Source organism: Streptomyces sp. NPDC054757 (assembly GCF_053612185.1).
This window is the reverse complement of sequence record NZ_JBSHBW010000016.1, coordinates 113,321-169,832: the sequence shown is the minus strand read 5'-3', so window position 1 is coordinate 169,832 and position 56,512 is coordinate 113,321. Positions and strand designations below refer to the sequence as shown.

At 71.1% G+C, this 56,512-nt stretch carries 49 protein-coding genes (2 of these 49 cut by a window edge); 16 read left to right on the top strand and 33 right to left on the bottom strand.

What is annotated here, in order from left to right:
* The 8 genes from hpnC to ACWGKJ_RS20335 all read right to left on the bottom strand — a co-directional run.
* Positions 1 to 209, bottom strand: partial view of a squalene synthase HpnC gene (hpnC, locus tag ACWGKJ_RS20370; protein WP_385026189.1) — the start only. 712 nt of this gene lie to the left of the window's left edge; 209 of the gene's 921 nt are visible here — the first part of the coding sequence; it begins with the start codon at positions 207 to 209; the stop codon falls past the left edge of the window.
* Between the two features lie 504 nt (positions 210 to 713).
* Positions 714 to 1,499, bottom strand: a complete 786-nt coding sequence (locus ACWGKJ_RS20365) for an ABC transporter ATP-binding protein (protein WP_385026192.1) — start codon at positions 1,497 to 1,499, stop codon at positions 714 to 716.
* On the bottom strand, positions 1,492 to 2,421 hold the full coding sequence (locus ACWGKJ_RS20360; RefSeq protein WP_385026195.1) for an ABC transporter permease: 930 nt from the start codon (positions 2,419 to 2,421) through the stop codon (positions 1,492 to 1,494). The genes ACWGKJ_RS20365 and ACWGKJ_RS20360 overlap by 8 nt, the downstream gene beginning before the upstream one ends.
* A gap of 108 nt (positions 2,422 to 2,529) precedes the next feature.
* Positions 2,530 to 3,375, bottom strand: coding sequence for a glycosyltransferase family 2 protein (locus ACWGKJ_RS20355; protein ID WP_385026282.1), 846 nt, complete (start codon positions 3,373 to 3,375; stop codon positions 2,530 to 2,532).
* Between the two features lie 50 nt (positions 3,376 to 3,425).
* Positions 3,426 to 4,205 carry a CDP-alcohol phosphatidyltransferase family protein gene (locus ACWGKJ_RS20350; protein WP_385026198.1) on the bottom strand — a complete coding sequence of 260 codons (780 nt, stop codon included), beginning with the start codon at positions 4,203 to 4,205 and terminating at the stop codon, positions 3,426 to 3,428.
* Positions 4,183 to 5,244 (bottom strand): iron-containing alcohol dehydrogenase family protein, encoded by a 1,062-nt coding sequence (locus ACWGKJ_RS20345; protein ID WP_385026201.1) that lies wholly within the window; start codon positions 5,242 to 5,244, stop codon positions 4,183 to 4,185. The genes ACWGKJ_RS20350 and ACWGKJ_RS20345 overlap by 23 nt, the downstream gene beginning before the upstream one ends.
* Positions 5,232 to 5,984 carry a phosphocholine cytidylyltransferase family protein gene (locus tag ACWGKJ_RS20340; protein ID WP_385026204.1) on the bottom strand — a complete coding sequence of 251 codons (753 nt, stop codon included), beginning with the start codon at positions 5,982 to 5,984 and terminating at the stop codon, positions 5,232 to 5,234. Before ACWGKJ_RS20340 ends, ACWGKJ_RS20345 begins: the two co-directional genes overlap by 13 nt.
* A complete protein-coding gene (locus ACWGKJ_RS20335; protein ID WP_385026285.1) occupies positions 5,981 to 7,756 on the bottom strand; it encodes a DUF5941 domain-containing protein in 1,776 nt (591 codons plus the stop codon). Before ACWGKJ_RS20335 ends, ACWGKJ_RS20340 begins: the two co-directional genes overlap by 4 nt.
* 277 nt (positions 7,757 to 8,033) lie before the next feature.
* Between ACWGKJ_RS20335 and galE the strand changes: the two genes are divergently transcribed.
* The 3 genes from galE to idi all read left to right on the top strand — a co-directional run bounded on the left by galE (position 8,034) and on the right by idi (position 10,889).
* Entirely contained in the window at positions 8,034 to 9,047 is a 1,014-nt protein-coding gene (galE, locus tag ACWGKJ_RS20330) for a UDP-glucose 4-epimerase GalE (protein WP_385026207.1), read from the top strand.
* Positions 9,048 to 9,118: 71 nt separating this feature from the next.
* Positions 9,119 to 10,072: a cation diffusion facilitator family transporter gene (locus ACWGKJ_RS20325; RefSeq protein ID WP_385026210.1), complete on the top strand. Its 954-nt coding sequence runs from the start codon at positions 9,119 to 9,121 to the stop codon at positions 10,070 to 10,072.
* Between the two features lie 241 nt (positions 10,073 to 10,313).
* The gene (gene idi, locus ACWGKJ_RS20320; RefSeq protein WP_385026213.1) at positions 10,314 to 10,889 is read left to right on the top strand and encodes an isopentenyl-diphosphate Delta-isomerase; all 576 of its coding nucleotides are present in this window, start codon (positions 10,314 to 10,316) and stop codon (positions 10,887 to 10,889) included.
* On the opposite strand, the gene ACWGKJ_RS20315 is transcribed toward idi, so the two are convergent.
* A complete protein-coding gene (locus tag ACWGKJ_RS20315) occupies positions 10,855 to 11,358 on the bottom strand; it encodes an ATP-binding protein (RefSeq protein ID WP_385026288.1) in 504 nt (167 codons plus the stop codon). The genes idi and ACWGKJ_RS20315 overlap by 35 nt on opposite strands.
* 286 nt (positions 11,359 to 11,644) lie before the next feature.
* Here ACWGKJ_RS20315 and ACWGKJ_RS20310 point away from each other — a divergent pair, with 286 nt between their 5' ends.
* The gene (locus ACWGKJ_RS20310; RefSeq protein WP_385026216.1) at positions 11,645 to 12,424 is read left to right on the top strand and encodes an enoyl-CoA hydratase/isomerase family protein; all 780 of its coding nucleotides are present in this window, start codon (positions 11,645 to 11,647) and stop codon (positions 12,422 to 12,424) included.
* Here the strand turns inward: ACWGKJ_RS20310 and ACWGKJ_RS20305 are convergent.
* The gene (locus tag ACWGKJ_RS20305) at positions 12,411 to 13,046 is read right to left on the bottom strand and encodes a DJ-1/PfpI family protein (RefSeq protein ID WP_385026219.1); all 636 of its coding nucleotides are present in this window, start codon (positions 13,044 to 13,046) and stop codon (positions 12,411 to 12,413) included. The two genes, ACWGKJ_RS20310 and ACWGKJ_RS20305, sit on opposite strands and share 14 nt — an antisense overlap.
* A gap of 10 nt (positions 13,047 to 13,056) precedes the next feature.
* On the bottom strand, positions 13,057 to 14,067 hold the full coding sequence (locus ACWGKJ_RS20300; protein ID WP_385026222.1) for a GlxA family transcriptional regulator: 1,011 nt from the start codon (positions 14,065 to 14,067) through the stop codon (positions 13,057 to 13,059).
* Between the two features lie 360 nt (positions 14,068 to 14,427).
* On the opposite strand from ACWGKJ_RS20300, the gene ACWGKJ_RS20295 reads away from it, so the two are divergent.
* Together ACWGKJ_RS20295 and ACWGKJ_RS20290 are read left to right on the top strand one after the other, a co-directional pair.
* Positions 14,428 to 15,282, top strand: coding sequence for an SCO6745 family protein (locus ACWGKJ_RS20295; protein WP_385026225.1), 855 nt, complete (start codon positions 14,428 to 14,430; stop codon positions 15,280 to 15,282).
* Between the two features lie 174 nt (positions 15,283 to 15,456).
* On the top strand, positions 15,457 to 17,907 hold the full coding sequence (locus tag ACWGKJ_RS20290; protein ID WP_385026228.1) for a Tex family protein: 2,451 nt from the start codon (positions 15,457 to 15,459) through the stop codon (positions 17,905 to 17,907).
* 175 nt (positions 17,908 to 18,082) lie between these two features.
* Here the strand turns inward: ACWGKJ_RS20290 and ACWGKJ_RS20285 are convergent, their stop codons facing one another.
* Positions 18,083 to 19,720, bottom strand: a complete 1,638-nt coding sequence (locus tag ACWGKJ_RS20285) for an ABC-F family ATP-binding cassette domain-containing protein (RefSeq protein WP_385026231.1) — start codon at positions 19,718 to 19,720, stop codon at positions 18,083 to 18,085.
* A gap of 304 nt (positions 19,721 to 20,024) precedes the next feature.
* Between ACWGKJ_RS20285 and ACWGKJ_RS20280 the strand changes: the two genes are divergently transcribed.
* Entirely contained in the window at positions 20,025 to 21,518 is a 1,494-nt protein-coding gene (locus tag ACWGKJ_RS20280) for a M1 family metallopeptidase (RefSeq protein ID WP_385026234.1), read from the top strand.
* A gap of 245 nt (positions 21,519 to 21,763) precedes the next feature.
* Positions 21,764 to 22,798 carry a LacI family DNA-binding transcriptional regulator gene (locus ACWGKJ_RS20275; protein WP_385026237.1) on the top strand — a complete coding sequence of 345 codons (1,035 nt, stop codon included), beginning with the start codon at positions 21,764 to 21,766 and terminating at the stop codon, positions 22,796 to 22,798.
* 21 nt (positions 22,799 to 22,819) lie between these two features.
* Here the strand turns inward: ACWGKJ_RS20275 and ACWGKJ_RS20270 are convergent, their stop codons facing one another.
* Positions 22,820 to 23,680, bottom strand: a complete 861-nt coding sequence (locus ACWGKJ_RS20270; RefSeq protein WP_385026240.1) for an oxygenase MpaB family protein — start codon at positions 23,678 to 23,680, stop codon at positions 22,820 to 22,822.
* 182 nt (positions 23,681 to 23,862) lie between these two features.
* Positions 23,863 to 24,585, bottom strand: a complete 723-nt coding sequence (locus tag ACWGKJ_RS20265; RefSeq protein WP_385026243.1) for a glycoside hydrolase family 16 protein — start codon at positions 24,583 to 24,585, stop codon at positions 23,863 to 23,865.
* A gap of 187 nt (positions 24,586 to 24,772) precedes the next feature.
* Here ACWGKJ_RS20265 and coaD point away from each other — a divergent pair, with 187 nt between their 5' ends.
* The gene (gene coaD / locus ACWGKJ_RS20260) at positions 24,773 to 25,213 is read left to right on the top strand and encodes a pantetheine-phosphate adenylyltransferase (protein ID WP_385026246.1); all 441 of its coding nucleotides are present in this window, start codon (positions 24,773 to 24,775) and stop codon (positions 25,211 to 25,213) included.
* 117 nt (positions 25,214 to 25,330) lie between these two features.
* Positions 25,331 to 26,110, top strand: coding sequence for a MerR family transcriptional regulator (locus tag ACWGKJ_RS20255; RefSeq protein ID WP_385026249.1), 780 nt, complete (start codon positions 25,331 to 25,333; stop codon positions 26,108 to 26,110).
* Positions 26,111 to 26,177: 67 nt separating this feature from the next.
* On the opposite strand, the gene ACWGKJ_RS20250 is transcribed toward ACWGKJ_RS20255, so the two are convergent.
* The 4 genes from ACWGKJ_RS20250 to ACWGKJ_RS20235 all read right to left on the bottom strand — a co-directional run bounded on the left by ACWGKJ_RS20250 (position 26,178) and on the right by ACWGKJ_RS20235 (position 32,114).
* The gene (locus tag ACWGKJ_RS20250) at positions 26,178 to 28,349 is read right to left on the bottom strand and encodes a 3-hydroxyacyl-CoA dehydrogenase NAD-binding domain-containing protein (RefSeq protein WP_385026252.1); all 2,172 of its coding nucleotides are present in this window, start codon (positions 28,347 to 28,349) and stop codon (positions 26,178 to 26,180) included.
* Between the two features lie 43 nt (positions 28,350 to 28,392).
* On the bottom strand, positions 28,393 to 29,607 hold the full coding sequence (locus tag ACWGKJ_RS20245; RefSeq protein ID WP_385026255.1) for an acetyl-CoA C-acetyltransferase: 1,215 nt from the start codon (positions 29,605 to 29,607) through the stop codon (positions 28,393 to 28,395).
* A 96-nt stretch (positions 29,608 to 29,703) separates the two neighbouring features.
* Complete coding sequence (locus tag ACWGKJ_RS20240) at positions 29,704 to 30,846, bottom strand: acyl-CoA dehydrogenase family protein (protein WP_385026258.1); 1,143 nt, start codon at positions 30,844 to 30,846, stop codon at positions 29,704 to 29,706.
* Positions 30,843 to 32,114: a CaiB/BaiF CoA transferase family protein gene (locus ACWGKJ_RS20235; RefSeq protein WP_385026261.1), complete on the bottom strand. Its 1,272-nt coding sequence runs from the start codon at positions 32,112 to 32,114 to the stop codon at positions 30,843 to 30,845. Before ACWGKJ_RS20235 ends, ACWGKJ_RS20240 begins: the two co-directional genes overlap by 4 nt.
* A gap of 131 nt (positions 32,115 to 32,245) precedes the next feature.
* Between ACWGKJ_RS20235 and ACWGKJ_RS20230 the strand changes: the two genes are divergently transcribed.
* Positions 32,246 to 33,484 carry an ROK family protein gene (locus ACWGKJ_RS20230; protein ID WP_453315781.1) on the top strand — a complete coding sequence of 413 codons (1,239 nt, stop codon included), beginning with the start codon at positions 32,246 to 32,248 and terminating at the stop codon, positions 33,482 to 33,484.
* Between the two features lie 190 nt (positions 33,485 to 33,674).
* On the opposite strand, the gene ACWGKJ_RS20225 is transcribed toward ACWGKJ_RS20230, so the two are convergent.
* A complete protein-coding gene (locus ACWGKJ_RS20225) occupies positions 33,675 to 36,449 on the bottom strand; it encodes a beta-N-acetylglucosaminidase domain-containing protein (RefSeq protein ID WP_453315780.1) in 2,775 nt (924 codons plus the stop codon).
* Positions 36,450 to 36,717: 268 nt separating this feature from the next.
* Here ACWGKJ_RS20225 and ACWGKJ_RS20220 point away from each other — a divergent pair, with 268 nt between their 5' ends.
* From ACWGKJ_RS20220 to ACWGKJ_RS20205, 4 genes are all read left to right on the top strand, one after another.
* A complete protein-coding gene (locus ACWGKJ_RS20220) occupies positions 36,718 to 37,134 on the top strand; it encodes a spore wall synthesis regulator SsgD (RefSeq protein WP_385026270.1) in 417 nt (138 codons plus the stop codon).
* A gap of 47 nt (positions 37,135 to 37,181) precedes the next feature.
* Complete coding sequence (locus ACWGKJ_RS20215) at positions 37,182 to 38,009, top strand: methyltransferase domain-containing protein (protein WP_385026273.1); 828 nt, start codon at positions 37,182 to 37,184, stop codon at positions 38,007 to 38,009.
* 343 nt (positions 38,010 to 38,352) lie between these two features.
* On the top strand, positions 38,353 to 39,972 hold the full coding sequence (locus tag ACWGKJ_RS20210; protein WP_385026276.1) for an ABC-F family ATP-binding cassette domain-containing protein: 1,620 nt from the start codon (positions 38,353 to 38,355) through the stop codon (positions 39,970 to 39,972).
* A 179-nt stretch (positions 39,973 to 40,151) separates the two neighbouring features.
* Positions 40,152 to 41,129, top strand: coding sequence for an acyl-ACP desaturase (locus tag ACWGKJ_RS20205; RefSeq protein WP_453315779.1), 978 nt, complete (start codon positions 40,152 to 40,154; stop codon positions 41,127 to 41,129).
* Between the two features lie 108 nt (positions 41,130 to 41,237).
* On the opposite strand, the gene ACWGKJ_RS20200 is transcribed toward ACWGKJ_RS20205, so the two are convergent.
* Complete coding sequence (locus tag ACWGKJ_RS20200) at positions 41,238 to 41,483, bottom strand: WhiB family transcriptional regulator (protein WP_385034120.1); 246 nt, start codon at positions 41,481 to 41,483, stop codon at positions 41,238 to 41,240.
* A gap of 132 nt (positions 41,484 to 41,615) precedes the next feature.
* On the opposite strand from ACWGKJ_RS20200, the gene ACWGKJ_RS20195 reads away from it, so the two are divergent.
* Positions 41,616 to 43,952, top strand: a complete 2,337-nt coding sequence (locus tag ACWGKJ_RS20195) for a DEAD/DEAH box helicase (protein ID WP_453315782.1) — start codon at positions 41,616 to 41,618, stop codon at positions 43,950 to 43,952.
* A 54-nt stretch (positions 43,953 to 44,006) separates the two neighbouring features.
* Here the strand turns inward: ACWGKJ_RS20195 and ACWGKJ_RS20190 are convergent, their stop codons facing one another.
* From ACWGKJ_RS20190 to ACWGKJ_RS20130, 13 genes are all read right to left on the bottom strand, one after another.
* Positions 44,007 to 45,239, bottom strand: a complete 1,233-nt coding sequence (locus ACWGKJ_RS20190; protein ID WP_453315778.1) for a lytic transglycosylase domain-containing protein — start codon at positions 45,237 to 45,239, stop codon at positions 44,007 to 44,009.
* Positions 45,240 to 45,383: 144 nt separating this feature from the next.
* Entirely contained in the window at positions 45,384 to 46,178 is a 795-nt protein-coding gene (locus ACWGKJ_RS20185) for a hypothetical protein (RefSeq protein WP_385020737.1), read from the bottom strand.
* Between the two features lie 24 nt (positions 46,179 to 46,202).
* Positions 46,203 to 46,790, bottom strand: a complete 588-nt coding sequence (locus ACWGKJ_RS20180; protein WP_385020740.1) for a hypothetical protein — start codon at positions 46,788 to 46,790, stop codon at positions 46,203 to 46,205.
* 11 nt (positions 46,791 to 46,801) lie between these two features.
* Positions 46,802 to 47,473: a hypothetical protein gene (locus tag ACWGKJ_RS20175; protein ID WP_385020744.1), complete on the bottom strand. Its 672-nt coding sequence runs from the start codon at positions 47,471 to 47,473 to the stop codon at positions 46,802 to 46,804.
* The gene (locus ACWGKJ_RS20170; RefSeq protein WP_385020747.1) at positions 47,470 to 47,982 is read right to left on the bottom strand and encodes a hypothetical protein; all 513 of its coding nucleotides are present in this window, start codon (positions 47,980 to 47,982) and stop codon (positions 47,470 to 47,472) included. The genes ACWGKJ_RS20175 and ACWGKJ_RS20170 overlap by 4 nt, the downstream gene beginning before the upstream one ends.
* Complete coding sequence (locus ACWGKJ_RS20165) at positions 47,979 to 49,241, bottom strand: MlaD family protein (protein WP_385020750.1); 1,263 nt, start codon at positions 49,239 to 49,241, stop codon at positions 47,979 to 47,981. The genes ACWGKJ_RS20170 and ACWGKJ_RS20165 overlap by 4 nt, the downstream gene beginning before the upstream one ends.
* Positions 49,241 to 50,479 carry an MCE family protein gene (locus ACWGKJ_RS20160; protein WP_385020753.1) on the bottom strand — a complete coding sequence of 413 codons (1,239 nt, stop codon included), beginning with the start codon at positions 50,477 to 50,479 and terminating at the stop codon, positions 49,241 to 49,243. The genes ACWGKJ_RS20165 and ACWGKJ_RS20160 overlap by 1 nt, the downstream gene beginning before the upstream one ends.
* Positions 50,476 to 51,687 (bottom strand): MCE family protein, encoded by a 1,212-nt coding sequence (locus tag ACWGKJ_RS20155; protein WP_385020756.1) that lies wholly within the window; start codon positions 51,685 to 51,687, stop codon positions 50,476 to 50,478. The genes ACWGKJ_RS20160 and ACWGKJ_RS20155 overlap by 4 nt, the downstream gene beginning before the upstream one ends.
* Positions 51,684 to 52,733 (bottom strand): MCE family protein, encoded by a 1,050-nt coding sequence (locus ACWGKJ_RS20150; RefSeq protein ID WP_385020759.1) that lies wholly within the window; start codon positions 52,731 to 52,733, stop codon positions 51,684 to 51,686. The genes ACWGKJ_RS20155 and ACWGKJ_RS20150 overlap by 4 nt, the downstream gene beginning before the upstream one ends.
* Complete coding sequence (locus ACWGKJ_RS20145) at positions 52,730 to 53,761, bottom strand: MCE family protein (RefSeq protein ID WP_385020762.1); 1,032 nt, start codon at positions 53,759 to 53,761, stop codon at positions 52,730 to 52,732. Before ACWGKJ_RS20145 ends, ACWGKJ_RS20150 begins: the two co-directional genes overlap by 4 nt.
* Positions 53,758 to 54,999, bottom strand: a complete 1,242-nt coding sequence (locus ACWGKJ_RS20140) for an MCE family protein (RefSeq protein ID WP_385020765.1) — start codon at positions 54,997 to 54,999, stop codon at positions 53,758 to 53,760. Before ACWGKJ_RS20140 ends, ACWGKJ_RS20145 begins: the two co-directional genes overlap by 4 nt.
* The gene (locus ACWGKJ_RS20135) at positions 54,996 to 55,799 is read right to left on the bottom strand and encodes an MlaE family ABC transporter permease (protein WP_385020768.1); all 804 of its coding nucleotides are present in this window, start codon (positions 55,797 to 55,799) and stop codon (positions 54,996 to 54,998) included. Before ACWGKJ_RS20135 ends, ACWGKJ_RS20140 begins: the two co-directional genes overlap by 4 nt.
* 3 nt (positions 55,800 to 55,802) lie before the next feature.
* Positions 55,803 to 56,512, bottom strand: the 3' portion of a protein-coding gene (locus ACWGKJ_RS20130; RefSeq protein ID WP_385020771.1) for an MlaE family ABC transporter permease. The gene runs 148 nt beyond the window's last position; the window shows 710 of its 858 coding nt (coding positions 149–858); its start codon lies off the right edge, out of view — the gene reads right to left on this strand; the stop codon is at positions 55,803 to 55,805.

Genomic DNA, 56,512 nt, shown 5'->3' with positions numbered 1-56,512 from the left:
AGACCCAGGAGCCGGGCCTCGGTCGCCGGCGACGCGAGGTCTCCGTCGCCGATGTCGTCGACGAGCCGGGCGAAGCCGTAGACCGCCATCAGGTCGTCGCGCCAGGCGCGCGGCAGGAAGAACGGTGCTACCGGGAAGTTCTCTCCGGAAGCCTTGTCCAGCGTGGTGCGAGCATGGCTGTCGGTGCCCGCGTCCCGAGCGCCCGTCACCGCATGCTGCCAGGCGCGGGAACGGCGGAACCATCGCGGAGCTGGGACACGTCCGTTGCCATTGCCGTCACATCTCCCGTTCTACACTGCTGACTCAATACAACCCATTTCGGACACGCCGCGCAGACCGTCAGGCAAGGCGACGCCGGGTTGGCGACGCAGGGTTGTGGCCCCGCTTGCCGTGAATCAGCACCGGTACAGCTTACGTTGTACAACGACTGGCACGTCAGCGGGGTGCAGCGCGCATTACAAGAACACTTCAATCCGCCGCAACCTTCCCCGCAGGCACAGTACTTGACGATCACTTGACTCGCCGGAAGCTCTGTACGGCGGTCCGGCGATGGCCTGAACACCTCGCTCCTACCGGCGTGTCGGGGTGTTGCCGAGGGGCGGGCGACACCATGCGAGCGGCCCCCGCCGGAGATTCCGGGCGGGGGCCGCTCGTGCAGCGGAGGGTTCGGACTCGGCCGTTACCTGCCGGTGCCCTTCACTTGCCGGCCTTCTTCACTTGCCGGTCTCCTTCTCGTACGCCTTGACGACCTCTTCGGTCGGGCCGTCCATCAGCAGTTCGCCCTTCTCCAGCCAGAGCACGCGGTCGCAGGTGTCCCTGATCGACTTGTTGCTGTGGCTGACGAGGAAGACCGTGCCGGCCTCCTTGCGCAGCTCGCGGATGCGCTCCTCGGAACGGATCTGGAACTTGCGGTCACCGGTGGCCAGCGCCTCGTCGATCATCAGGACATCGTGGTTCTTGGCCGCCGCGATGGAGAACCTCAGCCTCGCCGCCATACCGGACGAGTACGTCCGCATCGGCAGCGTGATGAAGTCGCCCTTCTCGTTGATGCCGGAGAAGTCGACGATGCCCTGGTACCGCTCGCGGATCTCCTCGCGCGACATCCCCATGGCCAGACCGCCGAGAATGACATTGCGCTCGCCGGTCAGGTCGTTCATCAGCGCGGCGTTGACACCCAGCAGGGACGGCTGGCCATCGGTGTAGACCTTGCCGCTCTCCGTCGGGAGCAGTCCGGCGATGGCCCGCAGCAGGGTCGACTTGCCCGAACCGTTGGAGCCGATGAGGCCGATGGCCTCGCCGCGGTAGGCCGTGAAGGTCACTCCGCGTACGGCGTGCACCTTGCGGACACCGCGGGCCGCGCTGCGGTCCTTGCCGACGATCCGGCTGAGCGCCGCGGTGGCCGCGCCCTTGCCGCCGCCACCGGCGTTGACGCGGTACACGATGTGCACGTCGTCCGCGATGACCGTGGGGATGCGCGCTTGAATGGTTTCCTCAGCCACGGCCGTACCGCTCCTCAGCCTTCCAGAAGTACACGAAGCCCACGAGGCCCAGCAGCACCGCCCAGGCGGCCGCGGCCGCCCAGACGTGCGGGGGCAGGTTCTCGGAGCCGTAGCCGTCGATCATGGCGAACCGGACCAGGTCCATGTAGACGGTGGCCGGATTCCACTGGAGGACATGGGCGATCCACGGCGGCTTGCCCCTGAGCATGACCGTGATGGAGAACATCACGCCCGATGTGTACATCCAGGTACGCATGATGAACGGCATCAGCTGGGCGAGGTCCGGCGTCTTGCTCCCGAGCCTGGCCATGATCAGCGCGAGACCCGTGTTGAACACGAACTGCATCGCGAGGATGGGGATGACCAGGAGCCAGGACAGCGAGGGATAGCTGTGGAAGCAGACCGCGATCACGACCAGCACGATCATCGAGTACAGCAGCTGCTGGAGCTGCTGCAGCGCGAAGGACACGGGCAGCGAGGCCCGCGGGAAGTGCAGCGCCCGCACCAGGCCGAGGTTGCCCGAGATCGCCCGGACACCGGCCATCACCGAGCTCTGCGTGAAGGTGAAGACGAAGACGCCGGTCACCAGGAAGGGGATGAAGACGTCGTGCGGCAGCCCCCTCTTGGTGTTGAGGAGCAGGCCGAAGATGAAGTAGTAGACGGCCGCGTTGAGCAGCGGGGTCGCCACCTGCCACACCTGGCCCAGCTTGGCCTGGCTGTACTGGGCTGACAGCTTCGCGGAAGAGAAGGCCAGGATGAAGTGGCGCCGTCCCCAGATCTGCCGGACGTACTCCATGAGTCCGGGCCGGGCACCGCTCACCGACAGGCCGTACTTCCCGGCCAGCTCGGCCGAGGACAGACCGTCGTCGGGAGACGGGCGGTCGCTCAGCGCGACCGCACCGTCATGGGTTGTGTCACTCACAAGTTGAAACTTTCGTGTTCAAGATGCGCTGCCGGATCGGGACCGGCTCGGATGCCGGGTCCCGAAGTACGTCCGATGCTCTCGGAGAGCTTCCTCCCAGAGAGCTTCTCAGATCACGGGAGGCCGGCCCAGTCGGGTCAGCCGCCAGACCGTACGCCATTTCATCGGTCGGCGTGGTCCGCAGGGTGTCGTCCAGCCCTCCCGGAAGCCGCCGAACCACGCCTTGAGCGCGGCCCCCGAGGGGCGGCGGACCAGCGTGAGCAGCATCCACACCCCCAGGTAGACCGGCACCAGCGGTGCGGGGAGATTCCGGCGGGCCAGCCAGACCCGGTTACGGGCCACCATCCGGTGGTAGACCGCGTGCCGGGACGGGGCCGTGGTGGGGTGGTGCAGCACCATGTCGGACCGGTAGTCGATCATCCAGCCGGCGTCGAGCGCCCGCCACGCCAGGTCGGTCTCCTCGTGCGCGTAGAAGAACTCGCCGGGGAGCGGTCCCGCGTCGGCGATGACCCTGGACCGTACGGCGTTGGCCCCGCCGAGGAAGGTCGTGACCCGCGAGGAGTGCATGGGGTCGGACGCACGCAGCCGCGGGACGTGGCGGCGCTGGGTGACCCCGGTGTCGGGGTCGGCGATCCGGAAGCTGATGATGCCCAGCTCGGGGTCGGCGGCGAAGGCCGCGCGGCACAGCTCTGCGGTGTCGGTGCGGGGCAGCAGACCGTCGTCGTCGAGGAAGAGCAGGATGTCGACGTCGGAGCCGGCCGGGCCGAATGCCTCGATGCCGACGTTGCGGCCGCCGGGGATGCCCAGGTTCTCGGGCAGCTCCACCGTCCGTACGCCGTCGGGGACGTCCGGGACGGGCGCGCCGTTGCCGACCACGACCACCTCGACCGGCTCGCCGTCCTGTTTCGCGACGGAGTCGAGCAGGTCGCGCAGCTCGTCGGGGCGGTTGCCCATCGTGATGATGACCGCGCCGACCTTCGCGGGGCCGCCCGCGCCGGGGGCCGTCACTTGAGCCTGCTCGAAGCGAGGATGGACACGAGGTGGAGCAGGGACTGCAGGAGCGCGATACCGGCCAGCACGGCGACGCCGAGCCGGGAGAAGAACAGGTCGCCCCTGATCTGGTCGACGATCGCCAGGACCAGGATCAGCAGGGACGCCTCGATCCCGAGGACGAGCCGGTGGAACTTGAGCGCCCCGGCGGCCCGGCGGGCCAGCGCCATACCGGAGGAGCGCGGCTCGGACGCGGTCTCCTTGACGGGCGGCAGCCCCTGCTGGTGGCGGGCGACGCCGACGAGGTCGGTCTCGGACTTGATCAGGACGGCGCCGAGTGCGGCCAGCGTCCCGAGGAAGGCCCACAGCCAGTCGATCCGGCCGGTGCCCCAGAGGTCCGCCGCGCGCAGCCCGAAGCCGACGAGGACCGCGGCGTCGCAGACGTAGGCGGCAACCCGGTCCACGTAGACGCCGACCATCGAGTACTGCTTCTTCCAGCGGGCGACCTCGCCGTCGACGCAGTCGATGAGCAGGTAGAGCTGGACCATCACCACACCGAGCACGGCGCCCCAGACGCCCGGCACCAGGAGGGCCGGGGCGGCGAGGGCCGCGGCGACCGTCATCACATAGGTCAGCTGGTTGGGCGTGATCCGCGTGTTCACCAGGTGCCGGTCCACGCGCAGCGAGACCTCGCGCATGTAGAGCCGGCCGCCCCAGTGCTCGCCGCTCCGCCGGTCCTTGACCCCCGGGGGGTGAACGACCGGGCGGAGTTCAGCTACCGATGGTTTTTGCATAGTCGGCGTAAGCGTCCTTGATCTGGTCTGCGGACAGGTTGAGGTGTTCGAGGATGGTGAAGCGCCCGGGGCGGGTCTGCGGGGCGTACTGGACGGCCTGGACGAACTCGTCCACGCTGAAGCCCAGCTCGCCGGGGAGTACGGGCAGCCCGTGCCGGCGCAGCACATCGGCGAAGAGCGCGGACTCGTCGGCCGCCCCCCGCAGATGCATCGCGAAGGCCGCACCGAGCCCGACCTGCTCCCCGTGGCTGCCGGCCCGCCGGGGGAAGAGCAGGTCGAAGGCGTGGCAGATCTCGTGGCAGGCGCCGGACGAGGGCCTGGTGTCGCCGCTGATCGAGATCGCGATGCCGGAGAGTACGAGCCCCTCGGCGAGCACCATCAGGAACTCGTCGTCGCCGACCCCGCCGGGGTGGCGCAGGACCGCCTCGCCCGCGGTGCGGGCCATGGCCGCGGCGAGCCCGTCGACCGCTTCGCCGTTGACCTTGTGGGACAGCTCCCAGTCGGCGATGGCGGAGATGTTGGAGATCGCGTCGCCGACGCCGGAGCGGATGAAGCGCGGCGGGGCGTCCCGGATCACATCGAGGTCGACGACGATCGCGATGGGGGTCGGGACGCCGTACGAGCCGCGCCCGTTGTCGTTGTCCAGGGTGGACACCGGCGAGCAGATGCCGTCGTGCGAGAGGTTCGTCGCGACGGCGACCATCGGGAGGCCCACCCGGGCCGCCGCGTACTTGGTCACGTCGATGATCTTGCCGCCGCCGAGACCGACGACCGCGTCGTACCGCTTGCCCTTGATGCCGTCCGCCAGCCGCACCGCGGAGTCGATGGTGCCGTCGGCGACGGAGTACCAGTCGGCGCCGGGCAGCACCGGGGCGAGCTTCTCCCGCAGCGCCTGGCCCGAACCGGCGCTGACGGCCAGGGCGAGCTTGCCGGAGGCCGAGATCCGCTGGTCGGCGAGGAGCCCCGCCAGGTCGTCGAGGGCGCCACTGCTGATGTCGACGACGACAGGGGACGGGATGAGCCTCGTCAGTACTGGCACGCGATGCCACGGCCCTTCGCGAGGTCGTCGTGGTTGTCGATCTCCACCCAGGCGACGTCCCCTATGGGCGCCACGTCGATACGGAAGCCGCGGTTCACCAGCTCCTGGTAGCCGTCCTCGTAGTAGAGGTCCGGGTCGCGCTCGAAGGTGACCTTGAGCGCGTCCGCGAGCTCCTCGGCCGCCTCGGGCTCGATGAGGGTGACTCCGATGTACTCACCGGTCGCCGTCGCGGGGTCCATCAGCTTGGTGATCCGGGCCACCGCGCCGGTCTCGTCCGTGATCACCTTCATCTCCTCGTCGGCGAGGTGCTTCACCGCGTCGAGGGCGAGGACGATCCGCCGGCCGTCGCCCCGTGCGGCGAGGAGCGTCTTCTCCACGGAGACCGGGTGCACGGTGTCGCCGTTGGCGAGGATCACACCCTGCTTGAGCACCTCACGGGCGCACCAGAGGGAGTAGGCGTTGTTCCACTCCTCGGCCTTGTCGTTGTCGATGAGCGTGATGGTGACGCCGTACTTGGCCTCGAACTCCGCGCGGCGTGCGTACACCGCCTCCTTGCGGTAGCCGACCACGACCGCGACCTCGGTGAGCCCGACCTCGGCGAAGTTGCTGAGCGCGATGTCGAGAACGGTGGTCGGCTCGCCCTCCCCCTCGGGGCCGACGGGCACGAGGGCCTTGGGCAGCGTGTCGGTGTAGGGACGCAGACGCCTGCCTGCGCCGGCCGCCAGTACGAGGCCGATCATGCGGGTTCTCCTTCGTCATGTACAGCGGGTGCGCCGGAGGACACCCAGAAGCGGATGCTCTCCGCGAGCACCACGACCGCCACGGCCACGGCGCACACGGTGAGCGCGACGGCGAAGCTGTCCCCGGTGGTGTGGCGTGTCGTCAGTACGGCGGCGAGCACCGCCACCACCAGGGTCCGGCCGTCGTGGCCGCCGATCGTGCGCACCAGCCAACGGGGCGGCGCGCCGGTGCCGCCCTTGATGCGGTACACCGTGTCGTAGTGATGGTAGGCGACGGCCGCCACCAGACCGAAGGCCGCGGGCAGCGCCTCGTGGACGCCGGAGCGGGCCGCGAGCACGAGGATCGTGACGTATTCGGCCGCCCGGAAGACCGGGGGCACCAGCCAGTCCAGCGCGCCCTTGAGCGGGCGCGAGACGGCCGTCCCGGAGAGTACGCAGTACACGGCGGCGGCCACGGCCGGCCACCAGCTGCCGACCGGCGCGAAGAGCGAGACGCCCACCACGAGCGCACCCCCCACGCACGCGATCACCGGCAGGGCACCGCGCGGCCCCTTGAGGAACCGGGCGAAGAGCTGGGCGAGCGGGCCCGAGTCGGCGAGGTCGGCCAGTGCCTGGGCGGCGCGGTCGGTGCGGGTGGCCCGGCGGGTCAGCGAGCGCAGGATCCGGCCGGCCGTGGTGTAGCAGGCGGCCAGGGCGCAGCCGATGAGCAGCGCGTAGAAGACGATGCGGGGGGTGGTCACCGCGGTGAGCACGGCGATCATCGCCCAGCGTTCACCGATCGGGAGCACGATCATGCGGCGCACCCAGACCGTCCAGCCGACGCTGTCGAGCTTGTCGGAGAGGGCGGCGGTGGGGCTGGTGTTGGCGGTCGCGTCGTGGTTGGCCTCGTTGAAGGAGAAGTCCACGACATGGCGGCAGGTCTGGAGGACCATCGCGCCGAGCGCCAGCGCCCAGATGTCGTCCCCGTTGCGGGCCGCGCCCAGCGCGAGTCCCGCGTAGTAGGCGTACTCCTTGGCGCGGTCGAAGGTGGCGTCGAGCCAGGCGCCGAGCGTCGAGTACTGGAGCGAGTACCGGGCGAGCTGGCCGTCCGTGCAGTCCAGCACGAAGGAGCAGATCAGCAGGATACCGGCGGCGATGTAACCGCCGCGGGTGCCGGTGGCGGCGCAGGCCGCCGCTATGAGCGCGGTGATCAGCGAGGCGGTGGTGACCTGGTTCGGGGTCAGCCCGCGGCGGGCGCACCAGCGGGCGATGTACCGCGAGTAGGGGCTGATGCAGTACGTCGTGAAGAAGCCGTCCCGGGACTTCACCGCCGTACGCAGCCGTACGGCCTCGTCGTCCACGGCGGCGACGGCGGCCCTGGCCTCGTGGCGGCTCTGCGGGTCCTGCGGGACCGAGGCGACCAGGGACCCCAGCTCGGGCCGCTGTACCGGGGTTCCGGCGGTGTCCAGTGCCGCGGCCAGGGTGTCGGGGCCCGGCCGGGTGCTCGCCAGTACGCGGTTGAGCGCGGGCCGGGCCTGCGGCTGGACGGTGAGCGCCCCGGGGACGGCGGCCGCGGCGAAGCGCGGGTCGGTCAGGGCCAGGCGGAGCGAGTGGAGGTGGCCGACGAAGCGGGTGTCGACGACCGCGACGCGCTCGTCGGCGGGTGCGGCGGCGAGCAGCTTCGCTGTCTCTGCCGCGTCGGCTGCGGTGCGTACGTCGAAGCCCAGCGACCGCAGATCGCCCTCCAGCGACGATCCGGGTACCGGCACACCGGCGAGGATGGCGGTCGACAGACGAACTCACTCCTTGGAGCTGGCGTGGCACACGCGGAGACGGCCCGCTCCCGGCAGGGGCGGGCGGCATGTCGGCAGAGGCTATCGGATGGACGGAAGCAGGAGTTCACGGCCCGTTTACGTCCCGATTAGGCCCCGGTCCCGGTGGGCACGGCCCCGGGCCGCCTGCCGCGGTCATCATGATCGATCCATGCCCCGCCCCACAAACCGCGCCCCCCCTGGCCGTCCGGCAGAGACGGCGCCGGGGCGGCCGGCCGGGGTCTATAGGGTGGCCGGTATGACGTGGCTGATCACAGGTGGTGCGGGGTACATCGGGGCGCATGTGGCGCGGGCGATGGTGGCGGCCGGTGAGCGGGTGGTCGTCCTGGACGACCTGTCGAGCGGGCTCGCCGAGCGGCTTCCGGACGGGGTCCGGCTGGTGCGTGGCTCGGTCCTCGACCGGGGGCTCCTGGACGCGACCCTCACCGCCGACGGGATCTCCGGTGTGGTGCATCTCGCGGGCAGGAAGCAGGTCGGGGAGTCCGTCGAGCACCCGCTGAGCTACTACCGGGAGAACGTGCACGGTCTGACCGTGGTGCTTGAGGCCGCGGTCGCGGCCGGGGTGCGACGCTTCCTGTTCTCGTCGTCGGCCGCCGTCTACGGCGTTCCCGGCACGGAGCTGATCACCGAGTCGACGCCCTGTGCGCCGATCAATCCGTACGGGGAGACGAAGCTGGCCGGCGAGTGGCTGGTCCGGGCGGCGGGCCGGGCGCACGGCATCTCGACGGCCTGCCTGCGCTACTTCAACGTGGCCGGTGCGGCGGCGCCCGCGCTGGCCGACATCGGGGTGCACAACGTCATCCCGATGTTCTTCGACCGGCTGACCCGCGGGGAGCAGCCGCGGATCTTCGGTGACGACTACGCCACCCCCGACGGCACCTGTATCCGTGACTACATCCATGTCGCCGATCTCGCCGACGCTCATCTCGCGGTGGCCGCCAGGCTGGACGCCGACGGCGGCGCGGGGGACCTGACGCTCAATGTCGGGCGCGGGGTGGGCGTATCGGTGCGGGAGCTGGCCGACCTCGTCGCCTCGGTCACCGGGATGCCGATGTCGCCGGTGGTCGAGGAGCGCCGCCCCGGTGACGCGGCCACGGCCGTGGCATCGGGTGAACTGATCCACCGGGAGCTCGGCTGGACGGCGGGGCGCGGGGTGCGCGAGATGGTCGAGTCGGCGTGGGACGGCTGGTGCCTGCGACACCCCGAGGCCGCAGCGCCAGAAGACGCCGCAACACCCCGACGCACGCCGTAAATGATCTCGTGTCCTGCTCCAACCTGCCATGATTTCCGCAGGTCAGAGCAGCTGACACGGGAGGCGCTCGCATGGGGGCTGGGCACGCACACGGGCATACACACCCGCACACACACGGCGGGCCGCCGCAGTCCGGGACCGCGGGCGCCGCGCACCGGGCCCGGCTGCGCATCGCGCTCACCATCACCCTGGCCGTGATGGCGGTGGAGATCGCGGGCGGGCTGCTGGCCGACTCGCTGGCGCTGCTCGCGGACGCCACCCATATGGCGACGGACGCGCTCGGGCTGGCGCTGGCGCTGCTGGCGATCCACTTCGCCAACCGCCCGGCCGGTGAGAACCGCACCTTCGGTTACGCACGGGCGGAGATCCTGGCCGCGCTCGCCAACTGCCTCCTGCTGCTGGGCGTGGGCGGCTATGTGCTGTACGAGGCGATCCAGCGGTTCATCACGCCGGCCGACACGGCGGGCGGCCGGACCATCGTCTTCGGTCTCATCGGTCTGGTGGCCAACATGGTCTCGCTCTCCGTTCTCGTCCGGGGGCAGCGGGAGAGCATCAACGTCCGCGGTGCCTATCTGGAGGTGATGGCCGACGCGCTGGGCTCGGTCGCCGTGCTGGTCTCGGCCACCGTGATCCTCACGACGGGCTGGCAGGCCGCGGACCCCGTGGCCTCGATCGTCATCGGCCTCATGATCGTCCCGCGTACGGTCAAGCTGCTGCGCGAGACGCTCGACGTACTGCTGGAGGCCGCCCCGAAGAACGTCGACATGGGCGAGGTGCGGGCCCACATCCTGGCCCTTCCCGGGGTGGCCGGAGTCCACGACCTGCATGCGTGGACGATCACCTCGGGGATGCCGGTCCTCTCCGCACATGTGGTGGTCAGCCCCGACGCCCTGGACACGATCGGGCACGAGAAGATGCTCCATGACCTGCAGGGCTGCCTCGGCACGCACTTCGATGTCGCGCACTGCACCTTCCAGCTGGAGCCGGGCGGCCACGCGGCGCACGAGGCGAAGCTCTGCCACTGAGCGGGTCCGTACGGGGGCGCGAGGGCCGGGGGAGGCGGCGGGCACCCCGCTGCTGCTCACCGCCGGTGCGACCGCGGTCGCCGGCCCGCTCGCCCGGGGCCGGTTTCCCGGCGGGCGGCGAATTCTGATATTCCGGTCGGTGGCCCTGCCGCACTGTGCGGCGGGGCCACCGACACGTCTCGCCCTCCGAAGTACGGACAAGCCGCTTTTGTACGGCAGACTGAGGAGCCGGTGACGCCCGATGCGAAGGATGGTTATGTCGAACGGCGCAGCAGAAGCGATCATGCTCGAACTGGTCGATGAGAGCGGCAGGACCATCGGAACAGCGGAGAAGCTCGCCGCACACCAGGCACCCGGCCAGCTGCACCGGGCCTTCTCGGTCTTCCTCTTCGACGGTGCGGGACGGCTGCTGATCCAGCGTCGGGCGCTCGGCAAGTACCACTCCCCCGGTGTGTGGTCCAACACCTGCTGCGGGCACCCTTATCCGGGTGAGTCCCCCTTCGCGGCTGCGGCCCGCCGCACCTACGAGGAGTTGGGGATCTCACCGGCGCTGCTCGCCGAGGCGGGCACGGTCCGTTACAACCACCCGGACCCCGACTCGGGCCTGGTGGAGCAGGAGTTCAACCATCTGTTCGTCGGACTCGCCCAGGCGGAACTGCGGCCGGACCCCGACGAGGTGGACGACACGGCGTTCGTCACCGCCGCCGAACTGACCGAGCGGCACGCGTCCGCGCGGTTCTCGTCCTGGTTCATGACGGTGCTCGACGCGGCCCGCCCCGCGGTCAGAGAGCTGACGGGGCCGGACGCGGGCTGGTGACGACGGGGGCGAGCGGCAGTGCGGACCAGACGACCTTGCCGCCGCTCGCCGTCTGTTCGACCCCGCAGGTCCCGCCGGCCTCCGCGGTGATCTCCCGTACGAGCATCAGCCCCCGGCCGCCGGTCTGCCCCTGGTCCGCGTCCAGCGCCCTGGGCCGGTAGGGGTGGTTGTCCTCGACCGATACCCGGATCCAGGAGGCTCCGACAGCGACCTCCACGGCCACCTCCGGGGAGAGCAGCGCGGCATGGCGTACGGCGTTGGTGACCAGCTCGGAGACGATCAGCAGCAGCCCCTGGACGGTGTCACGGCCGACCGGGACCTGCTGGCGCGTCAGGAGATCGCGTACGGCGTGCCGGGCCTGCGGTACGGAGATGTCGACCGCCGGCGCGGTGAACCGCCAGACGCCTTCGTAGGGCAGGGAGCCGGCGACCGCCGGGTCGGGCGGGCTGTTGCTCCCGCGGCTCTCCATATCCCGGCTCCCGCCCTCGCGCTCGATGGTGACCACGCAATGAGTGTTGGGAATGAGCCGGTCCACCCCGAGCAGCTGAACAGAAGTCAGCACTAATCGGCGCTAATCGACGGAGTGCGACCGGCCTTGTTGTTGACGCGACCGATTCTGGACCTTTGTTGACGTCTGTGGTCGTGTAAGTGACTTGGGCGACAAAGCGACACGGGTACCGCCCGCAGCCCTCCGTCCGCCGAAGGGCCTGCGGGCGGTACGGCTCCGCCTGGCCCGGCCGGATAGCATCCGGCTCATGGAGCCGCAGCTGCAGCACAGTGTCGCCGACGGGGTCGCCACCGTCGTGATCAGCAATCCCGCCAAGCGCAATGCCATGACGGCGGCGATGTGGCGGGCCCTGCCGGTGCTGCTCGACCGGCTGGCGGACGACGTGGCAGTCCGCGTCCTGGTCCTGACCGGAGCCGGGGGCACCTTCTGCGCCGGGGCCGACATAGCGACACTGCGGGACCCGCGCGAGGACGCCCAGAGGCTCGCGGTCCGGGCTGAGGAGGCCCTCGCCGCCTTCCCCAAACCGACTCTCGCCGCCGTGCGCGGCCACTGCGTGGGCGGCGGCTGCCAGCTGGCGGCCGCCTGCGATCTGCGGTTCGCCGAGGAGGGGGCGCTGTTCGGGGTGACTCCCGCGAAGCTCGGGATCGTCTACCCGGCGGCGTCCACCGCACGGCTGGTGTCCCTGGTGGGTCCGGCGACCGCCAAGTACCTTCTGTTCTCAGCCGAGTTGATCGGTACGGACCACGCACTGCGGGCCGGTCTCCTCGACGAGGTGGCGCCCGTCGACCTGCTCGGCCCGCGGGTGGCGGAGTTCGCCCGGGTGCTGGTGTCACGGTCGCAGCTGACACAGACGGCCGCCAAGGAGTTCGCCGCGGGCCGGGAGGACCGGGGGGCGTACTGGCGGGCGACGGCGCGGGACTCCGGCGATCCGGCGGAGGGCGTGGCCGCCTTCCTGGAACGCCGGGAGCCCCGCTTCACCTGGACCCCCCGCCCGGCAGCCGTTCCGCGGGGCGCTACCGGAGGATGAAGCGGCTCCGCCCGCGCAGCTCCGCGACCAGATCGGCCGGGGCCTTCAGCGGTGAGCCCGCGTCGTACGGCGGCTGCGGGTCGTACTCGGTGCCCAGCTGGACCGCCTGCGCATGGCGGTCCCCGGCGATCCGGCCGACCAGGGCGAGCCCCATGTCGATACCGGAGGAGACTCCGGCCGCGGTGATGAACTTGCCGTCGGTGACGACCCGTTCGCTAGTCGGCACCGCACCGAAGGCGGTCAGGGCGTCCAGCGCGAGCCAGTGACTGGTGGCGCGCCGGCCGCTGAGCAGACCCGCGGCTGCCAGCAGCAGGGATCCCGTACAGACGGAGGTCGTCCAGGTGCTGGCCGCGTCGGCCGCGCGCAGCCAGCCGAGCAGCCGCTCGTTCTCCATCTGGGCGGTCTGTCCCGGCCCGCCCGGCACCACGACGACATCGGGGCGCGGCACGTCGTCGAGCGTCCGCTCCGCGACCAGGGCGAGGCTTCCGCTGTCGTTGTGCACGGCTCCGGTCCGCTCGGCGACGAAGACGGTCTCGGCGTCCGGGATGCGGCAGAGCATTTCGTACGGCCCGACCGCGTCCAGCGCGGTGAAGCGGTCGAAGAGGGCGATCGCGATCTGCATGGTGTGCCTTTCAGACGGGTGGCGCCGGGGTGGCCCGGGGTGCGGTCGGCGGGGTCGTGGAACGAGGGGTGGCGGGCGCGTGAAAGCGTCGGCGGTACTCGGCCGGGGCGGTGGCCACCGATTTCAGGAAGGCGCGCCGCATGGCCTCGGGTGTGCCGTAGCCGCAGGCGCGGGAGATCTCCGCGACCGAGTCCGCGGTGTCCTCCAGGAGCCGCCTGGCGTGTTCCAGCCGGACTCGCCCGACGTACTGGCCCGGCGTCGTTCCGGTCTCCGCGCGGAAGGCGCGGGCGAAGTGGCGCGGCGAGAGCCGGGCGCGGGCCGCGAGGGACTCGACCGACAGATCACCGCCGGGGTGCTCGCTGATCCACTGCTGGACCTCGCGCAGCGGGTCGCGTTGGGCGGTCTGGGCGGCCAGCTGGACGCTGAACTGCGCCTGGTTGCCCGGACGGCGGAGGAAGACGACGAGATGGCGGGCGACGGTCAGCGCGGTGTCCCGGCCCAGGTCCTCCTCGACCAGCGCGAGGGCCAGATCGATTCCGGCGGTGACCCCGGCTGATGTGGCGAACTTCCCGTCCCGTACGAAGATCGGCTCGGGGTCGACATCGACGGCCGGATAGGTACGCGCCAGATGATCGCAGACCGACCAGTGCGTGGTGATGCGGTGTCCGTCCAGCAGACCGGTCCTGGCGAGCAGCAGCGCACCGGTGCACACCGAGACGACGCGCTCGGCGCGGGGCGCGTGTTCGCGCAGCCAGTCGATCAGCCGGGGGTCGGGGGCGCGGGTGCCCTGGCCGCCGGGGACCAGCAGGGTGTGCGGGTCCCCGGAATCGGCCAGCGTTCCGTCCGGTACGAGAGTGAGGCCGCCGGAGGTGCGGACGGGGGCGCCGTCGAGCGAGGCGGTACGCAGGGTGTACGCGTCCCGGTCGATACGGCCGGCGCCCGCGAAGACCTCCAGGGGGCCGGTCACATCGAGGCTCTGCACACCGTCGAAGAGGACGATCAGCAACGGTCTCTGCGGCATGGCGTCCATCCTTGGCGCAGGGGGCGGTGTCCGCAATGACGAAACTCCCACCTTTCCTGCCATGCCCCGGCCGTCCCGGGCCCGCTGCCCCGCCCGGCACGGTGCCGCGGCCCTCGCCCTCCCGGACCCGCTGCCCTCGCCCTGCCGGGACTCGCCGCCCTGCCCCTCGCCCCTTCCCGGTTCCGGGCTCCCGGCTCCCGGCTCCCGGCTCCCGGCTCCCGGCTCCCGGCTCCCGGCTCCCGGCTCCCGGCTCCCGGCTCCCGGCTCCCGGCTCCCGGCTCCCGAGCGGATCCTCCCCCGTACGGCCCGGAGACCCGGCCGCCCTTCCTCCCGTACCGACCAGTCGGTAACATTCCGGCCATGACCTCGCTCCAGCCGCGCGCCGGCCGTCGCTGCCACAACTCCGTCAACCCGCTACACTCGACGCTCTACTTCTCCCCCGATCTCACCGAACAGCTCGCCGCGGCCGGGATCGACGACCCTGCCGCCGCCTACTTCGCCGCGCGCGGTGCGGCGATGGGGGCTGTCGGGCCCGGCACCATCGCGGCCACGTTCTACAACTTCAACCCCGCACTGATCGCCCGGCACGTCCCCGCCGTGTGGGAGAAGGCCGATCCGTGGACCGTGCTCGACGCCCGGCTGCGCGCCGCCGACGCCACGCTGCGGCGGCTGCTCGGCGAGGAGGCAGTCGCGTCGGAGCCGATGGCCGAGGCGGCCCGGCTCGCGCTGCGCGCCGCCGAGGCGTGCACCCGGCACGCCCGCCCGCTCTACGCGGCCCACGCAGATCTGCCGGTCCCCGACGAGCCCCACCTCGCGTTCTGGCACGCGGCGACCCTGCTGCGCGAGCACCGCGGCGACGGCCACCTCGCCGTACTGCTCACCGCAGGGCTCGACCCGCTGGAGGCGCTGGTGAGCCACACGGCGACCGGCAAGGGCATGGCGCCCCGGTGGATCCTCACCACCCGCGGCTGGCACCGGAGCGACTGGGACGCGGCGGTCGAGCGGCTGCGTGGGCGCGGGCTGCTGGACGCGGAGGGCGCACTCACCGAAGCGGGCACCCAGCTGCGCCAGGACGTCGAGTCGGAGACCGACCGCCTCGATCTCGCACCGTACGAACACCTGGGCGCCGAGGGCGTGGAGCGGCTGACCGAGCTGGCGCGCGGCTTCCTCGCCACCGCGGTGGCGGCCGGCGCCTTCCCCTCCGGTATCAGCTGAAGCGGCCGGGGCGGGCGTCGTCCCCGCTCTGTCGGCGCCGCCTGCCACAATGCTGATGCACTGTTTCCCCGCGTGGCGGCGGCCCGGCTCCCACCGGCGGTCCGTTCGCCCCGCGGGGTCCGGGGACCGCTCCGGAAGAATGCGGCAAGCTCAGCGAGAAGGCGGTACGGGATCGTGACCACGACCACCCCAGTTTCCATCGAAAGCAGGATCGCGGAGGAGCTCGGCGTCAGGGAACGGCAGGTGAAGGCCGCCGTCGAGCTGCTCGACGGCGGCTCGACCGTGCCGTTCATCGCGCGCTACCGCAAGGAAGCGACCGAGATGCTCGACGACGCGCAGCTGCGCGCTCTTGAGGAGCGGCTGCGCTATCTGCGGGAGCTGGAGGAGCGGCGGACGGCAGTTCTGGAGTCCGTACGGGAGCAGGGCAAGCTGGACGAAGCGCTGGAGGCGCAGATCAGGGCCGCCGAGACCAAGGCGCGGCTGGAGGACATCTATCTGCCCTTCAAGCCGAAGCGCAGGACCAAGGCCCAGATCGCGCGGGAGGCGGGGCTCGAACCGCTCGCCGACGGTCTGCTGGCCGACCCCTCGGTGGAACCGCTCACGGCAGCGGCGGCGTTCGCCGGCGCGGACAAGGGCGTCGCCGATCCGGCCGCCGCACTCGAAGGCGCACGCGCCATCCTCACCGAGCGGTTCGGCGAGGACGCCGACCTCATCGGCGAGCTGCGGGAGCGGATGTGGACCCGGGGGCGGCTGACGGCGAAGGTGCGGGAGGGCAAGGAGGAGCAGGGCGCCAAGTTCGCCGACTACTTCGAGTTCGCCGAGCCGTTCACCGCGCTGCCCTCGCACCGGGTGCTGGCGATGCTGCGGGGCGAGAAGGAGGACGTGCTCGATCTGGTCCTGGAGCCGGAGGAGCCGTCGGACGCCGCGGGGCCCTCGGCGTACGAGTCGATGATCGCCCGGCGGTTCGGCGTGGCCGACCGCGGCAGGCCGGGCGACAAGTGGCTTGCCGAGACGGTGCGCTGGTCCTGGCGCACCCGGGTCCTGGTCCATCTGGGGATCGACCTGCGGCTGCGGCTGCGGACGGCCGCCGAGGACGAAGCGGTCAAGGTCTTCGCGTCCAACCTGCGCGATCTGCTGCTGGCCGCACCGGCCGGGACCCGCGCCACCCTCGGGCTCGACCCCGGCTTCCGTACCGGGGTGAAGGTGGCCGTCGTCGACGCGACCGGCAAGGTCGTGGCCACCGATGTGATCCACCCCCATGTCCCGGCCAACCGGTGGGACGAGGCGCTGGCGAAGCTGGCCCGGCTGGCGAAGGAGCACGCGGTCGAGCTGATCGCGATCGGCAACGGCACCGCGTCCCGTGAGACGGACAAGCTCGCCGGTGAACTGTGCGCCAAGCACCCGGAGTTGAAGCTGACCAAGGTGATGGTCTCCGAGGCGGGCGCCTCCGTCTACTCGGCGTCCGCCTTCGCCTCGCAGGAACTGCCCGATATGGATGTGACGCTGCGGGGCGCGGTCTCCATCGCCCGCAGGCTCCAGGACCCGCTCGCCGAGCTGGTCAAGATCGACCCCAAGTCGATCGGCGTCGGTCAGTATCAGCACGACCTCGCCGAGGTGAAGCTCTCGCGCTCGCTGGACGCGGTCGTCGAGGACTGTGTGAACGGTGTCGGTGTGGACGTCAACACCGCGTCGGCCCCGCTGCTCTCCCGGGTCTCCGGGATCGGTTCGGGGCTCGCCGAGAACATCGTGGCGCACCGAGACACCAACGGCCCCTTCCGGTCGCGCAAGGCCCTCAAGGACGTGGCGCGACTGGGTCCCAAGGCGTACGAGCAGTGCGCGGGCTTCCTCCGCATCCGGGACGGTGACGATCCGCTGGACGCGTCGAGCGTGCACCCGGAGGCGTATCCGGTGGTGCGGACGATGGCCAGGAAGGCGGGCGGCGGAACGCTCGTCGGGAACGCGGCGCTGCTGCGCTCGCTGGACCCGGCCGAGTTCGTGAACGACACCTTCGGGCTGCCCACCGTGACCGACATCCTGCGCGAGCTGGAGAAGCCGGGACGCGACCCGCGGCCCGCGTTCAAGACGGCCACCTTCAAGGAGGGCGTCGAGAAGCTGGGCGATCTGACGGCCGGGATGGTCCTGGAGGGTGTGGTCACCAATGTCGCCGCGTTCGGCGCGTTCGTGGACATCGGGGTCCACCAGGACGGTCTTGTCCATGTCTCCGCGCTCTCCAGGACGTTCGTCAAGGACCCGCGTGACGTGGTGAAGCCGGGTGACATCGTCAAGGTGAAGGTGATGGACGTCGACATCCCGCGCAAGCGGATCTCGCTCTCCCTGCGGCTCGACGACGAGCCGGGGGCCAAGCAGGGCGGCGGCAGCAGGGAGCGCCAGGACCGGGGCCGGCGGGCGCAGGACGGACAGGCAGGCCAGGGCGGACAGGGCGGCCAGGGCGGTCGCCCTCCGCAGCAGCGGCAGGGCGGCGGGGGCCGGCGCGGTGGCGGTAGTGGTGGTGGCCGTGGGTCGTCGGCTCCGGCACCGGCCAACAGTGCGATGGCGGACGCCCTGCGCCGGGCCGGACTGGCGGACCCCGGTCAGGGCAAGGGGCGCGGCTCGGGGCGCGGCTGATCCGGCCGGGGCTGCGGCCCTGATGACCTGACGCACCCGCCGGGCGGGCCCGTCCGGGCCCGCCCGGCGGTGCGGAGAACAGTGGCCGGACCAGCGGAGCACAGCGCACCCGGCAGCGCAGCAGAAAACGGTCGGCCCAACGGAGCACAGCGCGGAGCACAGCGCACCTGGCCGGTCAGACCTCCGTGACCTTTCCGCCGGCCACCTCGATACGGCGCGTCGTACGGACCGCGTCCAGCATCCGGCGGTCGTGGGTGACCAGCAGCAGGGTCCCCTCGTACGAGTCGAGCGCCGACTCCAGCTGCTCGATGGCCTCCAGGTCCAGATGGTTGGTGGGCTCGTCGAGTACCAGGAGGTTGACGCCCCTGCCCTGCAGCAGCGCGAGGGCGGCCCTGGTGCGTTCGCCCGGCGAGAGCGTGGTCGCGGGGCGCAGCACATGCGGCGCTTTCAGGCCGAACTTGGCGAGCAGCGTACGGACTTCGGCGGGCTCGGTTTCGGGGACCGCCGCGCAGAACGCGGCCAGCAGCGTCTCCGTACCGTGGAAGAGGGCGCGGGCCTGGTCGACCTCGCCGACGACGACGCCAGGGCCGAGCGCCGTGTGCCCGGTGTCCAGCGGGACGCGGCCCAGCACCGCACCGAGCAGGGTGGACTTGCCCGCACCGTTGGCCCCGGTGATGGCGACCCGGTCGGCCCAGTCGATCTGGAGGTGGGCGGGGCCGAAGGTGAAGTCCCCTCGGACGACGGTCGCGTCCCGCAGGGTGGCCACCACGGAGCCGGAGCGCGGGGCGGCCGCGATTTCCATGCGCAGCTCCCACTCCTTGCGGGGCTCGTCCACGACGTCGAGGCGCTCGATCATGCGCTGCGTCTGCCGGGCCTTGGCCGCCTGCTTCTCGCTCGCCTCGCTGCGGAACTTACGGCCGAGCTTGTCGCTGTCGGTCGCCTTGCGGCGGGCGTTCTTGACGCCCTTGTCCATCCAGCCGCGCTGCATCCGGGCCCGGCCCTCCAGAGCCGCCTTCTTGTCGGCGAACTCGTCGTACTCCTCCCTGGCATGCCTGCGAGCGGTCTCCCGCTCCTCCAGATATCCCGTGTAGCCGCCGCCGTACAGGGTGATCTGCTGCTGGACGAGGTCGAGTTCGAGGACCTTGGTGACCGTACGGGTCAGGAACTCCCGGTCGTGGCTGATGACGACGGTGCCCGCGCGCAGCCCGCCGACGAAGCGCTCAAGCCGGTCCAGCCCGTCGAGGTCGAGGTCGTTGGTCGGCTCGTCGAGGAGGAACACGTCGTACCGCGAGAGCAGCAGTGAGGCGAGACCGGCGCGGGCCGCCTGGCCGCCGGAGAGCGATGTCATGGGCTGGTCGAGGCCGACGGTCAGCCCCAGCGACGCCACCACCTCACCGGCCCGCTCGTCGAGATCGGCCCCGCCGAGGTCGAGCCAGCGCTCCAGCGTGACGGAGTAGGCGTCGTCGGCTCCCGCGACCCCGTCGACCAGGCCCTGGGTGGCCTCGTCCATGGCGCTCTGGGCAGCCGCCACCCCGGTGCGCCGGGCGAGGAAGCCGCGTACGGTCTCGCCCTCGCGGCGCTCCGGCTCCTGCGGGAGGTGGCCGACGGTGGCGGTGGGCGGCGAGAGCCTCAGCTCGCCCTCCTCCGGGGTGTCGAGCCCGGCGAGAAGGCGCAGCAGGGTCGATTTGCCGGCGCCGTTCACACCGACGAGACCGATCACATCACCGGGCGCCACCACGAGGTCGAGGCCGGAGAAGAGCGAGCGGTCGCCGTGGCCCGCGGCGAGGTCTTTGGCGACAAGGGTTGCAGTCATGAGGGAACCGATCCTAATCGGGGTGCGGCGCGGGCCCTGTGCGGCAGGGTCCGTGCGGCAGGATCCATGCCGGAATCCCGGCACATCCCTGTGGGGATCTGCGCCGGCACCCCGGGCTGCATCCGTGCCGGCATCCATGTCGGCCGAATGGCGATCCTGTGACAGCTGTGACCGTGGACATGACCAGAGGCAGCGGGGCTGAATAGGGTCGGACACCACGACGAACCATCACGACGAACCGCCACGACGAGCAAGACGAACAACACGGCAAACACAGCGACGAACACGACGACTTGGAGCATCAGTGCACCGCAGACTCATCGTCCCGGGCGTACTCGCGGCCGCCTCGCTTCTGCTGGCGATCCCGGCATCGGCGGCCGGCTTCACACCCGGGGCTCCGGGCATCGGCGACCCGTACTACCCGGCGTACGGGAACGGCGGATACGACGTCTCGCACTACGACCTCAAGCTGAAGTACCAGCCGTCGACCGACCGGCTGGACGGGACCGCGACGATCCTGGCCACCGCCACCCAGGACCTCTCCCGGTTCGACCTGGACTTCCTGCTCGACGTGAGCGAGGTCCGCGTCAACGGTGCCAAGGCGTCCTTCGCCACGTCCGGGCAGCACGAGCTGGTGGTCACCCCGGCCAAGGGCCTCGCCAAGGGCTCCGCCGTCACCATCGTGGTCCGGTACAGCGGTGTGCCGTCCACCAAGTCCGCGTACGGCTTCTCCACCTGGCACCGGACGCCGGACGGGGCGGTCGCGGCGGACGAGCCCGAGTCGGCGTGGTGGTGGTTCCCGAGCAACGACCACCCGCTCGACAAGGCCACGTACGACGTGTCGGTCTCGGTGCCCGACGGCACCCAGGCGATCAGCAACGGCGTGCTCCAGTCGCAGCGTTCGCAACTGGGCAGGACCACCTACAACTGGCGGTCGAACAAGCCGCAGGCGACCTATCTGACCACGCTCGCGGTCGGCAAGTTCGACATCACCACCGGCACCACGGATGCCGGGGTGCCGGTCGTCAACGCGTACAGCAAGGACCTCGGCGACAACGACGGCGCGGCGCGTGCCAGCGTGGAGCGGACCGGTGAGGTCGCCGACTGGCTGAGCGGGTACTTCGGCCCCTACCCCTTCAGTGCGCTCGGCGGCTATGTGCCGAACACCACGACGGGGTACGCGCTGGAGACCCAGACCCGCCCGTACTACAGCCCCAAGCAGTTCGCGAACGGGGCCAACGTGTCGGTGGTCGTCCATGAGCTGGCCCACCAGTGGTACGGCGACGACGTGTCCCTCAAGGGCTGGAAGGACATCTGGATCAACGAGGGGTTCGCTTCCTACGCCCAGTGGCTCTGGTCGGAGAGCCAGGGCGACGGGACCGCGCAGGAGCTGGCGGACTACGTGTACGCCTCGCACCCCGCAGACGACGCGTTCTGGACGGTGAAGCCGGGCGATCCCGGTGCGGCGAACCAGTTCGACGACGCCGTCTACGACCGGGGCGCCCTGGCCATCCAGGCGCTGCGCGACAAGATCGGTGACACCGCGTTCTTCAAGATCCTCAAGGGCTGGCCCGCCGAGCACGCCTACGGCAACGCGTCGGTGGCCGACTTCGAGAAATACGCCGAGCAGGTCTCGGGGAAGCCGCTGGCCGCCTTCTTCGACACCTGGCTGTTCACCCCGTCGAAGCCTGCCGCACCGGCGGCCCGGCAGGCCCGCCTCGCGCACACCGACGGCAGGCCCGTGGCGCCGGAGTCCTGGGCGCAGATCGAGCGGACCCACACCGTCCACGACCGCTGAGCCACCCCCTGACCGGAGCCGCGCCACCCCTGACCGGGGCGGCGCGGCTCCGCACGTCGCGTACCGGCAGGGCGGCGGGCTTCCCGGGCGCGGCCCTTCCCGGGCGCGGCCGGGGCGTTCAGGGTGCGCGGCTTCCTGCGTCCGGCCGCCGGTGGTTACGCTGCTCCGGCACCGCGGGTGCTCGCACCGCCGCAAGGAGCGAGCACCCGTACGCCCTGCCGCCGCGCCCGACCGAGGAGTACCCGTTGCCCGATCCGACCCATGGCTCCCGGCCGACCCTGGAGGCCGTCGCAGCCCGTGCGGGTGTGTCGCGAGCCACCGCGTCGCGCGTCGTCAACGGCGGCGCCGGGGTGCGGAAGCCGCTGGTGGAGCGGGTCCAGCAGGCTGTCGACGAACTCGGTTACGTACCGAACCACGCGGCCAGGACCCTGGTCACCCGGCGCAACGGAGCGGTCGCCGTCATCATCGCGGAGCCGGAGATCCGGATCTTCTCGGACCCCTTCTTCTCCCAGCAGCTTCACGGCATCAGCCGTGAACTGACCGCCCACGACTCGCAGTTGGTTCTTCTCCTGGTGGAGGGCAGGAAGGACTACGACCGGATCGGCCGCTATCTGGCGGGCGGTCATGTGGACGGGGCGCTGGCCTTCTCGCTGCACACCGAGGATCCGCTGCCCGCCGTCATCCACCGGGTCAGGATCCCCACGGTCTTCGGCGGGCGGCCCGTGTGGGCCGGTCCTGAGTCCGGTCTCGCGCTCCCCTACGCCGACTGCGACAACCGTGGCGGCGCCCGTACGGCCGTCCAGCATCTGGTCTCGCTCGGGCGGCGGCACATCGCGCACATCGCGGGCCCGCAGGATCAGACATCGGGGATCGACCGGCTGGACGGCTACCGTGACGTGCTCCTCGATGTCGACCCCCGGCTCACCGCGCAGGGAGCGTTCACGGTGGAGAGCGGCGCCGCGGCCATGTCCGAGCTGCTGGAGCGGCGGCCCGATGTGGACGCGGTGTTCGCCGCCAACGACCTGATGGCGTCGGGGGCGCTCCAGGTCCTGCGGGAACGGGGCAGACGGGTACCCGACGATGTGGCGGTGGTGGGCTTCGACGACATGGAGAAGGTCGCGGAGTGCACCGACCCGCCGTTGACGACGGTCCGTCAGGACATAGAGGGGATGGGCCGGTTGATGGTGCGGATGCTGGTACGCGGGCTGGACGGCGAGAGCGTCACCCCGCCGGACTCCGTGATCCTGCCGACCGACCTGGTACGCCGGGCCTCGGCGTGATGTCCGGCGGGCCGCCCCGCCTCACACCGCTGCACGGTGGGCGGCCCTCGCCGCGCGGGCGAGCGGCAGATAGCGCACCCGCTCGGGAAGCACGGGCACCACGGCACGGACACACCGGCCGAAGCGGCGCAGCGTCCGCTCCTGGGAGTCCGTCCACTCCAGGCCGATGGCCTGCCGGGCCTCCGGCGGCATCAGCCCCACGGTGACGAAGTGCCGGAAGCGTGCCAGTGGCGGCAGCAGCACCGGCCAGACCAACCGGACCAGTGGGCGCAGCGCACGCGGTCCCCGGTCCGGGGGCGGCACGGGGCTGTGCGGGTCGGTCAGCTCGCGGACGACCGGGGTCGCCTCGATCTCGTCGGCCAGCATCTTCCGGTAGTAGGGCCAGAACTCCTCGATGGTCTGCGGCATGTCCCGGTCGTCGATGCCGAGTACCCGCCCGACCTGGAGCCACTCCGCGTACAACTGTCGTTCCTGGGCGTCGGTGTAGGGGCGTCCGAGGTACTTGCGGCCCTGCAGGAAGACCGGGAATCCGGTGGCGTGCACCCACGAGAAGGTGGCGGGGGCGAGGGCCTGGTAGGGGCGGCCGCGGGTGTCGGTGCCGCGGATGGTGCGGTGCATACGGCGCAGTCTGCGCCCCTCTTCGGCCGCGGCGTCCCCGCCGTACACCCAGAGCTGCATCGAGCGCAGGGAGCGTTCACCGCGGCCCCATGGATCCGTACGGAAGACGGAGTACGCGTCGACGCCCGCGCCGACGGCCGGGTGGGCCACCTGCATGGTCAGCGCGGCGGGCAGCGTCAGCAGCACCCGGATGTCACCGACCTCGCTCCAGAGCACCCCGCCGGGCGGTGGTGGCGGCGGCCCCGGCGTGGTGCGGCTGGTCATGCACGGCCTCCCGTCACTGGCCCCGTCGTTCCCTGCGGGCATCCGGACACCCGCCCGCTCCCGTCAGTCCTCAGTCCCAGTATGCGACTGACGGGGCCGGAGTGGCGCGGGGTGGCCCGGCCGGGGGGCCCGGCCACCAGGGCAACGACGTCATGGTGCTGCCGACCGGGTCACCGGATGCGTTACGGGTAGTAGGGCGTGTGGGTGATGGCAGAGCATTTGAGGTACCGGGCGCCGTCGGCCGTGGCCCAGGTGGAGTCGTCCGGGTTGCCCGGCCAGTCACCGCCGACTGCGGTGTTGACGATGAAATGCATCCCCACGCCGGCCGCGGTGGAGTACCACTTGGTGCCGGTGAAGACGCCGTCCACGGCGAAGTCGATGTGGTCGGGGAACCAGCTGAACGAGTAGGTGTGGTACGCGTTGGTCCAGCCGCTGGAGTTGGTCGGGGCCCACTGGTCCTGCGCATTGTTGGCGTCGTGGGAGGTCTGGTAGACGGTGTTGGGGTTCTGCCCGACGATCTCCGCCGCGTCGAACTCGGGGAGCCACGGGTTGAGGTAGGCGCCCCAGACCGCGGGGAGCAGGCCCTGACCGTTGGGCATGCTGGCGGTGAAGCTGTAGGTGCCGTACCCGTACAGTGCCGTCGACTCCACGCGGCCGGAGTAGTACAGACCGCCTCCGGCGTTGTACGTCTTGATGACCAGCGTCGAACCCTCGTACCAGACACAGTCCGGCGTGTAGGTCTCCAGCTCGTTGTTGGCCGTCCACCTTCCGCTGATCTTGTTCCACGCGTTGACGGTGACCGGGCTTCCCCACGAAGCGGCATGCGCCGGGCCCGATCCCAGAATCACGGCGGGAGGGACGGCCAGGGCCGCGCCGAGTATGCGCCTGCGGCTCACAGGTTTCATCGGAGCTCCACTGCTCGGACGGACAAGGTCCGTGGGAACGCTCCCACGGCTCTGCTTGACGCCAGACTGTAGGAGTCCGTTCATGCCATGGCAATACACGCGGTACGAATCGGAACCTGCCTCTTGAAGTTGAATGCATAGCTCATGGAGGAGCATCTGCGGCGGCCGCTTGTTACTCTTCCCGGTCATGCGAGCCCTCTTCCCGGGATCCTTCGACCCGGTCACGCAAGGACACCAGGACGTACTCCGGCGCGCCGCCCTCCTCTTCGACGAGGTCGTCGTGTGCGTGATGTTCAACGCGAACAAGACCGGCCGCCTCCCCGTCCCGGAACGGCTGGACCGGCTCCGCGCGGCAGCGACCGGCCTGAGCAACGTCACGGTCGACTCCCACACCGGCGGCCTGCTGGTCGACTACTGCCGACGGGCCGGGATCGACGTCGTCATCCGCGGAGTCCGCGGGACTGCCGACCTGGACTACGAAATGCCGATGGCCCGCATGAACCACGAACTGGCCGGAGTCGAAACGGTCTTCATCGCCGCGGACCCCGCACTGGCCCACATCTCCTCCACCCTCCTCACCACGATGAGTCGGCAGGACCGTGTCACGGCCGAGAGCCGGACGCGCTGACCCCGGGCCTGCGGTCCAGGGCTTTCACAAGGCTGGTGGGACAGCAGTACTGTTGTGCCGGATCGACCGAGGGAGCGACCCCGTGACCGGCGGGTGTCCGGGAAGCGAGGCAGAGGCATGGGGACCGGCCCCGACGACACGGCCACGGACACCTCCACCGCCACAGGCGCGGCCGCTGCCCTCACGGTCGACGAGCTGGCCGCGCGCGCCGGGGTGACCGTCCGTACCGTCCGTTTCTACAGCGCGCGCGGCCTGCTGCCCCCGCCGGTGATCGGGCCGCGCCGCGTCGGGCTGTACGGCCCGGCGCATCTCTCCCGGCTCGCTCTCGTCGAGGAGCTGCAGCACCACGGGATGACGCTCGCCGCCATCGAGCGCTATCTGCGGCAGCTCCCCGACGACCTGAGCGCACACGATCTCGCGATCCACCGCGCCGTCGTGGCCTCATGGGCGCCGGAGGGGGCGGACGACGCGACCCGCGCAGAGCTGGAGCGCCGGGCCGGGCGGCCGCTGCCGGAGCCGGACATCGACCGGCTCGCGGCGATGAACGTACTGGAGCGGGTCGAGGGCGACAGGGACGCCTTCCGGGTGGATCCGGGGCTGCTCGCGCTCGGTGTGCAGCTGCTCGACGTGCCGATCGCCCACGAGACGATCCTGGCCGCGCGCACGGTGGTGCTCGAACACACCCGGGCCGCGGCGAAGGAGCTGACCCGGCTCTTCCAGGACGAGGTGTGGGGGCCCTACCGCGAACGCGAGAGCGACCCTGACGCGGTGGAGGCGATGAAGTCGCTCTCCGCCGATATGCAGCCCATGGTGGTGCAGGCGCTGGTGACCGCGTTTCAGCGGTCGCTGAAGGAGGAGCTGCGGGCCCGTTACGTGGACGGGCCCGCAGCCACCTGACCGGCCGGGCCCGGCCCGGGGGCACAGGTGCTGCGGGCCCGCCGGACAGCCCCTGACGGCCTCTCGCTCAGCCGTCGCTGAACGTCTCGCCCCGCTCCGCCTTCCCGACCAGCAGCGCGGGCGGCGCGAACCGCTCACCGTACCGGCCGGCGAGTTCCCGGGCGCGGGCCACGAAGCCGGGCAGGCCGCCCTCGTAACCGTTGATGTACTGGAGGACACCGCCGGTCCAGCCGGGGAAGCCGATGCCGAGGATCGAGCCGATGTTGGCGTCGGCCACCGAGGTCAGGACGCCCTCCTCCAGACAGCGGACGCTGTCCAGCGCCTCCGAGAAGAGCATCCGCTCCTGCATGTCGGTGAACGGGATGTCCGTCCCGGGCTTGGTGAAGTGCTCGCGCAGTCCCGGCCAGAGTCCGGCGCGCTTGCCGTCCTCGTACACGTAGAACCCGGCCCCTCCGCTGCGGCCGGTCCGGCCGAACTCGTCGACCATCCGGTCGATGACCGCGTCCGACGGGTGCCCGGCCCAGGTGCCGCCCGCCTCCTCGGTGGCGCGCTTCGCCTCGTTGCGGATCTTGCGCGGCAGGGTGAGGGTCAGTTCGTCCATCAGCGAGAGCACCTTGGCCGGGTAGCCGGCCTGGGCCGCGGCCTGCTCGACCGACGCGGGCTCGACACCCTCGCCGACCATCGCCACGCCCTCGTTGATGAACTGTCCGATGACGCGTGAGGTGAAGAAGCCGCGTGAGTCGTTGACGACGACGGGGGTCTTGTTGATCCGGCGTACGAGGTCGAAGGCGCGCGCCAGGGCTTCGTCGCCGGTGCGCTCGCCCTTGATGATCTCGACGAGCGGCATCTTGTCGACGGGCGAGAAGAAGTGCAGCCCGATGAAGTCGCCCTGCCGCTCGACGCCTTCGGCCAGCAGTGTGATGGGAAGGGTGGAGGTGTTGGAGCAGAGCAGCGCGTCGGGCTCGATGACGCCCTCGATCTCCTGGAAGACCTTGTGCTTGAGTGCCACGTCCTCGAAGACCGCCTCGATCACCGCGTCGCAGCCTGCCAGGTCGGCGGGGTCGCCGGTCGGGGTGATGCGGGCGAGGAGCGCGTCCCGGTCGGCCTCGGTGGTGCGGCCGCGCGAGAGCGCCTTCGCGAGCAGCTTCTCCGAGTACGCCTTGCCCTTCTGCGCGGCCTCCGCCGACACGTCCTTGAGTACGACGTCGATCCCGGCGCGGGCGCACGAGTAGGCGATGCCGGCGCCCATCATCCCGGCGCCGAGCACGGCGACCTTGCGGACCTCACGCGGTTCGATGCCCTGGGGGCGGCTGGCGCCGGAGTTGACCGCCTGGAGATCGAAGAAGAACGCCTGGATCATGTTCTTCGCGGTCTGTCCCGTGACCAGTTCGGTGAAGTACCTGGCCTCGATGGTCAGCGCCGTCTCGAAGTCGACCTGGGAGCCCTCGACGGCCGCGGCGAGGATGTTGCGCGGCGCCGGATAGGGGGCGCCCTGCAGCTGCTTCTTCAGATTGGCGGGGAAGGCCGGCAGGTTGGCGGCGAACTTCGGGTTCGACGGGGTGCCGCCGGGGATCTTGTACCCCTTGACGTCCCAGGGCTGCTGCGACTCGGGGTGGGCGTCGATGAAGGCGTGCGCCCGGTCCAGCATCTCGTCGGCGGTGGCGGCGACTTCGTGGACGAGGCCGTTCTCCAGGGCGCGCCGCGGGTTGTAGCGGTTGCCCTGGAGGAGGACCTTGAGCAGGGCGTCGGCGATGCCCATCAGCCGTACGGTCCTGGTGACACCGCCTCCGGCGGGCAGCAGGCCGAGGGTGACCTCGGGCAGGCCGATCCTGGAGCCGGGCGCGTCGAGCGCGATGCGGTGGTGGCTGGCGAGGGCGATCTCGTAACCGCCGCCGAGAGCCGAGCCGTTGATGGCGGCGACGACCGGCTTGCCCAGGGTCTCGATGCGTCGCAGCGAGTTCTTGATGGCCGTGCCGGTGTCGAATGCCTGCTGGGTCTGGTCGGGGCCGACCCGGATCATGTCCTTGAGGTCGCCGCCCGCGAAGAAGGTCTTCTTCGCGGAGGTGTAGATGATGCCGCGGATGGAGTCCTTCTCGGCCTCCGCGCGGTCGGCGACGGCCGCGATCGACTCCTTGAACGCCTGGTTCATGGTGTTCGCGGACTGGTGGGGGTCGTCGAGGACGAGGGTGACGACGCCGGTCCCGTCCTGTTCCCAGCGGATGGTGGTGTTCTCGCTCATGGTGTGGCTGCTCCGTGAGGGCCGTGGGTGGGAGGGGACGGGGTCAGAGACGCTCGACGACGGTGGCGATGCCCATGCCGCCGCCGACGCAGAGCGTGGCCAGGCCGTACCGCTGGTCGCGGCGTTCCAGCTCGTCGATGAGGGTGCCCAGGATCATCGCGCCGGTGGCGCCGAGCGGGTGTCCCAGGGCGATGGCTCCGCCGTTGACGTTGATCCTGTCCAGCGGGAGGTCCATGTCGCGGGCGAAGCGCAGAACGACACCCGCGAAGGCTTCGTTGATCTCCACGAGGTCGATGTCGCCGATGGACAGACCGGCCTTGGCGAGCGCCTTGCGGGTGGCGGGCGCGGGCCCGGTCAGCATGATCGTCGGCTCCGAGCCCGAGACGGCGGCCGAGAGGATCCGGGCCCGGGGCGTCAGTCCGTAGCGCTCGCCGACCGCGCCCGAGCCGATGGCGACCAGGGATGCGCCGTCCACGATGCCGGACGAGTTGCCCGCGTGGTGGACGTGGTCGATCTTCTCGACCCAGTGGTACTTCTGCAGCGCCACCGCGTCGAAGCCGCCCATCTCGCCGATGGCGGCGAAGGACGGTTTCAGGGAGGCGAGCGATTCGGCGGTGGTGCCCGGCCGCAGATGTTCGTCACGGTCCAGGACGACCAGACCATTGCGGTCGGTGACGGGGACGACGGAGCGGGCGAACCTGCCTTCCTTCCATGCCTCGGTGGCCCGCTCCTGGGAGAGCGCGGCGTAGGAGTCGACGTCGTGGCGGGTGAACCCCTCGATGGTGGCGATGAGGTCGGCGCCGATGCCCTGGGGTGCGAAGCCGGTGTCCCAGTTGGTCATCGGGTCCATGGCCCAGGCCCCGCCGTCGGATGCCATCGGGACCCGGGACATCGACTCGACCCCGCCCGCCAGAATCAGGTCCTCCCAGCCGGAACGGACCTTCGCTGCCGCCAGGTTGACGGCTTCGAGCCCCGAGGCGCAGAAGCGGTTCTCCTGGACCCCGGCCACGGTGTCGGGCAGGCCCGCGGCGACGGCAGCGGTGCGGGCGATGTCGGAGCCCTGGTCGCCGACCGGGCTGACTACGCCGAGCACGATGTCGTCGATGGCCGCCGGGTCGAGACCGGGGAACCTGCGGCGCAGCTCGTGGATCAGCCCGACGACGAGGTCGATCGGTTTGGTGCCGTGCAGGGCGCCATTGGCCTTGCCGCGCCCGCGTGGGGTGCGGATCGCGTCGTACACAAACGCTTCGGTACTCAAGACTGCGGCCTTTCGGAGTGCGGATCGGGATGCGCGGTGCGGAGTGCGGATACGGATGACGGGGTGCGGATGCGAATACGGGTACGAGGGGGCGGGTCAGGCGAGCAGCGAGCGGCCGATGATCTCCTTCATGATCTCGGTGGTGCCGCCGTAGATCGTCTGGATACGGCCGTCGGTGAATGCCCTGGCGACCGGATACTCAGTCATATAGCCGTAACCGCCGTGCAGTTGGAGACAGCGGTCGGCGGTCCGCTTCTGGAGTTCGGTGGCCCACCACTTGGCCATCGAGGCGTGCACGGCATCGAGCCCGCCCTCGGTGTGGTCGGCTGTGCAGCGGTCGATGAATGTACGGGTGACGGCGCACTCGGTGGCCATCTCGGCGATCTCGAAACGGATGTGCTGGAGCTTCGACAGCGGACGGCCGAACGCCTCGCGCCCCTTGACGTACTCGGTGGTGATCTCCAGGAGGTGTTCGGCGGCGGCGATTCCGGCCACGGCGATGGCCAGGCGCTCCTGGGCGAGGTTGGTCATCAGATGGATGAAGGCGCCGTTCAGCTCGCCGAGGAGATTCTCCTTGGGGACCCGGACGTCGTGGAAGAACAGCTCAGCGGTGTCCTGGGACTTCTGGCCGATCTTGTCCAGGTTGCGTCCGCGCTCGAACCCGGCGGCACCGCGCTCGACTGCCAGCAGGGACAGGCCCTTGGCACCGCCGTCCGGTGATGTCCTGGCGACCACGATCACCAGGTCGGCGAGGATCCCGTTGGAGATGAACGTCTTGGAGCCGTTGAGGATCCAGTGGTCGCCGCGGTCATCGGCGGTGGTCCGGATGGCCTGGAGATCCGACCCTGCGCCCGGCTCGGTCATGGCGATCGCCGTGATGGTGCGCCCGCTGCAGAAGCCGGGCAGCCAGCGCCGCCGCTGCTCATCGGTGGCCAGCGTGGTGAGGTACGGGCCGACGATGTCGTTGTGCAGCCCGAGCGCCAGACCGGACGCCCCCGCGCGGGTGAACTCCTCGGCGAGCACGGCGCTGTAGCGGAAGTCCGGGTTCCCGCCACCGCCGTACTCCTCGGGGACCGCGAGCCCGAGCAACCCCTGACGGCCGGCCGCGAGCCAGGCGTCCCGGGAGACGATCCCGTCCTTCTCCCACTGCTCGTAGTACGGGAGGACTTCCTTGTTCAGGAAGGTGCGGACGGTCTGCCGGAACGCCTCGTGCTCCGCGGTGTAGAGCCGGCGGTTCATCGGTCTCCCCCTGCTGTGGTGTCGTCCGGTTGCCCGGCTGCTGTGGTTCCGGCCGGTCGCCCGGCCGCGGTGGTGCCGTCCCGCTCCCCGGCCGCGGGGGGCTCGTCCGGTCGCCCGGCGGGTGCTGTCGTATCCGGCGGGCCGGGTGCTCCGGTGAGGCCCGGTACGTCCCAGTCCCGGGCGACCGCGGTCGTGTCGGCGCCCGGACGGGCCGGCCCGCTGCGTACGGATGCGGGGGTGGCGGAGAAGCGCGGCGCGGGCGCGGGCTGGGTCATCCCGCTGTGCTCCGTGAACGTCCCCCGGGCGGCGAGATGCGGATGGTCCGGCGCCTCCCGCAGCGAGAGCACCGGCGCCACACACGCGTCGGATCCCTCGAAGACCGCCGTCCACTCCGCACGGGTCCGGGTCAGGAAACGGGCGGCGATCGTCTCGCGCAGCCCGTCCCAGCGTGCGAGGTCCTTACGCGCCGGGGCGTCGTCCGCGATGCCGAGCAGCCGTACGAACTCGTCGTAGAACTGCGGCTCCAGGGCACCCACGGCCATGTACGCGCCGTCCGATGTCCGGTAACTGCCGTAGAACGGACAGCCCCCGTCGAGCAGATTCACGCCGCGTCTGTCCTGCCAGCCGCCCGCCGCCACCATGCCGTGGATCATGGTGGCGAGGTGCGCGGCGCCGTCCACGATCGCGGCGTCGACCACCTGGCCCGCTCCCCCGTCGGTGCGGGCGTGCTGGAGTGCGGCGAGGAGGCCGATCACCAGATAGAGCGAGCCGCCCGCGTAGTCACCGACCAGGTTGGCCGGTACGGCGGGTGGCTCTCCGGCGCCACCGATCATCCCGAGCGTTCCGGTGACGGCGATGTACGCGATGTCGTGCCCGGCGCGTTCGGCGAGCGGCCCGTCCTGGCCCCAGCCGGTCATCCGTCCGTACACGAGCTGCGGGTTGCGGGCGTGGCACTCCCGCGGGCCGACGCCGAGGCGTTCGGCGACGCCGGGCCGGTACCCCTCGATCAGGATGTCGGCGCGCTCCACGAGGCCGAGGACGCGGGCCGGGCCGTCGTCGGCCTTGAGGTCGACGAGGACCGAGCGTTTGTTGCGGTTGGTGAGGTCGTACGCCGGGTCGATGCCGAGCCCCGCGCCGCCCGGCCGGTCGACCCGTACGACATCGGCGCCGAGGTCCGCGAGGACCATCGCGGCGAACGGCCCGGGTCCGATCCCCGCCAGCTCGACCACCCGGACTCCGGCCAGCGGACCGTTCCCTGCCTCTGTCATCACGCCCCCAGGACTGTGACACAAGTGATGTGACATCGATGATGTTAAGAACGTGTTCCACTCCGCACAAGCTTTTTGGCTGAGCAGGCGCTTAGGGCTTGGGTGTGGGGTCGCATAGGCTCAGCGACGATATGACCAACAACCTCACGCCGCTCGGCCCCAAGGCCGACAAGGACACCGTACGGCGGCACAATCTCAGTCTCGTGCTGCGCGCCGTGCGGGAGCAGGGCGAGGCGACCCGGGCCGGTGTCGCGGGCCGGGTGGGGCTGACGCGGGCCGCCGTCTCGTCGCTGGTCGAGCAGTTGCTCGAAAGCGGCTTCCTCGCGGAGTCGGGCAAGACGTTCAGCGGGCAGGCCGGCCGGCCGGGCACGGTGCTCAAGCCCGCCCGGACGGGGGCCGCGGGTGTCGGTGTCGAGATCAACATCGACTATGTGTCGGTCTGTGTGGTGGATCTGGCCGGAACCGGCCGGGTACGCCTGACCGAGCACCTCGACAACCGGGGCGCACCGCCGGCCGCCGTACTGGCCCGCGCCGCGCGGGTCGCGGCGCGCGCCCTGGAGTCGGCGCGGGAACAGGAACTGCGGCCCGTCGGTGTCCAGCTGGCCCTGCCGGGTCTGGTCTCCGGGGGGACCGTGCGGCAGGCCCCCAACCTCGGCTGGAACCGGGTGGCGGCGGAGGGGATCTTCGCGCAGGCGCTCTCCGCGCTGCGCCCGGACAGCCGCCCGCTGCCGGTCGGTTCGGACAACGAGGCCAATCTGGCGGCGCTCGCGGAGCTATGGTTCGGCGGGCTCGGCACGGTCCGCAGCTTCCTCTATCTGACCGCCGACATCGGCGTGGGGGGCGCCCTGGTGCTCGACGGTGAACTGCTGCGCGGGGCGCACGGGTTCGCCGGTGAGATCGGCCATGTGGTGGCGGATCCGGCGGGTCCGGAGTGCCGCTGCGGCGCACGCGGCTGCCTGGAGCAGTACGCGGGCCAGTCGGCGCTGCTGTGGGCCGCCGGGATCGACGAGGGTGCCGGGGCCTCCGGGGTCGCGGAGCTGGAGCGGCGCGCGCAGGCCGGCGACGAGCGCACCGTGGCCGCGGTCCGGGAGGCCGGGGTGATGCTGGGGCGGGTGCTGTCGGGCGCGGTGAACCTCTTCGATCCGGACGCGGTGGTGCTCGGCGGGATCTACCGCGGCCTGATGCCGTGGCTGTCGCCGGGCGCCGACCGGGAGCTGACCGGCCGGGTGATCTCCGGGCTCTGGCCGCACGGCAGCGGCAGACTGCGCGCCTCATCGGTCTCGGGGGACGCGGCCCGGGGTGCGGCGGCGCTCATCGTCCAGGAGGTGCTGGCCGATCCGGTCGCGTACGCGGAGCAGCGGGCGGGCTGAGCCGGGCCCGCGGGTACGTGCCGGATAGGTGTGGGGGCCCGGCGGCTTCATGGCCGCCCGGGCCCCCAGTCTTCGCTTCGCGCGCGGTGCTCCCGCAGCTGTGCGGTGCTCCCGCGTCTCCGGTCCTTCCACGGCAGCGCGGTGCTCCCGCGTCTCCGTGGTCTTCCCGCGGTCTGCGGCGTCCCCGCGGCTACCGCACGGCCACCTCACTGATCTGTGGCGCCGCCGAGCCCTTGGTCCAGAGCAGACGCACCGCGTCGGCGTCGGCCGCACGGGTCGTGAGGTGCGTGTACGAGCCGGTCATCGGGCCGAGCGTCCGCCACCGGCCGCCGGTGCGGATCTGCACGGCCGCCCCGGCGCCCCGCACTCCACCGGGGGCCAGCACGGTCACGGAGTGCACCGAGCCGGCCATGGGCAGGGTGATGCCGAGCGACTCACCGGCCGAGGGCGCGCGCGAGGCGCGGTAGACGCTCTCGGCGTTTCCGTCCGCGGCCGACGCCAGGCCGCTGCCGTCGGCCGCCGGGGGCCCGCCCGTCACGGACGGGGTGTCCGCGCCGCCGACGTGGAACTCCCGTACCACCACCCAGTTGGTCTGGTCGGCGGTCGCGCGGGCCCGTACGTACCGGGCGGTGGTGCCCGCGGGGGCCGTCGCCCCGATCTTCGGCTCGTCCTTGAACGAGCCCAGCGGGTGCCAGGTGCTGTTGTCGGACGAGTACTCCAGGACACCCTGGTGGAGGTAGTCGGATTCGCTGCCGGACTTGCCCATGGTGACGGTGACGTCGCTGATGGCGCGCTCGGTGCCGAGGTCGACACCGACCCAGTCGTCCTTGGCGGCCGCGCCACTGCTCCAGAAGTAGGTGGAGTCGTCGCCGTCGGTCATCCGGGCCGGGGCGTTGCCCGAGTAGACACCCAGATCGCTCTGGCCCACGGGCTGCGGCGGAAGTCCGATGAGCCGGCCCTCCTCGGTGAGCGCCCGCGTGACGAACGCGTCGAGCACACCGTCACCCACGACGACCGGGATCTTCCCGCCGTTCATGTCGGTGTAGACCGGCGCCTTGGCCCTGGCGACGAGCCCGGCGAGCTGCTGCCGCTCCTGCCACGCTGCCGCGCCGCGCCCGGCCTTCGCGTCGTCCAGCATCCGCAGCGCAGCGAGCGTCGCCGTGCCCCAGCCCTGTGCGGAGTCGAGCCACGGACCGGCGTCGGTGACGAAGCCCTTGTCGGGCAGGTGCGCACGCAGGATCCCGGGCGCGTCGTGCAGCTCGCGCAGGGCTGCCGCGAGGGTGCGCGACGACGCCCTGCCGTCCCAGTAACGGGAGATGACCGCGGACAGCTCGGGCGCCTCCCGCTTGTTCAGCGACGAGCTGTAGTTGACATCGCTGAAGGCCCGCAGGGCCCGCTCCACCCGGGGCCCGCCGCCCGAGAGTTCGTGCACGGCCTGTCCGTAGGAGCGGCCCGCGTCGTACGCCGCGTCGTTCCATGTGTAGTCGGCGACGGTGTACAGGGCGAGCTTTGACGCGTACGGCTGGATCATCGGGTTGGCCGTGATCCCCGCGAGCTGTTCGGCGAGCCCCTTCTCCCGCCCGCTGAACGGGCCGAGCAGCAGCCGGTCGGTCACGTAGTCGTTGACCGGGTAGTTGTCCCAGGTCAGGATCTGATGGCCGAACACCGTCCGGGCGGACTTCGCCTGTGCGACCGTCATGCTCGGTGCGACGACACCGACCCCGGTCCACTCCACCAGGACGTCCTTGTCGAGCTGCCCGGCGATGGCGGTCTTGTACGGGGACGGGGTGACGTCGTAGTACTCAGTCGGCACCATCTCCAGCGGCTGTGCGCCCTCGTGGGTCTTGATGAACTCCTTGTTGACCCGGTTGAGCAGATACGCCTGCGCCGCACCGGCCGCGCCTCCGCCGGTGCCGAACTTCGCCTGGTCGGCGTCGCAGTTCCAGTGGGTGTAGCTGATGTCGTCGAGCGGGATGGCGAACTGCCGTACACCGATGTCCCAGATGGTCTGGAGTTTGTCGTCCAGGGCCTTGAGGTCGGCGTCCGAGCTGTAGCAGGCGCTCAGCCCCGGCGAGAGCGCATACGTGAACCGGACGTGGTCGGCGCGTGCCCGGTCCACCAGCTGCTTGATCGTGTCCAGCTGGTCCGGCGGGTAGGCGTCGCGCCATTTGTCCCGGAGGTAGGCGTCGTCCTTCGGCGAGTAGACGTACGTGTTCATCTTGTGGGCGCCGTAGAAGTCCAGTTGGTCCAGGCGCGCCGCCTGCGACCACGGGGTGCCGTAGAAGCCCTCGATGGTGCCGCGTACGGGGGTGGCCGGCCAGTCGCGGACGGTCAGACCGCGCAGGGACGCACCCGGGCCACCGCGGTGCGGGAGCACCTGGCGGAGCGACTGGGCGGCGTAGTACGTGCCGGTCGCGTCGGTACCGGAGAGCACGATCCGCCCCGCGCCGTCGCCGTGGGCCCGGCCCGCCGCGAGTACATAGCCCTCGGCGGCGAGGCCCTGGGGGCCCTTGACGCCGAGAGCGGTGAGAGCCGCGGCGGACGACGGGTTCTCACCGGGGCCGCCGACGTAGACCGCGAGACGGTCACGTGCGGTGCCCGCGGTGCTCTTCGGGCCGCTCGCGGTGCTCTTCGGGCCGACGGACAGACGGGTGGCCCCGGCGGCCCGGAGGGACTTCTCCACCAGCGAGAGCGCGGCGGCGTCCGTCGCTCCCCCGGTGACGATGTCGACGGAGGCCGTGATGCGCACCTGGTCCGAGCGAGCCGACTCGGACTGCGGTACGGGGGTGATGACGGGGGCGGCGGGCTGAGGGGCGGCGGGCCGGGGGGCCGCGCTCGCGGCCGGGGCGGTGAACGCGGCGAGCGGTGCCGCCGACAGGGCCAGCGCGAGGCCGGCCACGAGGGGTCCGAGCAGAGGCCCGGAGAGTGTGCGGTGCTGCGGTCCGGCCGGTTCTTTGCGGAACATCGACGATCCTCCACGGTTCGGCACCGACCCCTGAGCGGGGCTGTGGAGGACTAGACCACTTGGCTGATGGTGTGTCAATGATGCGCGCAGGAAGGCATTTCCGAGCAGTTGCGCGCACGAGGGCCCGAGGTTGGACGCCGGGTCTCCGGCCGGCGCGCGGCGGGGGTGATGGATGTCACGCGGCCCTCCGGTGCACGGAACGGACCCGCCGGACGTCTGACCCTTCGAGGGATCACCGCCGGCCCAACCGCGAGAAGGGAGCGAGACCTTGCCTCATGTCATCGAACAGGCTGTCCAGGCTCGCCTGGTCACACCCGCACCCCGGATGGAGACCGTCCCGACCACGCTGCGCTACGACCGTACGGATCCGTTCGCGGTCAGCATGGGCTTCCCGCCGCAGGCAACCCTGGCCGGCGTGGCCGTCTGCTGGGCGTTCGCACGGGACCTGCTGGCCTCGGGCCTCCGCGCGCCCGCCGGTCTGGGTGACGTACGGATCCGGCCGTTCGGCTACGACCGGACGGTCCTGGAGTTCCACTCCCGCGAAGGCGTCGCCATGGTCCATATCCACACCGCCGAACTGCGCCGCTTCCTGAAACGGAGCGAGACACTCGTCCCCGCCGGGCGCGAGCACCGCTATCTCGACGTGGACCAGGACGTCGTGGAGCTGCTCCGCGACGCCTGCTGACCCACCGGGACCGATCGGGGCAGGGGTGGATCAGCGATACTCGCGGTATGGCTGATCAAGGCGCTGACCACGGATATCTGCTCGACAACCAGCAGTCGGAAGCCGGTGTCCGTTTCCGCGCGCTGGCCGAGCTGTTCGATCCGGTGACCTTCGGCCACGTCGACCGGCTCGGCATCGGACCGGGCATGCGGTGCTGGGAGATCGGCGCGGGCGGCCCCACCGTACCGCTGGGCCTGGCTGCCCGGGTCTGCCCCACCGGTTCCGTACTGGCCACCGACATCGACACCTCCTGGACCGAAGCCGCGCTCGGTGCCGGGGCCGGTGCAGGGACCGTCGAGGTGCTGCGGCACGACGTGGCGGCCGATCCGCCGCCGCCCGGCGGATTCGATCTGGTCCACGCCCGGCTGGTCCTGGTCCATGTCACCGACCGTGACGAGGCGCTGCGCCGGATGGTGCGGGCGCTGCGTCCCGGCGGGCGGCTGCTGATCGAGGACGCCGACCCCGGGTTGCAGCCGTTGATCTGCCCCGACGAGTCCGGTCCCGAACAGCGGCTCGCCAACCGTCTGCGGACGGGATTCCGCGAGCTGATGGCCGCACGCGGCGCGGATCTGGCCTACGGACGGACGCTGCCCCGGCTGCTGCGCGAAGCCGGTCTCGACGACGTGCGGGCGGACGCCTTCTTCCCCCTCACGTCCCCGGCCTGTACCGCCCTGGAGGCCGCCACCGTGCGCCAGATCCGCTCCCGCCTGGTGGCGGCCGGGCTCGCCACCGACCAGGAGGTCGACCAGCACCTGGCGAACGTCGCCACCGGCCGGCTCGACCTGGCGACCTCCCCCATGATCTCGGCCTGGGGACAGCGCGCACCGGCACAGTGAGCGCTGGCTCGCGGCTGCCGGGCCGCCGGACTGTTGCAGCGTAGGTGCGGACTGCCGGGCTGCCGGGCTGTGCAGCCCGGGTGCGGACTGCCGGACACGGTAAATCGCTTTGCGGCGGGGCCCGGCCGGCCGTAACGTACCTCCTGGCCCTGTCGTCGTTGATCGGAGTAGGACATTGCGCTACTGAGGTCCTGAGACACCGTGCCGTGCAGTGACCACTCCTGCGCGCACCGCGTGTGACCTCGGTAGGCGAGCTGTCCTCCCGGAACAGGGCTTTCTCTGTGCCCTGCGGTGTCTCCACCCGTTGCCCCCGCCCTTTTTCCGCAGCAACCGGGAGACCCGTATGTCAACCCATTCGTCCACCCAGATCTCCTGCACCGCGCTCTCCTTCTCCTGGCCGGACGGGACCTCGGTCCTCGACCGGTTCCAACTGGCCGTCGGTCCGGGCCGGACGGGCCTCATCGGCGTCAACGGGTCGGGCAAGTCGACCCTGCTCCGTCTGATCGCCGGGGAGCTGTCCCCGAACGAGGGGACCGTCCGTGTCACGGGCGACATCGGCTATCTCCCGCAGAACCTCGTACTCGACACCGCGCTCCGCGTGGACCAGGCACTGGGCATCGACGTGCAGCGTGCCGCGCTGCACGCCATCGAGGCGGGCGATGCGAGCGAGGACCACTTCACGGCGGTCGGCGACGACTGGGACGTGGAGGAGCGCGCCCACGCGGTGCTCGGCCAGCTCGGGCTCGGGTCCATCGGGCTCGACCGGACCGTCGGCGAGGTGTCGGGCGGTGAGTCCGTCCTGCTGCGGCTCGCCGCGCTGCTGCTGCGCAGGCCCGACGTACTGCTGCTCGACGAGCCGACCAACAACCTCGATCTGCACGCCAGGGAGCGGCTGTACGCGGCGGTCGACGCCTGGCCCGGCGTGCTCGTCGTGGTCAGCCACGACCGTGAACTCCTGGAGCGCGTCGACCAGATCGCCGATCTGCGGGACGGCGAGGTCCACTGGTACGGCGGAGCCCTCTCCGCGTACGAGGAGGCGCTCGCCGTGGAACAGGAGGCGGCCGAGCGCATGGTGCGGGTCGCGGAGGCCGACGTGCAGAAGCAGAAGCGCGAACTGGCCGAAGCCCAGGTCAAGTTGGCGCGACGCAAGCGGTACGGCCAGAAGATGATGGAGCAGAAGCGCGAGCCCAAGATCGTGATGGGCGCGCGGAAGCGCGCGGCGCAGGAGTCGGCGGGCAAGCACCGCATCATGCACACCGAGCGGCTCGAAGAGGCGAAGGAGCGCCTCAGCGAGGCGGCGGACGCGGTGCGCGACGACGACCGGATCCGTATCGAGCTGCCGTACACCAAGGTGCACCCCGGCCGGAGTGTGCTGACCCTGCGGGAGCTCCGGCTGCCGTACGGAAGCGGTGTCGAGGGCGAGTTCACCGCTCACGGCCCCGAACGGATCGCCCTGGTCGGGCGTAACGGAGCGGGGAAGACCACACTGCTGCGGACCATCGCGGGCCAGTTGGAACCGGTCTCCGGTGAGGCCACGGCCCATGTGCCGCTGCGCTTCCTGCCGCAGCGGCTCGATGTGCTGGACGACGGACTGAGCGTCGTGGAGAACGTGGCACAGAACGCGCCGGAGGCGGGCAACAACGCGATCCGGGCACGGCTCGCCCGGTTCCTCTTCAAGGGGGCGCGTGCCGACCAGCCGGCCGGGACCCTGTCGGGCGGCGAACGGTTCCGGGCGGCGCTCGCCGCGCTGCTGCTGGCCGAGCCTGCCCCGCAGCTCCTGATGCTGGACGAGCCGACCAACAATCTGGACATGGCGAGCGTGCGCCGGCTGATCGCCGCACTGGAGTCGTACGAGGGGGCGCTGATCGTGGCCAGCCACGACCGGCCGTTCCTGGAGGCGATCGGTATCACCCGGTGGCTCACGCTGGGCGAGAGCGGGCAGCCGGGCACCCCCGAGGCGTGACATGACTCTCCCGTACCGACGCGTGACATGGCTCTCCGCACCGAGGCCCGACCTGGAGGCATAACAGGCTGAAGATATACATATCGGATACGGGGGTTGGCGGGGCCTTACTGCCGCCTTAACCTACGGATACGTAACCTACGAATCCGTAGGTACTACTCCCGTCCCCAGGAGCCCCCGTGACGATCACCTCTCCCCACCTCGGCAGTACGGACGCGTGGACAGACGCCCGGCTGCTGTATGCGCTGGAAGAGGTGGTGGAGAAGGAACTCAACCGCCATCTCTCCGTGGCCAAGGACTGGATGCCCCACACCTATGTGCCGTTCAGCGACGGCCGCAACTTCCCCGGCTTCTTCGAGGACGGGCAGGCGTGGGAGCCCGGGCAGTCCAAGGTCACGGACATCGGCAGGACCGCGCTCGTGGTGAACCTGCTGACCGAGGACAACCTCCCCAGCTACCACCACGAGATCGCCTCGCTCTTCGGGCGCGACGGCGCCTGGGGCACCTGGGTGCACCGGTGGACCGCCGAGGAGGGCCGGCACGGCATCGTGATGCGCGACTACCTGCTGGCCTCGCGCGCCGTCGACCCGGACAAGCTGGAGCAGTTCCGGATGGCGCACATGTCGGAGGGGTTCGAGTCCGACAACCGGCACTCGATGCTGCACTCGGTCGCGTACGTCGCGTTCCAGGAGCTCGCCACGCGTGTCTCGCACCGCAACACCGGCCACCAGTCGGGCGACCCGGTCTGCGACCGGATGCTGGCCCGGATCGCGACCGACGAGAACCTGCACATGGTCTTCTACCGCAATCTGCTGGGAGCTGCCTTCGAGATCGCCCCGGATCTCACCATGCGGTCGGTGCGCGACGTCGTGGTCGACTTCCGGATGCCCGGACACGGCATGCCCGGCTTCGAGCGGGCCGCCGCGCAGATGGCCATCGGCGAGATCTACAACATGCGGATCCACCATGACGACGTGCTCCAGCCCGTACTGCGCTATCTGAAGGTCCTGGACATCGACGGGCTCGGCCCGGAGGGGCTGAAGGCGCAGGAGGAGCTGGGCCTGTACATGAACGGGCTGGACTCCGAGGCCGCCAAGTTCGACGCGAAGCTCGCGGCCCGCAAGGCGCGGATGGCCGCACGCGCCGCCGCTTCGTAATCACCCGGGCGGCCCCCGCCGCCCGGACTGCCCGGACTCGCCCGTCCCACCCCCGGCCGGGGGCCGCAGATGGCGGCCACCGGCCGGGGGCGCCGGGTCCGGTCGGCGTCAGCTCGCGGTGCGTCTCAGGCCGTACCGCTCCTTCTCGGAGAGTCCTCCCCAGACTCCGAACCGTTCGTCGTTGTCGAGTGCGTACTCCAGGCAGGTCACGCGCTCCTCGCAGATTCCGCAGAGCCGCTTGGCCTCACGCGTGGAGCTTCCGGGGTCGGGGAAGAAGAACTCCGGCCCCGTCTGGGCGCACAGCGCCCGCTCCTGCCAGGCAAGCTCAGGGGCGTTGCTGGTGGTGATCGACATACCGACCACTGTGCCCGGCGGCCATCAATGTCCGTTCAACAAACGATGAACGGGCACCTGGGCGGCGGATCCGGGCACCGCCGGACCGGCCGGAGCGCCGCGCCGCGTGACATCATCCCTCCGGTGAACGGCGTGAAGCGCGGCCCGGCACCGGCCGGCAGAAGAGCCCGAGCCCTTCTCCTGGAGGCGGAGCGGCTGCTCGCCGCGGCGCGGGCCGTCGTGGCCGACCACGCCGCGGCCACCGACGCCGTACGTGCCGCGCTCGCCCCGCTCAAGCAGGAGCTGGCCAGGGGCGAGCTGGAGCCGATCCCGCTGTCGCGGCTGCGGGACGTCACCGGGGGCCGGCTGCGGCTGGGCGCTCTGGAGCAGGCGGGTTTCACCACGGTCGCCCAGGTTCACGACGCCGGCCGCTACGCGCTGCGGCAGCTGCCCGGGGTCGGCGCCCAGACCGCCGACCAGGCAGTCGCCGCCGCCGGGCAGATCGCCAGGGCGGTCGAGGAGACCGTCACCGTACGGATCGACATCGACCACCCGGAGCCGCGCACGACGGCGCTCGTCCGGTCCCTGCACACGCTGGCGCAGGCCGGGCCCGAACTGCGCCGCGCCCATGACGCGGCGCGGCGGCTCGGCACCGAGCTGGACCGGCTCCTGCCGCGGGCCGCCCCGGCGCGCGGCAGACTCCGGCTGGCGCTGGCGGGACGGACCCGGCGTACGGAGGCCATCGACGCGCTCGACACCGTCGGGGAACTCACCGGGCGGGCGGCGGACGACGGGGTACCGCTGCTGTTCGCGCAGGTCTCGGCCGATCTGCTCCGGGTGCCCGCGTCCGACGCCGAGACCTGGGTCGGCTTCGAGCTGCGTTCGGCCGACTACTACAGCCTGCTGGCGGAGTTCTCGGGCCAGGGCGCCGATCCCGCCGCGGCGGAAGGGTTCGTACCCTCAGGCATCGCGGAACGGGTGCACGCCCAGCAGCTGGACGACAGCAGGCTGCGGGTGTCCCTGCGCGGCTACCAGTCCTTCGGGGCGCGGTTCGCGCTGGTGCAGCGCCGGGTGATCATCGGGGACGAGATGGGGCTCGGCAAGACGGTGCAGGCCATCGCCGCGATGGCCCATCTCGCCGCGGGCGGCACGACGCACTTCCTGGTCGTCTGCCCGGCGAGCGTACTGATCAACTGGACGCGCGAGGTGGGCTCGCGCTCCACCCTCACCGCCCGGCCGCTGCACGGCCCGGGGCGCCGGACGGCCTTCGCCGAGTGGTGCGAGCGGGGCGGGGTGGCGGTCACCACCTTCGACGTACTGCATCTGCTCGCGGTGCCGGACGACGTGCGGCCCGGGATGCTCGTCGTGGACGAGGCGCACTTCGTGAAGAACCCGCTCACCCGGCGGGCAAAGGCCGTGGCGGACTGGGCGGAACCGGCCGAGCGGGTGCTCTTCCTGACCGGCACCCCGATGGAGAACCGGGTCGATGAGTTCCGCGGTCTGGTCCACCGGCTCCAGCCCGAGCTGGTGGACGCGGTGCGGGACCGGGACGCGGCGGCCGGCTCGCAGGTGTTCCGCCGGGCCGTCGCCCCCGCCTATCTCCGCCGCAACCAGGAGGACGTCCTCACGGAGCTGCCCGCGCTGGTGCACGTGGACGAGTGGGAGGAGTTCAGCGCGGAGGATCTGGCCGCGTACCGGGAGGCGGTGGCGGCGGGGCACTTCATGCGGATGCGCCGTGCCGCGTACGCCCGCCCGGAGAGTTCGGCGAAGCTCAGGCGGCTGTGCGAGCTGGTCGGTGAGGCGGCAGCCAACGGGCTGAAGGTCGTGGTGTTCTCGTACTTCCGCGATGTGCTGGCCACGGTGGGGGCCGCGCTCGGCGGTACCGCCTACGGGCCGGTCGACGGCGGTCTGCCGGCCGCGCGCCGCCAGGAACTGGTCGACGCGTTCTCGGCCGCTGCCGGGCACGCGGTGCTGCTGAGCCAGTTCCAGGCCGGCGGGGTGGGTCTCAATGTGCAGGCGGCCTCCGTCGTCATCCTGTGCGAGCCGCAGCTCAAACCGGCCACCGAGCACCAGGCCGTGGCACGCGCCCACCGGATGGGCCAGGTCAGGACGGTACGGGTGCACCGGCTGCTGGCCACCGACAGCGTGGACACCCGGATGCTGCGCGTACTGGCGGACAAGACCCGGCTGTTCAACGCGTACGCACGGCGCAGCGAGGTCGCGGAGGCGACGCCGGACGCCGTCGATGTCTCGGAGGGGAGCCTCGCCCGGAGGATCGTGGAGGAGGAGCAGCTGCGGCTCTTCCTGGCGAAGCAGAAACAGGCCGGGCGGGAAACCGATCCCGAACTCGAACCCGCCGGGCAGCAGGAATCGTTGGGGCCGGAGGTCCCGGTGCGCCCGGTTCCGGGGCAGGCCGCTCCGGAACCGGGCGCACCGGGGCAGCTTCCCGCGCCGGAGGCTGCCGGGGAAGGACGGCCCGGCGGCCCGTAGGGTCCCGGCTGCACCGTACGACGCGGCCGGGGCCCTACGCGCAGGGCGGCTTGGTCACGACCCCGCCCCCGGTTCCCCCGAGGCGGACGGGCAGCCGTCGCCGGGCGTGCCCGACGGGCTCGGGTCCGCCGTGGGCGTATCGGACGGGGAGGGTGAGGGCGACGGGCAGTCCGGGGGTGTGCTGCCGCCCGGGTCGGGTGACGAGGTGTCCGGCGGCCCCGACGTGGGCCCCGTAGAGGGCGATCCGGTCGTGCCCGGGTCCCCCGGGGCGCTCGGTGAACCGCCGGGCGGTTCGGGTGTGCCGCCGCCTGACGGGCTCGGGGACGGGCCGGCCGACGGTGAGTGGGAGGGCGGGGGCCCGATGACGATGCCGCCGCCCCGGCCCCCTTGCCCGCTGTGGCCGCCGCCCTTGTGGTGGTGGTCCGTGCCGGAGGGTGTTCCGTTGCCGTCGGACGCGCCGCCCGCGCCCGGACTGTGCGGCAGGACCCCTTCACCGTCCGGGACCTCATGGGTCCCATGCCGGTAGAAGGAGAGCCAGGAGAGCACCAGCCGCAGATAGGCGTCGGAGTGGTTGTAGCTGAGGACAGCGCTGTTCAGACCGGCGCTGCCGCGCAGATCGCGGCCCCCGGCGCAGAGATAGTGACCGGCGGCAAGCGCGGCGTCGAAGACGTTCTCCGGGTCCTTCTTGCCATCGTGGTTGCCGTCCTGTCCCCAGGTGGCCCATGTGGACGGGATGAACTGCATCGGGCCCACCGCCCGGTCGTAGGTGACGTCACCGTCGTACGCGCCGTGGTCGGTGTCGGGGATGTGCGCGAAGCCCGAACCGTTGAGCACCGGGCCGAGGATCGGCGCGAGGGTGGTGCCGTGCGTGTCGACCGCCCCGCCCCGCGCCTGCCCCGACTCGACCTTGCCGATGGCGGCGAGCAGTTGCCAGGGCAGCCCGCAGCCGGGGTCGCTCCGGTGCAGCCGCGCCTCGGCCGACCGGTAGGCGGCCAGCACGGTCGCCGGGATCCCCGACTGCTCGTACACCGCTCCCGCGCCACCGGCGTCGACCGGGTTGCCGGGTGGCGGCGGAGTGACCAGCGGCGGGATCTCGGTGTGGAACGAGTTGTCCGTGGGGCCGTCCACCTGGGCGGTGGCCCTCTCCGCCGGTACGGACGATCTCTTCGGCCGGGGCAGTTCGTGGTGGACGAGCCCCGGGGCCTGCGAGGCGGTGAGCGCGGCCATGGCCGCCGCGGCCACCGCGCTGCCTCCCAGTCCCCGCCGCATCCGCCGCACATGCCTCATCTGCCGCTCCCTCATCGGAATTCGGAAATTACGGAACCTCGGGTCGTTCACGCTGCGCTGGTCATCGGGCCGCCGGAACACGGGTGTTCGGGGCGGTGGCCGGAGTGGACGGCGGCCGGATGGGCCGCCGCGCCGCCGGGCGGGTCACCGGGTGAAGGTGTCGATGTTCGAGATCCGCCATCTGCCGCCCCCGCGCACCGCGTCGACGGCGAACATGGCCGCGGCGTACGTCGTCCGGTCCTTCTTGGCCGCCGTGTCGGTGTTGCTCTGGTCCGCGTAGAGCAGCACCCGTGCGCGGTCGCCGTCGATCAGCTCCACGCCGCTCTCGGTGACGGTGGTGGTCAGCACGAGCTTCTGCTTGGCGGCCTGCGCGCGTACGGCCGCCAGCATGTCCTTGTGCTGCTTCACGGCCTTGCCGGTGAGCAGGGTCGCCGCGGCCCGGTCCGCCTTGGCCGTGTTGGTGTAGTCGTACGAGAAGAGGGCGTTGACGGCGCTGGTAACCTGGCCCTTCACCTCGGTGGTGCGGCCCACGTCGGTCAGTGCGCCGTTGCTGGTCGCGGCGGAGCCGTGGAGATCGGACGCGCGCGTCCAGGCGTAGGCGGCGAACCCGCCCAGCAGCACGGTCAGGACGGCCAGCACCACCGGCAGCCTCACCCAGGCGCGGAGCGGCCGATGTGCGGCCCCGGCCGCCCGGTCCTCAGTGTCTGCGGCTGCGTCTGCGGCTCCGGCTGCGTCGGATTCCCCGGACTCGGATTTTCCGGACGCCGATTCCCCTGACACCGGCTCCTCGGCCTGTGCCTCTCCGGGGCCCCCGGGTCCGTTCCGCTCGCGCGGCGGCCCCTCCGGCGGCGTCCCCTCCGCTCCCCGTGGTCCGACGCGTACCGGGGCCACGGCCGCCAGTCGCCGCTGCCGGTTGATGAGATGACGGGTGGTCGACATGTCGTCCTCAGCTCCTCTCCTGGGTCAGCCGGCGGTGTTGCCGACGGGCGCCTGGCCCAGGGCGCTGAGTTTCCAGCCCCCGGACGTACGCGTGAGTTCGCCGAGCAGCCGGCTCTCCTTCTCGGCCGGCTTGCCCTTCGGCGCGGTCACCGTGATCCGCAGCGCCACCATCACGCTGGCCCTGCCCGCCCGGTCGTCCAGCTCGGTGACCGCGCCGGAGAGCACCCGCGCCGTCGACACCGTCTGCGCCTGCTTGATCTGCTTCTCGAACTCCGGCCTGCCGTCGGTGAGTTGCTTGTGCAGATCGCCGGTGGTCGATGACTCCCAGGTGTCGAGCCCGGCCGTCAGCTTCCGGTGGTCCAGCGTGTTCATGTTCTGTACGGCCTGCTCCCCCGCGGCCAGTACCCGGTCCCGCGACTGCGCGTAGGCGGCGGAACCGTCGTGCGCGGCCGCGTACCAGGACCACCCGCCCCAGCCCGCCGCGCCCGCGGCGAGCAGCGCCAGCGCGAGCGCCACCGCCGTCAGCGGGTTCCCCGCCGTCCTGAGCGCCCTGAGCGTCCCGGCTGTCCTGCGTGTCCCGGGTGTTCCGGATGTCCCGAGTGTGCTGCGCATGTACGTCTCCCTCAGCGGGCCGTGATGTCGGTGATCAGCCAGTTGCCGCCGCGGAGTTCGGCGGTCACCGACAGCTGTGCGGCCACCACTCCGGCCGGTTTCCCCTTGCGCTGTGCCGTCTGGTCGAGGAAGACCAGCAGCCGCGCCTCGCTGCCGGTCAGCCGGGTGACCCCGGCCCGTACCACCTGTGTGGTCAGCGTCAGCTTCTGCTCCTTCGCGCGTTTCCCGACCTGCCCGAAGAGCGCCGTGTACTGCTTCGCGGCCTTGCCTGCGAGCAGTTCGCGTGCCGACTGCGCGGTGACGTCGGTGGCCTGCGGTGTGTAGGACAGGACCTTGCCGAGCGTGGCGCTGACGTCCCCGGTGACCTGCGATGTGGCCTCCGTGTCGGTCAGGGCGCGGTTCCCGGCGGCCGGGGTGCTCCTCAGCTGATGGGCCCGTACCAGCATCCCGGCCCCGCCGAGCACAAGGAGCAGTACCGCCAGGCATCCCGCGATCAGCGCCCGGCGGTGGCGGCCCCGACCGCTCCCCGCGGGCGACTCCCCGCCCGGAAGGCCACGGGCGTCCCGAGAGACCTGAGTGTCCTGGGCGTCCTGAGAGTCCTGGGCGTCCTGGGGGCTTTCGGTGCCCTGGATGTCCTGAGGATCCCGGGGCTCCACGCCGATGTTCTCCACGGTGTTGCTCACGCGCCCTCCTTACCGACCGGCACTGCGCTGAGTGCGGTGACCTTCCAGCCGTCCGGGGTGCGGGCGAGCGTGGCCGTGAAGCGTTTGCGGTCGGTCGTGGCCGTACCGCCCCTGGGGGTGATGGCGACCTGGACGGTGGCGATCAGCGCCGCCGTGCCCGCCCGGTCGTCGAGCGCGGTGAGTGCGGCGTCGGTGACGGTGCCGCGCGCGGAGGTCCCTGCCTTGTCGAGGGTGGTCCGGTCAGCCGCGCGGGTGGCGGCCAGCCTGTCGTGGAGCGCGCCGGTGGAGGCGTCCAGCCACTGCCGCAGCCCGCTGTCGGTGTGCTTCGCGTCGAGGGTGTTGAGCTGGGCGACGCGTGCGCGCCCGGCCGCCAGCGCGGCGTCCCGGGAGGCCGAGTACCGCAGCGAACCGTCCCGGTGCGCCTGCCAGTACACCCATCCGGAGACGGCACAGAAGAGGACGGCGACCGTCAGGGCCAGCCCGCTCAGTACCTTGGTACGAGTGGTCACGCGCCGCCTCCCGGTCCGAGCAGCCCGCTCAGTCCTGTAGGGCCTCCGGCCGGCAGCGCGGGCGCCCCCAGGGCCCCGGGGAGCGAGCCCGCCCCTCCGGCGTCGGTGCCCAGGAGCAGGGAGCCCGGTTTCGCCGGCGCCGGGAGCGGACCGCCGCCCGGCGCGTTGGCCGAGCCGCGCACCTCCTTGCCGGTGCTCGGCGGCGAGGTGCAGCGGGCCCCGGTGTTGAGCTCCGCGGTGGCGCTGGTGTCCAGGCCGTTGCGGTACGTCGTGCCGCCGTATCCGGCGGTGCACGGCAGGGGCGAGAAGAAGGTGACGGCCATCCCGAAACGTGCTCCCTTGGCGTTGATGGCTGTGGACCCCGCCGCGGCCACCGCCGGAAGTTTCACCAGCAGTTCCTCCGTGCCGCGCTGACGGGTGACCGCCACATCGGATGTGGTGAGCAGATTGGCGAGCACCACGCTGAGATCGGGGTTCAGATCCCTGAGCAGGCCACTGACCTGTGTCGCGGCCTCGGGTGTGGCCGCGATGAGCGCCCGCAGATCGGTGTCGGAATCCACCAGCTGCCCGGCAAGTCCCCTGGCCCCCTTGGCGAAGGACTTCAGGGCCTCGCCCTCCTGGTTCTGGGTGCGCAGGACGGTCTCGCCGTCGGCCATCAGCCTGGTGTCGGTGGGCAGCGCCTTGTCCGCGGCCTTCAGGAAGTCGCTGCTGCTGTCCATCAGGACCTGGAGGTCCTCGCCGCGCCCGTCGAACGCGGCGCCGAACTCGTCCACTACCGTGCGCAGCGCGTCCGTATCGACCGAGGACGTCAGGTTGTCGACGCTGGTGAGCACGTTGGTCACCGGGGCCGGGATACTGGCGTCGGCCCGGACGATCCGGGAGCCGTTCTCCAGGTAGGGGCTGCCGGTGGCGACCGGACGCAGGTCGATGTACTCCTCGCCGACCGCCGACAGGTTGGCGACGACCGCTTTGAGATCGGCGGGGATGGCGGGCGCCGAGTCGTTGATCCGCAGATCGGCCTCCACGCCGTCGCCGGTCAGCCTGATCGGCCCGACCCGGCCCACCGAGACACCTCGGTAGGTGACATTGGCGTGGGTGAACAGGCCGCCCGTCTCCGGGAGTTCGACCTTCACCACGTAGTAGCCGCGCAGCCCGACCAGATGTCCGAGGTCGGCGTAGCGCGCGCCGAGGTAGCCGAGGACGAGCACCGTGATCAGCAGGAAGGCGATGTTCTTCAGCCGGGTGGCCCTGGTGACCATCAGTGGCCGCCTTCCGTGGACGGGGTGGGGACGGAGGGCAGCGGCAGGGGCGGCGGGGCGGCGCCGGACTTGCGCTGTGCTGTGGCGCCCTCGGTCCCGTCGGTGCCCCCGCCCTGGGTGCCTCCCCCGGTGAGGGTGATCGGCGGAATGATCTGTGTCCCCGGCACGGCCGTCACATCCAGATAGACATTGAGGTAGTCGCCCTTCACCCCGCGCAGCACCTCGTCGGTGAAGGGGTAGGTGAAGAGCACCTGCAGCGAGTCGGGCAGGTCCTTGCCGGAGTCGGCGAGCTGCTGGAGCGTCGGTGCGAGCGCCTTGAGGTCGGCGACCATGTCGGCCTTGCTCTTGTTCACGGTGTCGACGGCGACCCCGGAGAGCGTGTCGAGCGCCTTGAGCATGGTGATCAGGGAGCCGCGCTGCTTCTCCAGCACCTTCAGCCCGGGGCTGAGGCCGGTGAGCGCCTTGCCGATCTCCTGTTTGCGGGTGGCGAGCGTCGCGGAGAGCCGGTTGACGCCGTCGAGTGCGTCGGTGATGTCGCTCTTGTGTCCGTCGAGGCTGGTCACCAGGGTGTTGACGGACTGGAGGGTGGAGCGGATCTGCGGCTCCCGGCCGCCGAGGGTCTTGTTGAGTTCGGTGCTGATGGTCTTGAGCTGCTGCACACCGCCCCCGTTGAGCAGCAGGGAGAGTGCGCCGAAGACCTCCTCGACCTCCGGGTTGCGGTTGGTGCGTGAGATCGGGATGGTCTCGCCGTCGGTGAGCCGGTCGGCCGAAGCGTCCTTGTCCGGTGCGGTGAGCTGGATGAACTTCTCACCGAGCAGGCTGGACTGTTCGAGATGGGCGTAGGCGTTCCGCGGCAGGCGCACCTTGCCGTTGACCCGCATCGTGACCCGCGCCGACCAGTTCCCCGGCGCGAGCGTGATCTTCGAGACCCGGCCGACGGCCACGTCGTTCACCTTGACCGCCGCCTGCGGTACCAGGTTCAGTACATCGCCGAAGTCCGCGTGGATCTCGTACGGGTGCGCGCCGAGGTCGGCCCCGCCGGGCAGCGGCAGGTTCTCGATACCGGAGAACGACGGCGCGGCGCAGCCCCCGAGGGTCACGGTGCAGCAGACGGCGAGAGCGACGGCGACCGCGACGCCGGTACGGGACGTACGGGCGTAGCCGGGGGTACGCGAGGTGGCAGGCGTATGGGACGAGCCAGGCGTACGCGGGGCGCGGGATGTGGTGGTCCGGCTCATCGGGCGGTCCCCTTCCGTGCCGTGGAGTGCGCGGCCCCCTCGGCGGACTTCGCGGACTGCGCGGACTTCGCGGGCGAGCCGTACACCTCGCCCACCGTGGGCAGTGGCAGCGCGGGCAGCGACTTCCGTTGCGACGGCTGTACGGGGACCAGCCCGTCGACCCCCGCGCCGGCCGGGACCCCGCCGGCGGCGGTGCCGTCCGCCCCGGACGTGGACGGGCTTCCGGCGCCGGTGAGTTGGCCGTTCATGCTGATCTCGTTGAGATTGCCCCGGCCGTCGATGGTGCGGTGCGCGGGGTCGTAGGCGTTCAGCAGGTTGCCGGCGGCGAGCGGCGCGTCGTCCAGCATCTCCGCGAGGGAGGCACGCTGTTCGACCAGCGTGTCGGTGATCGGCCGCAGCCGGCTGACGCTCTTCTTGAGGGAGCCGCGGTTCTCCTCGATGAAGGTCTTCACCTGGCCGAGCGCGGTGCCCAGCTGCTTCAGGGCGGTGGCCAGATCGTCCTTGTCGTCGTCGAGGAAGCCGGAGACCGTGGCGAGCTGCTCCTCCGCCGTCTGCACCTTTCCGTCGTTGCCCTTGAGCATCGTGGTGAAGGACTGGAGGTAGGCGAGCGTGTCGAAGAGGTTGCCGCTGCTCTTGTCGAGCGTCTTGGCCGCCTTGCCGAACTGCTCGATCGAGTCCCCTATCGCCTTGCCGTTGCCCTTCAGGTTGGCCGCCCCGGTCTTGAGCAGATCGTCAAGGGCGCCCTTCGAGTTGGCGCCCTTCGGCCCGAGCGCGGTGGCCAGCTGGGTGACGCTCGCGTACAGCTGGTCGACCTCGACGGGCGTGGCGTTGCGGTCCGCCGCGAGGGTGGCCCGGTCCTTGAGCTGCGGGCCGCTGGTGTACGCGGGTGACAGCTGGACGTACCGGTCGGCGACGATGCTCGGTGCGACGATCAGCGCGCGGGCGTCGGCCGGTACCTTCACCCCCTTGTCGAGGACCAGCACCACCCGCACCTCCCTGCCCTCCGGCCGTACGGAGTCGACCCGGCCCACCTTCACTCCGAGGATCCGCAGGTCGGAGCCCGCGTAGAGGCCGGTGGCACGGTCGAAGTAGGCGGTGATGCGGTGGCCTCCGGCGCTGTCGAGGGCGAGGACGCCGGTGGTGGTCACGCCCGCGATCAGGACGAGTCCCGCCCCGATGCCCGCGATGCGCCTGGTGGTGTGGTTCATCGGCTGCTCCCCTGGGCCTGCCGGGGCGACATGCATCCGGTGGCCGGGGGTGTGCCGGCCGGCAGGTAGTTCTTCGGGACGAGCCCGCAGATGTAGCTGTCGAACCAGCGGCCGTTGCCGAGGGTGTTGCCGACGAGCCGGTAGTAGGGACCGGCCAGGGACAGCGCCTTGTCCAGGCTCTTGCGGTTCTTCAGCAGGACGGTCGTGACCTTGTCGAGTGCGGTCAGGGTCGGCTTCAGCTGCTTGTTGTTGTCCTTGACCAGGCCGGTCAGTTCGGTACCGAGGTCGGTGGTCCCGGTGAGCAGCAGATGGATGGAGTCACGCCGGTTCTGGATCTCGCCGAGCAGCAGGTTGCCGTCCTTCAGGAGGGCGTCGAAGCTGCTGTTCTTGGCGGACAGGGTCTTGGTGAGCTGTTTGCTGCCCTTGAGCAGCTTGGCCAGTTCGGCGTCCCGCTGCGAGACCGTCCGGGACAGCGCGGAGAGGCCGGTCGCCGCGTTCCGCACGTCGGGGGGCGAGTTCTTGAAGGTGTCCGAGATCGTCTGGAAGCTCTTCGCGAGCTGCTTGGTGTCGAGGTCGCCGATGGTGTCGCTGAGCCCGCTGAACGCCTGGGTGACGTCGTACGGCGATGTGGTGCGGCTCAGCGGGATCGTGGCCGAGGGGTCCTGCGCTCCGGTGCCGACCGGGTCGAGCGCCAGATACTTGTCGCCGAGCAGGGTCTTGATGGCGATGGCCGCCGTGCTGGAGTTGCCGACCCAGGCGCCCTTGACCTTGAAGTCCACCTTCACCTTGGCACCGTCGAGCGCGACAGCCTTCACCTGGCCGACCCTGACCCCGGCGATCCGCACCTCGTCACCGGGGCTGAGCCCCGCCGACTCGCTGAAGTCGGCGGTGTACTGGGTGCCGCCGCCGATGAAGGGCAGTGAGTCGGCGCGGTAGGCGGCGAGCCCGATCAGGGCGAGCACCAGCAGTCCCACGAGGCTCACGGCGACCGGATTGCGCTCCCGTACGGGCTTGATCCGCGGGAGCCGCAGGCGGGGTGTGTTCATGCCCGGCACCTCGATTCGGTGACCGCGATACCGGTGGGCGGTTTGCTGCCGTCCGATGTGGTCACACCCGTCACCCGGGCCTCGCAGAGGTAGAGGTTCAGCCACGAGCCGTAGGAGGCGAGCCGGGTGATGGCCTGCATCTTGGCGGGGGTGGTCCGCAGGAAGTCCTGGAGCTGCGGTGTGGCGTCACCCAACTGCCCGGCCACACGTCCGAGTTGGCTGATGTCCTTCTTGAGCGGTGCCCGGCCCTCCTGGAGGAGTCCGGCGGTCGATGTCGTCAGTGCGCCCATCGCGGTGATCGCGTCCCCGAGGGGTTTGCGGTCCCCTGCGAAGCCGGAGACGAGCTGCTGGAGGGTGACGACGAGGTCGTTGAAGTCCGACTCCCGGCTGTTGACCGTCGTCAGCACCGTGTTGAGGTTCTTGATGACCTGCCCGATGACCTTGTCCTTGGCCGCGACGGTGGTGGTCAGCGATCCGACGTGCTGGAGCAGGCTGTCGACGGTGCCGCCCTCGCCCTGGAGCACCTGCACGATGGAGTTGGCCAGCTGGTTCATCTCGGCCGGGGCCAGGCCCTGGAGGAGCGGCTGGAACCCGTTGAACAGCTCGGTGAGGTCCAGTGCCGGTGTGGTGTGCGAGAGCTGGATGGTGGCGCCGGGCGGGAAGAGCTTCCCGACGGGCCCGCTACCCTGCTCCAGGTCGACGTACCGCTGGCCGACCATGTTGAGGTACTTGATCGACGCGGTCACCGATGCGGGCAGGGTACGGCCCTTCTTCACGGCGAAGCGCACCTCGGCGAGCCGCCGGTCGGCGACCTTCACGGACTCGACCTGCCCGACCTTCACCCCGGCGATCCGTACGCTGTCCCCCTCCATCAGCCCGGTCGCGTCGGTGAACCGCGCCCGGTAGGAGACGGTGTCGCCGACGTCCGTGTTGGCGATGCTCAGCCCGAGTACCGCGGTGGCCAGCGAGGTCACCAGGACGAAGACCAGGGATTTGACGAGCGGGGCCGTCAGACTGCGGCGCTTCACTTGAGCTTCACCTCCGCACCGCGGAAGACCGGGCCGGCCAGCAGGCTGCTCCAGTCGGGAAGGGACCGCGCCGGTGACTTCACGCCGGGGGCCAGGAGTTCATTGACGAGCTGGTTCTCCTGGGGCGAGTTGGGCAGCCCGAGGCTGTCGGAGCTCTTCGTCCCGGTGGCGGCGGTCGGCACGGACTTGCCGGTGTAGGGGACGGAGTAGCAGTGCGGTCCGCCGCTCGCGGTGTAGGACGGGGTGTCCCTGCCCGCGGTGTACTTCCCCAGCGAGGGGACGGAGACCAGGCTGACGTGCAGCCCCGGTTCGTCCGTTCCCTTGCCGAGCGCCTTGTCCATGGCGGGCACGAAGCCCGCGAGGGTGCTCAGGGTGCAGGGGAACTCGGGGGCGTACTTCGCGAGGAGTTCCAGCGTGGGGCGGCTGGTCGCGGAGAGCCGGATGATGTTGTCCTTGTTCTGCTGGAGGAAGGCCGTGACGTCCTGGGCGGTGCCGGTGGTGGTGGCGTACACGTCCGCCAGCTGGGCCTGCTTCTCGGCGAGGGTGGAGCTGGTGGTGGTGAAGTCGGTGAGCGCGGTGAGGATGTCGGGCGCCGCGTCCGAGTAGACCTTGGTGACCTTGACCAGCTCCGCGATGTCCCGGTTGAGCGTGGGCAGTTGCGGGTTGAGCTTCTTCAGATAGCTGTCGAGCGTGACGAAGGTGTCGCCGAGCTGCTGCCCCCGACCGCTCAGCGCCTGGGCGACGGCGGTCAGCGTGGCGGAGAGCTTCTGCGGCTCCACCGCGGTGAGCAACGGCAGTACGTGGTCGAGCACCTGCTCCAGCTCGATGGCGTTGCGCGAACGGTCCTGCGGGATGGTGTCGCCCGCCTTCAGCGCCCGGGTGGACGCGTGCGCCGGCGGTACGAGTGCGACGTACCGCTCGCCGAACAGCGTCGTCGGCAGCATCTGCGCGGTGACGTCGGAGGGGACCTGGCTCAGTTTGTCCGGCTGGATGGCGAGGGTGAGCCGGGCGCCGCCGCCGTCCGAACTGATGCCGCGCACCTGCCCGATGACGACACCGCGCAGCTTCACATCGGCGTTGAGGTGCATCTCGCTGCCGACGGTGTCCGCGTCCACCCGTACCGTCGCCGAGTCGGTGAAGTCCTTCCGGTACACGGCGACCGACAGCCAGATCAGCAGTGCGGGGACCACGATGAAGACCACACCGGCGAGCCGTAGCCGTACTGTCCGCGCGCTCATCCCGCCACCTTCACGGTCGTCGTGGCGCCCCAGATGGCGAGGGAGAGGAAGAAGTCGGTGACGCTGATGAGCACGATGGCGTTGCGCACCGACCGGCCGACCGCGACTCCGACCCCGGCGGGGCCACCGGTGGCGCGGAAGCCGTAGTAGCAGTGGGCCAGGATCACCAGGACGCTGAAGATCAGCACTTTCAGCACCGAGAGCAGGACGTCGTCCGGGGAGAGGAACAGGTTGAAGTAGTGGTCGTAGGTGCCGGACGACTGCCCCTTGAAGAGGACGGTCACCAGGCGGGACGCGACGTACGAGCTGAGCAGCCCCATGGCGTACAGCGGGATGATTGCGACCACTCCGGCGATGATCCGGGTGGTGACGAGATACGGCATGGAGCGCACCCCCATCGCCTCCAGCGCGTCCACCTCCTCGTTGATGCGCATCGCGCCGAGCTGGGCGGTGAAGCCCGCGCCGACGGTCGCGGAGAGGGCGAGTCCGGCGACCAGCGGGGCGATCTCGCGGGTGTTGAAGTACGCGGAGATGAACCCGGTGAAGGCGGCGGTGCCGATCTGGTTGAGCGCCGCGTATCCCTGGAGGCCGACGACCGTCCCGGTGAAGAGGGTCATGCCGATCATCACGCCGATGGTGCCGCCGATGACCCCGAGACCGCCGCTGCCGAAGGCGACCTCGGCGAGCAGCCGCTGGACCTCCCTGGTGTAGCGGCGCAGGGTGCGCGGGATCCAGAGGAGCGCCCTGGCGTAGAAGACGAGTTGGTCGCCCGAGCGGTCGAGCCAGCCGAGCATGGACATCTCTCAGCTCCCCTTCGCGGGGACGATCTGGAGATAGACCGCCGTGAGGACCATGTTCACGAAGAACAGCAGCATGAAGGTGATGACGACGGACTGGTTGACCGCGTCGCCGACGCCTTTGGGGCCGCCGCGGGGGTTGAGTCCCCGGTAGGCCGCGACGATTCCGGCGAGGAAGCCGAAGATCAGCGCCTTGACCTCGCTGATGTAGAGGTCCGGCAGCTGGGCCAGGGCGGAGAAGCTGGAGAGATAGGCGCCCGGTGTGCCGTGCTGCAGGATCACGTTGAAGAAGTAGCCGCCGAGCGTGCCGACGACGGAGACCAGTCCGTTCAGCAGGACCGCCACGAACATCGTGGCGAGCACCCGGGGCACCACCAGGCGCTGGACCGGCGAGACGCCCATGACCTCCATCGCGTCCAGCTCCTCACGGATCTTCCGTGAGCCGAGGTCGGCGCAGATCGCCGAGCCGCCGGCGCCCGAGATCAGCAGCGCGACGATCAGCGGGCTGGCCTGCTGGATGACGGCGAGCACGCTCGCCCCGCCGGTGAAGGACTGGGCGCCGAGCTGCTCGGTGAGCGAACCGACCTGGAGGGCGATGACGGCGCCGAAGGGGATCGAGACCAGGGCGGCCGGCAGGATCGTGACGCTCGCGATGAACCAGAACTGCTCGATGAACTCCCTTACCTGGAAGGGTCTTCGGAAGACGGACCGGATCA

What these genes read in the sequence shown, in the direction of transcription:
- idi (WP_385026213.1), top strand. Translation starts at nt 10,314, where the DNA reads ATGCGAAGGATGGTTATGTCGAACGGCGCAGCAGAAGCGATCATGCTC.
- ACWGKJ_RS20325 (WP_385026210.1), top strand. Translation starts at nt 9,119, where the DNA reads ATGGGGGCTGGGCACGCACACGGGCATACACACCCGCACACACACGGC.
- ACWGKJ_RS20215 (WP_385026273.1), top strand. Translation starts at nt 37,182, where the DNA reads ATGGCTGATCAAGGCGCTGACCACGGATATCTGCTCGACAACCAGCAG.
- ACWGKJ_RS20185 (WP_385020737.1), bottom strand. Translation starts at nt 46,178, where the DNA reads ATGTCGACCACCCGTCATCTCATCAACCGGCAGCGGCGACTGGCGGCC.
- ACWGKJ_RS20155 (WP_385020756.1), bottom strand. Translation starts at nt 51,687, where the DNA reads ATGAACCACACCACCAGGCGCATCGCGGGCATCGGGGCGGGACTCGTC.
- ACWGKJ_RS20200 (WP_385034120.1), bottom strand. Translation starts at nt 41,483, where the DNA reads ATGTCGATCACCACCAGCAACGCCCCTGAGCTTGCCTGGCAGGAGCGG.
- ACWGKJ_RS20230 (WP_453315781.1), top strand. Translation starts at nt 32,246, where the DNA reads ATGACCAACAACCTCACGCCGCTCGGCCCCAAGGCCGACAAGGACACC.
- ACWGKJ_RS20160 (WP_385020753.1), bottom strand. Translation starts at nt 50,479, where the DNA reads ATGAGCCGGACCACCACATCCCGCGCCCCGCGTACGCCTGGCTCGTCC.
- ACWGKJ_RS20265 (WP_385026243.1), bottom strand. Translation starts at nt 24,585, where the DNA reads ATGAAACCTGTGAGCCGCAGGCGCATACTCGGCGCGGCCCTGGCCGTC.
- ACWGKJ_RS20135 (WP_385020768.1), bottom strand. Translation starts at nt 55,799, where the DNA reads ATGTCCATGCTCGGCTGGCTCGACCGCTCGGGCGACCAACTCGTCTTC.
- ACWGKJ_RS20295 (WP_385026225.1), top strand. Translation starts at nt 14,428, where the DNA reads ATGACCTCGCTCCAGCCGCGCGCCGGCCGTCGCTGCCACAACTCCGTC.
- ACWGKJ_RS20210 (WP_385026276.1), top strand. Translation starts at nt 38,353, where the DNA reads ATGTCAACCCATTCGTCCACCCAGATCTCCTGCACCGCGCTCTCCTTC.
- ACWGKJ_RS20305 (WP_385026219.1), bottom strand. Translation starts at nt 13,046, where the DNA reads ATGCAGATCGCGATCGCCCTCTTCGACCGCTTCACCGCGCTGGACGCG.
- ACWGKJ_RS20240 (WP_385026258.1), bottom strand. Translation starts at nt 30,846, where the DNA reads ATGAACCGCCGGCTCTACACCGCGGAGCACGAGGCGTTCCGGCAGACC.
- ACWGKJ_RS20255 (WP_385026249.1), top strand. Translation starts at nt 25,331, where the DNA reads ATGGGGACCGGCCCCGACGACACGGCCACGGACACCTCCACCGCCACA.
- ACWGKJ_RS20180 (WP_385020740.1), bottom strand. Translation starts at nt 46,790, where the DNA reads ATGCGCAGCACACTCGGGACATCCGGAACACCCGGGACACGCAGGACA.
- ACWGKJ_RS20340 (WP_385026204.1), bottom strand. Translation starts at nt 5,984, where the DNA reads ATGATCGGCCTCGTACTGGCGGCCGGCGCAGGCAGGCGTCTGCGTCCC.
- ACWGKJ_RS20310 (WP_385026216.1), top strand. Translation starts at nt 11,645, where the DNA reads ATGGAGCCGCAGCTGCAGCACAGTGTCGCCGACGGGGTCGCCACCGTC.
- ACWGKJ_RS20270 (WP_385026240.1), bottom strand. Translation starts at nt 23,680, where the DNA reads ATGACCAGCCGCACCACGCCGGGGCCGCCGCCACCACCGCCCGGCGGG.
- ACWGKJ_RS20150 (WP_385020759.1), bottom strand. Translation starts at nt 52,733, where the DNA reads ATGAACACACCCCGCCTGCGGCTCCCGCGGATCAAGCCCGTACGGGAG.
- coaD (WP_385026246.1), top strand. Translation starts at nt 24,773, where the DNA reads ATGCGAGCCCTCTTCCCGGGATCCTTCGACCCGGTCACGCAAGGACAC.
- ACWGKJ_RS20225 (WP_453315780.1), bottom strand. Translation starts at nt 36,449, where the DNA reads ATGTTCCGCAAAGAACCGGCCGGACCGCAGCACCGCACACTCTCCGGG.
- ACWGKJ_RS20355 (WP_385026282.1), bottom strand. Translation starts at nt 3,375, where the DNA reads ATGGGCAACCGCCCCGACGAGCTGCGCGACCTGCTCGACTCCGTCGCG.
- ACWGKJ_RS20165 (WP_385020750.1), bottom strand. Translation starts at nt 49,241, where the DNA reads ATGGTCACCAGGGCCACCCGGCTGAAGAACATCGCCTTCCTGCTGATC.
- ACWGKJ_RS20250 (WP_385026252.1), bottom strand. Translation starts at nt 28,349, where the DNA reads ATGAGCGAGAACACCACCATCCGCTGGGAACAGGACGGGACCGGCGTC.
- galE (WP_385026207.1), top strand. Translation starts at nt 8,034, where the DNA reads ATGACGTGGCTGATCACAGGTGGTGCGGGGTACATCGGGGCGCATGTG.
- ACWGKJ_RS20140 (WP_385020765.1), bottom strand. Translation starts at nt 54,999, where the DNA reads ATGAGCGCGCGGACAGTACGGCTACGGCTCGCCGGTGTGGTCTTCATC.
- ACWGKJ_RS20285 (WP_385026231.1), bottom strand. Translation starts at nt 19,720, where the DNA reads ATGACTGCAACCCTTGTCGCCAAAGACCTCGCCGCGGGCCACGGCGAC.
- ACWGKJ_RS20350 (WP_385026198.1), bottom strand. Translation starts at nt 4,205, where the DNA reads ATGCAAAAACCATCGGTAGCTGAACTCCGCCCGGTCGTTCACCCCCCG.
- ACWGKJ_RS20300 (WP_385026222.1), bottom strand. Translation starts at nt 14,067, where the DNA reads ATGCCGCAGAGACCGTTGCTGATCGTCCTCTTCGACGGTGTGCAGAGC.
- ACWGKJ_RS20190 (WP_453315778.1), bottom strand. Translation starts at nt 45,239, where the DNA reads ATGAGGCATGTGCGGCGGATGCGGCGGGGACTGGGAGGCAGCGCGGTG.
- ACWGKJ_RS20235 (WP_385026261.1), bottom strand. Translation starts at nt 32,114, where the DNA reads ATGACAGAGGCAGGGAACGGTCCGCTGGCCGGAGTCCGGGTGGTCGAG.
- ACWGKJ_RS20315 (WP_385026288.1), bottom strand. Translation starts at nt 11,358, where the DNA reads ATGGAGAGCCGCGGGAGCAACAGCCCGCCCGACCCGGCGGTCGCCGGC.